Here is a 56,968-nt window from a genome sequence, read left to right as displayed (position 1 = left end):
GCCCACCGCTGGCTGTACGCAAGACCGGCTGGCGGGCGCGAAGTCGGCGCGTTCTCCGACGGAGATCTGGGTCTGTACGTCTGCGGCGACTGGTGCCTGTCGGGCCGAGTCGAAGGCGCCTGGCTGAGTGGCCAGGAAGCCGCGCGGCGTTTGCTGGAGCACCTCAAATGAATAGAATCAATCCGCGCAAACTGCTGCTGTCGAAATGGACGGCAGCGTCCCCTCAAAACCGTGAAAAGCACTTTCTGGTCACCGAGCTGTTTTGTGACGAGGAAGGCACGGTGCTGGAGATCGAACTGCAAGCTGTGATGACCAAGCGCAGTCAGAAGCTGGCCTGGCAGACCCTGCAGAATGGCCAGAGCTGGCACATGGGCTGGAAGTAAATCGCCCTAAAATCGCCGCACAACCCTGTAAATGCGGCTGATTTCCCGCACCTTGTCGCTTCATTCGCCGATCTCGTACAAATTATTTGACTTGCACTGCGACAAACCTATGATGGGCAAATGTTGTACAGAGAAACGGATCTGTATAAGAAGTTCATCGAGGGTTTGTCATGTCTGCTGTACTCGATCATTCATCAGAGCAAGCTTCCAAACCCAAGCTGGGCGTCAGCGCCTGCCTGATGGGTGTGGAGGTCAGGTTCAATGGCGGGCATAAGGAATCGCACCTTCTGACCCGGGCCCTCACCGAATATTTCGATTTTGTGCCCGCCTGCCCTGAGGTCGCCATCGGCATGGGCATTCCTCGCGAAGCCATCCGTTTGGTGGGTGACCCCGATCACCCACAGGCGATCGGCAGCGTTCATCATGAGATGAATGTCACCCAGCAACTGGCCGATTACGGCGAGCACATGGCTACCGAAATGAGCGACATCTGCGGCTACATCTTCATGCAGAAATCCCCGTCGTGTGGCCTGGAGCGCGTCAAGGTTTACCGCGATAACGGCGTGCCGTTCGAGACCGGCGGACGCGGCATTTATGCCCAGGCGTTCTGCACGCGTCAGCCTGATCTGCCGGTCGAAGAAGACGGCCGTTTGAATGACCCCGTTCTGCGGGAGAATTTCATTACCCGCGTGTTCGCCTATGCCGCCTGGCAGACGCTGCTGAAAAGCGGCATCACTCGCCGTGCGCTCACCGAGTTTCACGCCCGCTATAAATATCAGCTGATGGCAAACGACCCGGTTCAGTACAAGGCGCTGGGGAATCTGTTGGGCACCATGGGCCGAAATGACCCGGCCGAAATTGCCCCGCGCTATTTCAGTCAGTTGATGAGCGCGCTGAAGAAGCCGGCGACCCGGCGCACCCACACCAACGTGTTGCAGCATCTGTGCGGCTATCTGCGCCAGACACTCAGTACATCCGACAAGAAAGAAATCCAGGGCGTCATCAATCAGTACCACCAAGGCATTGTGCCGCTGGTGGTGCCGCTGACGCTGCTCAAACACCATTTCCGCCGACACCCCGATCCGTACATTGCGCTGCAGGTTTATCTGCAGCCGCATCCGGAAAACCTCAGTCTGCGCAACGCGATTTGACCATGACCCCTATTGAGCAAGAACCGCCGGAAGGCGACCCGCAAGACCCCGCGAGCGCCTTTGAAAATGGCTGGCTGCCGATTCGCGAAATCGCCCGCCTGACCGGCGTGAACGCTGTAACGCTGCGCGCCTGGGAGCGCCGTTACGGCCTCATCGTTCCGCACCGCACGCCCAAGGGCCATAGGCTTTACAGCAACGAGCATGTGGACCGCGTGCTGACCATCCTCACGTGGCTCAACCGCGGCGTGTCGGTCAGTCAGGTCAAGCAGTTGATCGACGACCAGCAGGCGCCAGCGCCGAGTGTCGAGAACGACTGGGACATTCTTCGCCAGACCCTTCAGGAAGCGATTGGCGCCCTGGCCGAGCGACGCCTCGATGATTCGCTCAACCGCGCGATGTCGCTGTATCCGCCGCGCACGCTCTGTGAACAACTGCTGCTGCCGCTGCTGGCGTCCCTTGAGCAGCGCTGGCAGGGCCAGTTCGGCGCGCAGCTGGAGCGGGTGTTTTTCTACTCGTGGCTGCGCAGCAAGTTCGGCGCGCGGCTGTACCACAACAATCGTCAGGTCAGCGGCGCGCCCTTGCTGCTGGTCAACCAGTCCGATCTGCCGCTCGAACCGCACTTGTGGCTGACCGCATGGCTACTCAGCAGCGCCGAGTGCCCGGTGGAAGTGTTCGATTGGCCGTTGCCGGCCGGCGAGCTGGCCCTGGCCTGCGAATACCTCAAGCCGCGCGCGGTGCTGTTGTATTCCAGCAAGTCGCTGAACGTCGGCCAGTTGCCCCGCCTGCTGCACAACATCGAGTGCCCGAAGCTGATCGTCGGGCCCGCGGTGCGCATTCATTCGACGGAGTTATCCGCAGCCGAGGGCGAAGTCGCCGGTCTTTCTCTGGCTGAAGACCCTTTGACCGCCCAAGCCGCTTTGCAACGACTGGGGCTCATCTAAGGAATGACCATGCAATTGATATGGCTGCGCAGCGACCTGCGTGTGCACGACAACACCGCGCTGAGCGCTGCCATGGAGCAGGGCCCTACCCTCGCCGTGTACATGATCAGCCCCGGCCAGTGGCAGAGCCATGACGATGCCCCATGCAAAGTCGATTTCTGGCTGCGCAACCTCCGCGAATTGAGCAAGGCGCTTGAAGCGCTGAACGTCCCTTTGCTGATTGTCCATGCAGACACGTGGGCGCAGGCGCCGAAGGCGATCCTTGAATTGTGTCAGCAGCACGGGATCGAGAGCGTGCACGTCAACGACGAGTACGGCATCAATGAGACCAGACGTGATCGTGAGGTGGAGGCAGCACTCGACGGCGCCGGCATTCTCTTTCGTCGTCACCTCGACCAGCTGTTTTTTCAGCCGGGCAGCGTGCTGACTAAAAGCGGTGGCTATTTCAAGGTTTTCACCCAGTTTCGCAAGGTCTGTTATGCCCGCTTGCATTACTCGATGCCGGCGCTGGTTGCACGGCCCAAGCCGCAGCAGAAGCTGTCTATCAAAAGCGATGCCGTTCCGGATGCGGTCAAGGGTTTCGCCGCGCCGACTGACACCCTGCGCTCGCTCTGGCCCGCCGGCGAAGATGAAGCGCGTGATCGCCTGCACAACTTCACCGACGAGCAAGTGCATTACTACGATCAAGAACGCGACTTCCCCGCCAAGCCTGGCACCAGCCAGCTGTCTGCGTACCTCGCGGCCGGCGTGATTTCCCCGCGCCAGTGCCTGCATTCGGCACTGCGCAGCAATAATGGCGAGTTTGAAACCGGTAATCCGGGTTCAGTGACCTGGATCACCGAGCTGCTCTGGCGTGAGTTCTACAAGCATGTGCTGGTGGGCTTCCCCCGTGTCTCCCGTCATCGCGCCTTCCGCCCGGAAACAGAAGCAGTGAAATGGCGCCATTCGCCGAAGGATCTCGAAGCCTGGCAACAGGGACGGACCGGGCTGCCGATTGTCGATGCAGCCATGCGCCAGATGCTTGAAACCGGCTGGATGCACAACCGCCTGCGGATGATTACGGCAATGTTCCTGACCAAGAATCTGCTGATCGACTGGCGCGAGGGTGAACGCTACTTCATGCAGCACCTGATCGACGGCGATCTGGCCTCGAACAACGGTGGCTGGCAGTGGAGTTCATCAACCGGCACTGACGCGTCGCCCTACTTCCGGATTTTCAATCCGCAAAGTCAGTCGGAGCGCTTTGACCCTGAAGGTCGATTCATCAAGCAGTGGGTGCCTGAACTGGCTGAGTTGAACAAGCGCGACATTCATAACCCTGCCGCGCTGGGCGGGCTGTTCGGCGTGGAAAGTTACCCCGCGCCCATCGTCGATTTGAAAGCCAGCCGCGAGCGCGCCCTGCAAGCGTTCAAGTCGCTGCCGCAACGACAGGCCGAGACGCAGGAGAATGGGTGAGCATTCGTCACCCCGGTTAGCTGTCCGCTGCGCGGTGATTTAAACTGCCGCCCATGACGACTGTTATCCCCTCGCTTCAACTCCCTGCCGAACCCGCTATCACGTGTTCCACCTGCGCGGCCTGCTGCTGTCAGCTGGAAGTCATGTTGATCACCGACACCGGTGTGCCCGAGCGTTACATCGACACCGATGACTGGGGCGGCGAAGTCATGCTGCGCCTGGACGATGGCTGGTGCGCGGCACTGGATCGCGACACGATGATGTGCACGATCTACGACCGTCGGCCCTTGATTTGCAGGGAGTTCGAAATGGGTGCGCCGGAGTGTATTGCCGAGCGCGAAGGGATTGCGACGGCTTATTTGTAATGGTCGAGGTGAGCAGGAAGCCCGGGATTTGATGTTTGTCTGCACCAGCTGCGCTGGCTGACACATTCCCGGCTAAAGCCGGTCCTAACAGGTGCTGTGTCAGCAGGACCGGCTTCAGCCAGTCAAACCAAGTGCACGTACTGCGTCTGTAGGACCGGCTTCAGCCGGGAACAATCGGGTAATACGTTGCCATTGCGGTCAGGCCCGCTCTGCAATAAAGCGGTGTAGCGTTTAAAACGGCATCGTGTAATGAATCGCGTAGCTTTCGATGCCGTCGTTGTTAGTGGTCATGCCGCCGTTGGAATAGTGAGTGGCGCGCAGGCCAACTTCATGTCCGCCCGCGAAGCGCAGACCAAAACCCAGACGGTCTTCAAACTGGAACGCGCTGCCCAGCTTGTTACCTTCCACTTCAGTGCGCTGGAATACAGCGGCGCCGATACCGGCTTCGATGTAAGGCTTGACGCTCTCACCCGAAAACTCATAAACGAATACCGGGGAAAACGACAGGCTGTTGTTGCTTGAGCTCTTGTCGCCTTCCCAATACGTGTAAGCGCCGCTCCAGTAACCGGTCAGGCGACCGACACCGGTTTGCCACCAGCTTTGATCCCAATCAAATTGCGCGCCCAGACGATACGTCATCGTGGATTCGCCAGTGTGTCCTACGGAAAGCTCGACCCCATCAGCTTGAGCAATTGCGCTTTGACCCAGCAACGCAGCCGCAATCGCAGCCAAACAAAACAGTCGCTTCATCTGAAACATCCTATTTTCGAAAGCAGTTAGAAATTTTTTATATCGACAGAAGTGCTGTAGAAGCCGGCGGCTGAACGTTAGTTCACCCACAGACGAAGCGATTCACGTTTTTTTCACGAAACGAAGCTTCGCACATTGTCGGATTTGATACAAAGCACGCGTAGGACGTTTCTGAAATCTTCTGGATCGCCGGTCGTCCAGAACTGAGCAGTCCGAGGATGACCGCTCGCCAACAACTCGTGCTCGCTCAATAACCGCTGCAACTGCCGGGCTACAGCGGCGCCGGTGTCGATCAGCGTGATGGACGCCGGGATCATTTCCCGCAGCAACGGCTTGAGAAACGGGTAATGGGTGCAGCCCAGAATGATGGTGTCGCATCCCGCAGCGAGTAACGGCGCGACGTAACCCTGCAGCAAATGGCGAATCGTCGGGCTGACCAGATCACCCGTTTCAATCAACTCCACCAGCCCCGGACAAGGCTGCGTGATGACTTGAACATCCGCCGCGAAGCGATCAAGTAACGCGGCGAACTTGGCGCTTTGCAAAGTGCCCGTGGTCGCCAACACACCGACGACACCGGTTCGCGTCGCCGCGGCGGCAGGTTTGACCGCTGGCTCCATGCCCACCAGCGGCCAGTCAGGATAGCGGACGCGCAAGTCAGCGATGCCGGCCACCGTCGCCGTATTGCAGGCGATCACCAGCGCTTTGGCGCGCTGATGGTGGAAGAACTCGGCAATCGTCGCGCAACGCTCACGAATGAATTCGGGGGTTTTCTCGCCGTAGGGAATGTGGCCGCAGTCGGCGACGTAGAGCAATGATTCCTGTGGCAGCAGTTGCTGTATTTCCGCCAGCACCGACAACCCGCCGACGCCGGAATCAAACACCGCCACCGGCGCGTCGCTGTCTCTATTCATGCTCGGTGGCAGCTCGCAGACCGTTACCGCACACGCTGCAGCCAGGATCGCGCTTGACCTTCAATTCGCGGAATCGCGTGCTCAAGGCATCGATCAGCAGCAGTCGGCCCACCATCGGTTCGCCAAAGCCGGCCAACAGCTTGAGGGCCTCAAGGGCCTGCAAACTGCCGACCAACCCCACCAACGGGCCGAGCACGCCAGCCTCGCTGCAGGTCAGTTCGGTCTCGCTACCGTGCCCGTACAGGCAGTGGTAGCAAGGACTTTCCGGACGACGCGGATCGAACACCGACAGTTGCGCTTCCAGGCGGATCGCGGCGCCGCTGACCAGTGGCTTGCACGCGGCGACGCAGGCAGCATTGACCGCCTCGCGCGTCGAGAAATTGTCCGAACAGTCCAGCACCACATCGACCCCGGCAACGGCTGCCGCCAGTGAGTCGACATCAAGGGCCGCGCGATGCGCCACCAATGTTATCTGTGGATTGATGGCGGTCAGCCGGATGATGGCTGAATCGACTTTGCTCAGCCCCACGCTCGGGGTGTCGTGAAGGATCTGGCGTTGCAGGTTGGTCAGATCGACGCTGTCGAAATCTGCCAGATGCAGCTCGCCGACGCCCGCCGCCGCCAGGTACAACGCCACCGGCGAACCCAGTCCGCCGAGGCCGACAATCAACACGCGGCTCTGCTTGAGGCGTAGCTGACCGTCGATGTCGACTTGTTGCAGAAGGATCTGCCGGCTATAGCGCAGCAGTTCCTCGTCCGTCAGCACGGCACTCGCCCGAAGGTGATGCGTTCGTGGTCGCCCAGATCGCGGCGGGTCTTGATCTCTTCGAATCCGTGCTCAAGCAACAGCTCGCGCACCGCCGCGCCTTGATCGTAGCCATGCTCCAGCAACAGCCAGCCGCCGGCTTCAAGGTGCGCGGGCGCTTGGGACACAATCAAACGCAGATCATCCAGGCCATCGGCGCCGGAGACCAGCGCACTGCTTGGCTCGAAGCGCACGTCACCTTCGACCAGGTGCGGGTCGTTGGAAGCGATGTAGGGAGGATTGCTCAGGATCAGGTCGAAACGCTGCCCTTCAACGGCACTGAACCAGTGGCTGTGAAAGACCTTCGCGTTATCCAGATGCAGGCGCTGGCGATTGCGCTCGGCAAGCTCGACCGCGTCTTCAACGCGATCCACCGCCGTGACGCGCCACTGCGGACGATCCTTGGCCAGCGACAGCGCGATGGCGCCGGTGCCAGTGCCGAGATCAAGCAGCGTGTGAGGAATCGCCCCGGGCAAAAGCTCCAGCGCGGTCTCCACCAGCATCTCGGTTTCAGGCCGTGGGATCAGCGTATGGGGCGCGACTTCCAGGTCGATGTTCCAGAACCCTTGCAGGCCCAGGATATAAGCGACGGGTTCGCCGGTTCGACGACGCTTGAGATAGCCGTCGAATGCGTGCGCCGCTTCGGTGCTGACAATACGCTCGGGCCAGGTGTGCAGAAAACTGCGCGGCTTGCCCAGGGCAGCGGCCAGCAACAATTCTGCATCCAGACGTGCTGTCGGAGAATCCGGCAACTCGGCGCTTCTTAACAAGCTGGCGATGATGGTCATTTAATCACCCAGTGCCGCAAGTTGATCTGCCTGATACTCGGCAAGTAACGGTTCTATCACTGCATCGACTCCGCCGGCCAGAACTTCATCAAGGGAATAGAGCGTCAGGTTCACGCGGTGATCCGTGACTCGCCCCTGTGGGAAATTGTACGTACGAATGCGTTCCGAGCGATCCCCGGAACCTACCAGCAATTTACGCTCGCTGGCGATGGCGTTGGCCGCCGCAGCGGTCTGCTGATCGTTGAGCTTGGCCGACAGCCAGGACATCGCCCGCGCACGGTTCTTGTGCTGCGATCGTTCTTCCTGACACTCCACCACAATGCCGGAAGGCAAGTGAGTAATGCGGATGGCCGAATCGGTCTTGTTGACGTGCTGACCACCAGCGCCGGAGGAGCGATAGGTGTCAACGCGCAAGTCGGACGGGTTGATCTCGATGGTCTGCTGTTCGTCAGGCTCCGGCAACACCGCGACCGTACACGCAGACGTGTGAATGCGCCCCTGGGATTCGGTTTCCGGGACGCGCTGCACGCGATGCACACCCGACTCGAATTTCAGCTTGCCGTAGACGTGTTCGCCCTCGACCCGCGCGATGACTTCCTTGTAGCCGCCATGTTCACCGATGTTCTCGGACAGGATCTCGACACGCCAGCCACGTCGCTCGGCATAGCGGGAATACATGCGGAACAGGTCCCCCGCGAAAATCGCTGCTTCGTCGCCACCGGTACCGGCGCGAATTTCCAGAAACACGTTGCGGCCATCGTTCGGGTCTTTGGGCAGCAGCATTTTCTGCAGGTCAGCCTCAAGCACCAGCAACTGATCCTTGGCATCGCGGACTTCTTCGACTGCCATTTCGCGCATGTCAGGGTCGCTGTCCTTGAGCAGCGCCTGCGCGCCTTCGAGGTCGGCCTGCACTTTTTGCAGTTGCCGGTAAACCTGAATCACTGGCTCGACTTCGGCGTACTCACGGGAATACGCGCGAAATTTGGTCTGATCAGAGATGACTTCGCCATCGCCGAGCAGCGCGGTCAATTCCTCGAAACGGTCGCTGAGCACGTCCAGCTTATTAAGCAGTGAAGCTTTCATTGCGTGGATTTATCCGTGGAGCCCTCGTTGAGGGCAAAGAGTTCCTGGGCCATGGCCAGCGCATCGACGCGGCCTTCAGCGGAGAGCTTTTTGAGTTGCACGCTGGGAGCGTGCATCAATTTATTCGTCAGGCCACGTGCCAGCGCCATAAGGACGTCTTCGGCGTTGCTGCCATTGGCGAGCATGCGCTGGGCTTTCTGCAATTCTTCGTCACGCAGGCGCTCGCTCTGCTGACGATACGCCTTGAGGACGTCGACCGCCGCCAGTTCGCGCAGCCGCGACATGAAATCGTCGACGCCCACGCTGACCAGTTCTTCGGCCGCCTGCGCCGCGCCCTGGCGACTCTTGAGGTTTTCAGCAACGACTTCGTGCAGATCATCGACGGTATAGAGGTAGACATCGTCCAGCTCTCCAACCTCGGGCTCGATGTCGCGCGGCACGGCGATGTCGACCATGAAGATGGGCTTGTGCTTGCGCAGTTTCAGCGCGCTTTCAACGGCGCCCTTGCCCAGAATCGGCAACTGGCTGGCCGTGGAGCTGATCACGATGTCGCTGTTGACCAGTTCGGCCGGGATGTCGGCCAACAGCACTGCGTGGGCACCGAACTGCTCGGCGAGAATATTCGCGCGTTCGAGGGTGCGGTTGGCAACGACGATACGTTTGACGCCAAGCTCATGCAGGTGGCGAGCAACCAGGGTGATGGTCTCCCCCGCCCCGATCAGCAGCGCCTGACTGCGCTGCAGGTCGCTGAAAATCTGCTTGGCCAGGCTCACGGCGGCAAAAGCCACGGACACCGGGTTCTCGCCGATGGCCGTGTCGGTGCGTACCTGTTTGGCAGCGCTGAAAGTGGCCTGAAACAGACGCCCAAGCAACGGGCCGACAGTGCCGGCCTCCCGGGCAACGGCATAGGCCGACTTCATCTGCCCGAGGATCTGCGGCTCGCCGAGCACCAGCGAATCCAGCCCCGACGCCACGCGCATCATGTGACGCACCGCCGCGTCGTCTTCATGCACATAAGCACTGGCGCGCAGCTCATCGACATTCAGGTGGTGATAATCCGCCAGCCAGCGCAACACGACGTCGGCGGTCAGCTGATCCTGTTCGATGTAAAGTTCGCTGCGATTGCAGGTGGAGAGAATGGCCGCTTCCCGGCTTTGGGTCAGGCGGCAGAGCTGCTGCAGCGCCTCAACCAGCTGCTCAGGCGTAAATGCCACGCGCTCGCGGACATCAACTGATGCAGTCTTATGGTTGATACCCAGAGCAAGAAAGGCCATTAAGGTCGCAGATGGTGACGTGAAGCCGGCAATTGTCCTACTTCGGTAGATTCAGGACAACCACCGCAATACATTCAGAACGTCCGCAGCGCACGATTGTCCCTATACAGGTTGCGTATCAGCGCGTCCGGCCTGCGACAAAATGTCTGCGCGCAGGCTGTAGATTGAGCGTATCCAGATTTCGCGCGGGCTGTGGGTTTGCTCCCGGCCTTGTGTCATGATGCTTCCAAACCGCAGGTAAGCCGCCCCTCTTCTATATGAATAAATCCTCCGCGTTGTTCCTTGCCCTTGTCGCTCTGAGTGGCTGCCAGTCTACGGCCTCCGTTTCTACGGAGCCTTCTGCTCCCGCGAAAGAAGCGCCGCCCGCGCCCGAGGCCAAACCTCAGGTGTACGGCTCGTTTACTCAGGAAACCGTCGTCAGCCTGCTGACCGCCGAGCTTGCCGGCCAGCGCAACCGCTTCGACATCGCGCTGGATAACTACGTGACCCAGGCGATCCAGACCCAGGATCCGGGGATTTCCGAGCGTGCCTTCCGCATCGCCGAGTACCTGGGCGCCGATCAGGCCGCCCTCGACACGTCGATGATCTGGGCGAAAAACGACCCGACCAATCTCGAGGCACAGCGCGCGGCCGCCATCCAGCTGGCGCGGGCCGGGCGCTACGACGATTCCATGCGCTATATGGAGAAGGTCCTTCAGGGCCAGGGCGACACGCATTTTGACTTCCTCGCGCTGTCGGCGTCGGAAACCGATTCCAATACGCGCAAGGGGCTGATCACCAGCTTTGATCGGCTGCTGATGAAGTACCCGAAGAACGGCCAGCTGATCTTCGGCAAGGCACTGCTCCTTCAGCAGGAAGGCGACAGTGCCGCCTCCCTGAAACTGCTCGAAGACAACCCGCCGGGTGAAGGCGAAGTGGCGCCGATCCTGCTGCGCGCTCGCTTGCTGCAAAGCATGAACCGCGGCAAGGAAGCGATCCCGCTGCTGGAAAAAAGCATCAAGAAGTACCCGGACGACAAGCGTCTGCGCCTGACCTATGCGCGCATGCTGGTGGAACAGAACCGCATGGAAGACGCCAAGGTGCAGTTCTCCAGCCTGGTTCAGCAGTACCCGGATGACGACGAGTTGCGTTACTCGCTCGCCCTCGTGTGCCTGGAAAACAAGGCATGGGACGAAGCGCAGGGTTATCTCGAAGACCTCGTTTCTCGCGGCAGCCATGTCGATTCGGCCCACGTAAACCTTGGTCGTATCTACGAAGAGCGCAACGACCCACAAACCGCGCTGGCCGAATACGCCCAGGTGGGCCCCGGCAATGACTTCCTGCCTGCGCAGCTGCGTCAGGCCGATATCCTCATGAGCAACGGCAACACCGCCGAGGCGTCGAAGCGGCTGGCCCAGGCACGTGCCGATCAACCCGATTACGCCATTCAGCTGTACCTGGTCGAAGCCGAAACCCTGGCCAACAACAACCAGAGCGATCGCGCCTGGCAGGTGTTGAGCCAGGCGCTCAAACAGTACCCGGACGATCTGAATCTGCTCTACACCCGCTCGATGCTGGCCGAGAAACGCAACGATCTGAAACAGATGGAGAGTGACCTGCGGGCCATTCTCAAGCGCGAGCCGGACAACGCCATGGCGCTGAACGCCCTGGGCTACACGCTCTCGGACCGCACGACGCGCTACGCCGAAGCCAAGGAACTGATCGAACGCGCGCACCAGCTCAACCCGGAAGACCCGGCGGTGCTCGACAGCCTCGGCTGGGTCAATTACCGCCTTGGCAATCTGGATGAGGCCGAACGTTTCCTGCGCCAGGCGCTGGAGCGCTTCCCGGACCACGAAGTCGCCGCGCACCTGGGCGAAGTCCTGTGGGCCAAAGGCGAGCAGCGTGAAGCCCGCAAAGTGTGGGCCAAGGCCCTTGAACAACAACCTGACAGCCCGGTCCTGCGCAGCACCATCAAACGCCTGACCGGCGCCGAGACCCTTTGAATTTATGCAATTGCGCCACGTACTCGTATTCAGTCTGATCGCCCTGCTCGCCGGCTGTGCCGGCATGTCCTCCCGCGAAGCCGTGCAAGGCAAGGGCGACGCCAATCAATGGCGTGTGAACAAAGAACAACTCAGCAGCATTGATGGCTGGCAGATCAACGGCAAGGTCGGCATCCGCGCGCCAAAGGATTCCGGCAGCGGCACGCTGTTCTGGCTGCAACGCCAGGATTACTACGACATTCGCCTGTCCGGCCCGCTGGGTCGCGGTGCTGCCCGCCTCACCGGTCGCCCTGGCGCCGTGTCGCTGGAAGTCGCCAATCAGGGCCGCTACGACGCGCAGGACCCGGAAACCCTGCTCAAGGATCAACTCGGCTGGAAACTGCCGGTGTCGCATCTTGTGTGGTGGGTTCGCGGGCTCCCCGCGCCGGACAGCAAAAGCAGCCTGACGCTGGACGGCGACAGTCGCCTGTCCAGCCTTGAGCAGGATGGCTGGCAGATCGAATACCTGAGTTACACGCAGCAAAACGGTTTCTGGTTGCCCGAACGCATGAAGCTGCACGGTCAGGATCTGGATGTCACGCTGGTCATCAAGGACTGGCAACCTCGCAAACTGGGGCAATGAGCATGTCGCAAGCACGACTGACACTGCCCGCCCCTGCCAAATTGAATCTGATGCTGCACATCACCGGACGGCGTGCCGACGGTTATCACGAACTGCAGACGCTGTTTCAGTTTCTTGATTACGGTGACGAACTCAGTTTCGCGCTTCGTGACGACGGGGAAGTGCGCCTGCAGACGGAAATCGCTGACGTCCCCCACGACAGCAATCTGATCGTCAAAGCGGCTCGCGCGCTCAAGGAACAATCCGGTTGCCCGCTCGGCGTTGATATCTGGCTGAAAAAAGTCCTGCCCATGGGCGGCGGCATTGGCGGCGGAAGCTCCGACGCGGCAACCACGCTGCTCGGTTTGAATCATCTCTGGGAGCTTGGCTGGGATGAAGATCGTCTGGCGGCGCTGGGCCTCAAACTCGGGGCTGACGTGCCGGTTTTCGTGCGCGGGCATGCCGCTTTTGCCGAAGGCATCGGCGAGATCCTGACCCCTGTAACCCCCGAAGAACCTTGGTATCTGGTGCTAGTGCCGCAAGTATCTGTAAGTACAGCAGAAATTTTTTCAGATCCACTGTTGACACGTGACACTCCGCCCATTAAAGTGCGCCCCGTTCCCAAGGGAAACAGTCGAAACGACTGCTTACCGGTTGTAACGAGGCGATATCCAGAAGTTGGTAACGCTTTGAATTTGTTAGGTAAATTTACCGAAGCAAAATTAACCGGAACTGGAAGTTGTGTGTTTGGGGCCTTCCCAAACAAAGCTGAAGCTGATAGAGTCTCGGCCCTTCTTACAGAGACCCTTACAGGGTTTGTAGCAAAAGGCGCAAACATCTCGATGTTGCACCGGAAGTTACAAGCGCTGCTCTAACAGGAACCGAGTGCTAGGCACTCGTGCAACAGATACAGGGGCGTCGCCAAGCGGTAAGGCAGCAGGTTTTGATCCTGCCATGCGTTGGTTCGAATCCAGCCGCCCCTGCCATTTTCCTATAGTCATCCAGGCATACCCTAAGCCTCCAGGTACTGCGCGTGTCCAAGATGATGGTCTTTACGGGGAACGCCAACCCCGATCTGGCTCGGCGTGTCGTACGTCAGCTGCATATCCCTCTCGGTGACATCTCTGTTGGAAAGTTTTCCGACGGTGAAATTACCGCTGAGATCAATGAAAACGTTCGCGGTAAAGACGTCTTCATTATTCAGCCGACCTGCGCTCCGACCAACGATAACCTGATGGAACTCGTCGTGATGGCTGACGCCTTCCGTCGCTCCTCGGCCACTCGTATCACTGCTGTAATCCCCTACTTTGGTTATGCCCGTCAGGATCGCCGCCCGCGTTCTGCACGTGTTGCCATCAGCGCTAAAGTGGTTGCGGACATGCTCACTGTCGTCGGTATCGACCGTGTGCTGACTGTCGACCTGCACGCTGACCAGATTCAAGGCTTCTTCGATATTCCGGTAGATAACATCTACGGCTCCCCGGTTCTGGTGGATGACATCGAAGACCAACGCTTCGAAAACCTGATGATTGTCTCCCCGGATATCGGTGGCGTCGTGCGTGCACGTGCTGTTGCCAAGTCCCTGGGCGTTGATCTGGGCATCATCGACAAGCGCCGCGAGAAGGCCAACCACTCCGAAGTGATGCATATCATCGGTGATGTCGAAGGCCGTACCTGTATTCTCGTCGACGACATGGTCGATACCGCCGGCACCTTGTGCCATGCGGCCAAGGCGCTGAAAGAACACGGCGCTGCCAAGGTCTTCGCGTATTGCACACACCCTGTTCTGTCGGGCCGTGCGATCGAGAACATCGAAAATTCCGTGCTGGACGAACTGGTGGTGACGAACACCATCCCGTTGTCCGCTGCAGCACAGGCCTGTGACCGTATCCGTCAACTGGATATCGCACCGGTCGTCGCTGAGGCGATGCGTCGCATCAGCAATGAAGAATCGATCAGCGCGATGTTCCGATAAGGGCCCTGCCCTGCCGAACCATCCGTTGACGAAAAGCGCCCCGCCCCGACACTCAATGCCGGGGCGGGGCTTTTTTGCCCATACCGTGTCTGGCGCTGGTCGCAAACGCCGCTCGGTCATGGCTATATTGGAGATACAAAATGACTGATTTTATTCTGAACGCCCAAGCGCGTACTGACCTGGGGAAAGGTGCGAGCCGCCGCCTGCGTCGTCTCGCCGCCTCTGTCCCAGCCGTTGTTTACGGCGGTGGCAAGGAAGCGACTTCGATCACCATCGAAGCCAAGGAACTCGCCAAACTGTTCGAAAACGAAGCTGCTTACAGCCACGTAATCGAGCTGAACGTTGCTGGCGCCAAGCAGAACGTCATCGTTAAAGCGATGCAGCGTCACCCTGCCAAGCAGTTCATCATGCACGCTGACTTCATCCGCGTCGTAGCTGGCCAGAAACTGACCGCTATCGTTCCAGTGCACTTCATCAACGAAGAAGCACCGATCAAGAAAGGCGGCGAGATCTCGCACACTACCACTGAGCTGGAAGTGACCTGCCTGCCGAAAGATCTGCCTGAGTTCATCGAAGTTGACCTGGGCGCGCTGGAAATCGGCGACAAAGTCCACCTGTCCGATATCAAGGCACCTAAAGGTGTTGAATTCGTCGCTCTGGCCCACGACAAGGACCTGGACATCGCTAACGTCCACGCTCCTCGCATTGTCCAGGACGAAGACGAAGAAGGCACCGCAGAAGGCGAAGCAGAGTAATTATTACTCGCTAGCCGGTTGAACCCGTGATGATGCTCGCCATCATCACACTCGACCCAAGGAAGAGCCCCTGACGTGACCGCCATCCAACTGATCGTCGGCCTGGGAAATCCAGGCCCCGAATACGAACAGACCCGGCATAACGCAGGGGCTCTTTTCGTTGAGCGCATTGCCAGCGCCCAGCGTGTCAATCTGACCGCTGACCGCAAATATTTCGGCCTGACGGCTAAATTCAGTCATCAGGGCCAAGACGTTCGTCTGCTGATTCCCACCACCTACATGAACCGCAGCGGCCAGTCCGTCGCAGCTCTGGCGGGTTTCTTCCGGATTCCTCCGCAAGCCATTCTGGTGGCTCACGACGAACTCGACCTGCCTCCGGGCGTCGCCAAACTCAAATTGGGTGGCGGGCACGGCGGGCATAACGGGCTGCGCGACATCATTGCGCAGCTCGGCAACCAGAACGGCTTCCACCGCCTGCGGCTTGGCATTGGCCACCCGGGCGACGCCAGTCTGGTGTCCAACTTCGTCCTGGGTCGAGCGCCACGCGCCGAGCAGGAAAAACTGGACGCCAGCATCGACTTTGCCCTCGGCGTGCTGCCGGATGTACTCGCTGGCGACTTCGCCAAGGCGATGCGCGTCCTGCACAGCCAGAAGGCCTGACATCACTCGAGGGGAAACACCATGGGATTCAACTGCGGCATCGTCGGCCTGCCCAACGTCGGCAAGTCCACCCTGTTCAACGCCCTGACCAAATCCGGTATCGCGGCGGAGAACTTTCCCTTCTGCACCATCGAACCGAACACCGGCATCGTGCCAATGCCGGACCCGCGCCTGCAGGCCCTGGCCGACATCGTCAACCCCAAGCGTATCCTGCCGACCACGATGGAATTCGTCGACATCGCCGGGCTGGTTGCCGGTGCCTCCAAAGGTGAAGGCCTGGGCAACAAGTTCCTCGCCAACATCCGCGAGACCGACGCCATTGCTCACGTGGTTCGCTGCTTCGAAGACGAGAACGTGATTCACGTTTCCAACAGCGTCGACCCGAAGCGCGACATCGAGATCATCGACCTGGAGTTGATTTTCGCTGACCTCGACAGCTGCGAGAAGCAACTGCAGAAAGTCACGCGCAACGCCAAGGGCGGCGACAAGGACGCAGTGGTCCAGAAAGGCCTGCTGGAGCAACTCATCACTCACTTCACGCTGGGCAAACCCGCGCGCAGCCTGATGAAGAGCATGAACGCCGATGAGAAAGCCGTCATCAAGGGCTTCCATCTGCTGACCACCAAGCCGGTCATGTACATCGCCAACGTCGCTGAAGACGGGTTCGAGAACAACCCGCACCTGGACGTGGTTCGCGCCATCGCCGAAGAAGAAGGCGCCATGCTGGTGCCGGTCTGCAACAAGATCGAAGCGGAAATCGCCGAACTCGACGACGGCGAAGAAAAGGACATGTTCCTGGAGGCCCTGGGCCTTGAAGAGCCTGGCCTGAACCGCGTGATCCGTGCCGGCTACGAGATGCTGCACCTGCAGACCTACTTCACTGCCGGTGTCGAAGAAGTTCGTGCATGGACCGTCCGTGTCGGCGCCACCGCGCCACAGGCGGCCGGCGTGATCCACACCGATTTCGAAAAAGGCTTCATCCGCGCCGAATGCGTCGCCTACAACGACTTCATCCAGTACAAGGGTGAAGCCGGTGCCAAGGAAGCGGGCAAATGGCGCCTGGAAGGCAAGGACTACATCGTCAAGGACGGCGACGTTCTGCACTTCCGTTTCAACGTCTAAATTGTAGCTGGCATTTCAGGAGATTTCTGTAGATTACATCAGCCCCCTGAAAACCCGTGAAAGCCCCGAATTTCGGGGCTTTTTCGTTTCTATAGCTTGCATGAGACTACTGACCCATATACAAAAAAATCGACTACATAGGTGTATACGTTTTTTGGACAGGCATTTTTAGGTGTATACGATGCAGATATCCTAAAAATACAGATCATCTCATGCTCACCGATGCTCACTGCCGAGCCGCAAAGCCCAAAGACAAGCTGTATCGCATCAACGACGCTAGGGGACTCTACCTTGAGGTGAAGCCTAACGGAGTACGAGCATGGTGATACCGCTTCAAGTTGAGCGGCAAGGCTTCGTGGTTCGCCCTAGGCGACTATCCAGAAATCTCGTTAGCTAATGCTCGGGATAAGTGTGAAGCGCCCGATTGAGATGTCCAAAATCATTAGGCCAGTTCAAGTCCTCGCCCCTTCGGTGCTGCGGGCCGCACCAACCCCTTGACCCGGCCAGTGTCGCAACGGGATGGTGCTTGCCAGTGAAAAACACATACACCAGCATTGCGAGATTGCTTAATAAACGGAATTTTAACTCCCGTCGCAGAATTACAAGGAACTTACGTATGGATGAGGTTCAGCTACCAAGCCTAGAAATGGGGACGAACCTGAGGCTGCTTAATATAGTTCGACGTATTGTTGATAAGAAAATCAGCATGGATCTTCAGAGCCGCTCGCTTGTGGGCCAAGAGTTTATTGATGATTGGATGCAATCTGGGAATACATGCGCGTATCACGGGTTCAGTTTCCTTTACCGCATAGCACCATTCCTAAAAACAGAATCCGTAAACTCTTCTTACACTATTGCATCCGTCGATCCATCTTTCGTATTAGGGGCCAGCATAGCGTGGAAACCTGATGATGTTAAATCTGAAAAACTAGACAAACTATTAGAATTTTTTAGCGGTAATCCTGACAGCATGGGGCTTGAAACCGCCGAGTACATATGGGTGAAACCATTAGGTATTATCTGGGCACACGAAGGGAAAAACAGGGTCGCGTTAATGCATCGCCACCGCAGAATGATCTCAGCAAAAGTCAGGGAGGAAACTTATCCTGCCCCAGAGCGGATGAAGTTAATTAACGCCCCCAAGAGTAACAGAAGCACCTTTGCTTTATTGGATGATCGATATATACAACTATTACCCAGCCCTCAGACCTCCAGCACACTACTCTCAGCCTATGGAGTTAAGACATACTACTGGAACCAATTAGATTTTTTACCGTCCCACGATTTAATCGAGCAAGAAATAGAGTCGCGAAAACTTTATAAAGCCAACTATAATCATGACGAAAAACAGAGGACTATTGACATAGCAAACATCTCGAACCACAACACTATGGCAACTGAACCAACGCACAAAAGTGATTGGGACAATCTTAAAAACTTAATCAAATTATTTTCAGGCGGGCTTGCTGCCCTTCTGTTCAGCTGGATAGCAAAAATATTAGGAGTTTCGTACGCAAACTATGGCGTAACGCTATCCATCGGTTTCACACTTGGAGTGTTGGTGTATGAATGCAAACGCACATCTGCTAAAAACCGCGGAAAGCGCACCTCCAAAGACGACAGTGAAGCATCAAAAACTAGCGCAAACAAAAGACTTGGTTGATGAAGCCATAACGTGGCCAGAAACCATGAGGTGGGTCAAACCCACCTCATAGTTTCCCGGGGCAACCATTGGAGTCGCGAAGGAATGCGCTGATCAATCAAAAGGGCGGCTCCTGATCCATTGGCGCCGGAGGTATCGCAATGCTTAGGGATGCAAATGGAAGCACATGGTCATTCGGCAGAGACTCCTGCGCCTCATGGGTGACCTGCCCTGAGCTGTCAGCCAGTTGAAGGGACGCTACCCCTGTTTGAGGTGCGTTGACTGGTTCCACGCCCGCGTCGGCCTCAGCGACGTCAGGGTCAAGATCGACGTACTGCTCGCCCATCATCATCTGGTAGTGGGGTATGTGCTTGGTTTGCTTGAATATCTTGAAAAACACTTTCAAGTAGCTGTCGACCATCGGCTCGTCGATAACCACGTATAGGTCATCATGGGCAAAATGAGAACCGTCATTGACCCAGGAGATTAGGGATTTGCAATGGACAGCTTCCTCGCCCTCAAAATGCTCCCACAAGTCCTGTAGATCAATGCCTCCTAGGATTTTGAAATAGTTTTCCAAGATGCGTCGCAAGGTGTTTTGGATGGTCAGATTCTGCGGGTCAGGTTTTCTCAGCTCTGCCCACAACAACTCGTAAGAGGTTTTGATCGGGTTGGTAGTGTAGTGCTCCACCTTCGAGTTCTGAGCAGGCTTTCGGATGATCCAAAAGGACTCGTCCGCCAAGGCATTGCCCTTGGCTTTTCGTTTGTGATGAAACGTGATCTCTTTATGAAAATACACGTTGTGGGTGAGGATGAAGATCTGTTTGAGATACCCTTTACCCTCCCTAATCTCGGTGAACAGCTTCTTGATCAAGCTGGCGACTATGAACAAGATGTCGCTATCTAAGCTGGAGACTGGGTCATCTATCACCACAACACGGTCGGCCGTCATACCTGATGTGGTGGGGCTCCCCTTCAACAGATGATAGAAGTATAAGAAGGTAACAAACGTCTTCTCACCCTCGCTCAAGGTCGCTTTAGCGTCAGTGCCATCGGCCCTGAGAAGTCGGTAGGAGTCGCCAGTGGACGTAAGCGCGAGTGAAAACCCTTTGAAGCCAAAGCTCTTTAAAAGACGATTAATGGCGTTTACCGTAGGCTGAATGCTGGTTGTCTTGCTTTCCAGCTCCTTAAGTTCTTTATCTTTCTCAAGGATGGACAGTTTAACTTTATCCACCTGAGCAGTGAGGCCAGCGATGGCTTTGACCAAAGCGGCTTTGTTTTTTTCATAATCAGCAATAGTGTCTTTTAGCTCGGCATCTAGGATATATCTCCAAACCTGACCCGTGAGTTTTGTTTGTTCAAACTTGAAGTTTGCAACTATACCATTTTGCTCGGAAATTTTAGCGTTGGCGTCGCCAATAATTTTGGCAATATCTAACAAAACCTGGCGAATTGGTTCGAGCCGAGCTTCGGAACTGGGCTCTAATTTTTTGTTGTCAATACGTTGGAGATTTATGATGATAAGTGAGTGTAGTAGCCCTAAACTTGCCTCTAGTATTTGTTTGTCTACGAATTCTGATTGTACATCAGCTAGTCGACCTATCTGCTGACTTAGCAAATCCGCACCTTGCTGATAGGAGTTGCGCAATTTTTCGATTGCTGCCGTATCAGTTTCGAATGACTCATCGAAATATTCGTTTAAGCTTTTCTCAAAGCTCTCAGAAGTTTTTTGCTGGCAGAAAGGGCAATTATCCCCATTTTCCTTAAAATACGCTACACCTTGCCTTACCCAGTCACTATTATTCAGCCTGGCAATCATTGCAGCTATATTGACATCGCTTTTACCCAAGACCTTCTTTTCAAGAATTGGATCTGCCTCAACCAGAACAAGTGATTCAGCGTTCAGCGAGGGGATCTTGTCGAGCAGAGCGGGTGCGTCCCCGTAAAGTAATTTCGCTTTTTCAGTAAGGGTTGTAATGTCGAATAGATCGGATGTATTAGAGCCTTTTTCCGATATGACTCTAACTTTGAAATAGTCGGCATTATTTCTTAGACCGCTAAATGCAACTGCGAATACATCATCGTGCTTGCGCTTTTGGGCCCAGCACTTATCTTTGAAGGCCGCTTCAAGAGCAGTAAGCTCGGCTACTTTTCCGCCCTTTGTATCAGGGCCGCCCAAGTTGTCTTGATACTTGTCTCTACCCTCACCGAGGGTGCCTATCTCTTTTTTAAGCGCGGCTATCTGGTCGAGCTGGGCCTGCTGGGTCTCGCCCAGAGTGAACACCCCTTTCAGGTTTGAAACAGATGTGTAGTTTTTCTCGATGAAGTCGTTGTTGTATACCTGAGTTTCTAGAGGTAAACCTTTGAGCCAATTCACTTGAGAGGTGTCTGATACTGATGGATCGCAGATTAGCCTTCCGATACTGGTCTTCCCGGCTCCATTGGCGCCGTAGAAGAAATTGATCTCTTTTAGCTTGTCTACCGTCACAGGACTGCCATAGCTGGCAATATTGGCTAGGCGTATCGACTCGATCATTTCTCTCGTCCTTTCTGAGAAGAGCCACGTTTAGGTGGTGGCCGGTTCTGGAATCCATCAGCCTGCTGAGATCACGATTCGAGCTGGCCCAATGACATCAATCTACGCTGCTTGGTGGTGAGCGTCTATAGATGCTCTCAGGAGGTTCAACGGAAACCGTTGGGACCTCGAGCCCTCAGCAGATGTCATTAGGGTTTTCTCTAATTGGCCCTCGCCTTGGAGCCGGCGCAGCCCTTACTGACTTCAATGGTCTACCCATTGCGACCCTAGACGGGTCTACAAATCGAAGTAAGATTCAGTGGATGCCAACGGGGCCATGGTGCCGGCACGTCACCCACTCAGCAAACCAGCAGCTACATAGTGATCTCGTACATCGCATCAAGTTTTCTCACCGTATGACATACCGAGCGGACATGGCCGTGATTACTGAGAGCAGCGTGAGACCGCCTTTTTCGAGTATTGCTTGGCTCCGGAAAAACTAAGACAACGATGAGAGCAACGTCAACCAATTAGGATGGTTCAGACGCCAGTGATGCAAACAAAGTGTGCCTGGTTGAGGCATTTCCGAATGCTGCGCGGGGGGGTTACCTGCAATAAGGAGTTTTATACGTTTCAATCGTTTTAGCTTCGTAAGCGTGATTTTTTCTTAGTCAAAACAATGCAATACACAATCGGTCGGTTCCAGATATACGGAGAACAGACCCTATTGTACGGAATACGGTTCCTAATAGACGAGCTGGGTTCCTTATGTACGTGACCAAGAAGTAACTATCCTTATTTTTGAGAACCCCTGAAAATCCCCATCTGCGAGAAAGCGCTAAACCGTCGTGTAAACCCTTCTCTCCATGACAAGACTGGGGCCTGTTTTTCCTCGCTCCTCATGAAGCTCATACTCGGGAAGACAGTTGTTTTTTATCAAAACCCGGAGAAAATAATTAAATTTTTTCTGCTTTCAAGAGCTGCCGCTTCGCTCATATATCTTTTTAAATGTCCACCGAGCTAGATCTCGACCGGCTACACGCCGTGCTAGCCGATAGACAAACCTCCCCACACCACACTCTATGGAAAAATAGTCTGGATGCACAGTTAAAACATCTATATCATTTTCGCAAATCTGACAGAACAGCCATTCTGGAACCTCTATTTGAACCTCTCCTACTTTTCCAGACCTTGTATACGAAATAACTGAGTAGGAGCTTATAAGCCCCTCAGCTAGCACCTCACGAACAGGACGACCATCTATATTCCTATTTAGCCTTACTAGTTTGAGCGTAGTGCCTTTAAGCCTATCCAATGCGGATTCGATGGTACTTGCCTAATTGCCGCCATCGCCTTTCCTACAGAACTTTAAAATATCACCAACACCGGATCTAAAAATCTTGCCGGGCTTCTTTGCTTTACCCTGCTTGTACAGGTTTATAGACTCGGCTAGAAGTGAAGTCAGCATAAGAATAATATCGTAATCCCATACTGAGGCCATCCCATCTGGCCCTGCCTTTACCTCAACATAGCCATCATTTAGTTCGTGACGCATTATCTCACCTGCGCGCTTATCTTTCTTACCAATCCTAAATATTGCTACATCCATAGCCAAGCGGATATCTTTCACCCGAATAGCCGGTATATTCATGTCAAATTTAGGCCTGTTTCGAAACCATGCTTTGCGACCGAAAACTTTCTGTCTCAGCCTCATCGACAACCTTTTCTAATAGGAGTATTCCCCCGGCGCTTTTCAGTTCTTTCCTGCGCAGGTATTTCTTCTGCATGGTGTCGATCCGACCAAGCAGATTTACGCCGCCCTTCATTAGATCGACGTTTCCGTCATTCACCCCTGTGCATCCGTTTCAGATGTTTTAATTGACACCCTCTTCGCAGCTCGCTGTTGCAGCCAAGCATTTAACTCACGCTCTAACCAACCTATTACACGGCCATTGATATGAACTGCATTTGGGAATAATGGATCATTTCGCGTGATACGCCACAAAGTTACAGGATTTATGTCGCCCAATTTTTCGCAGACCGCCTTACGCCTCAGTTTTTGCATTCGTTTTCTCCAACATCATTTAATTTCGATACTGGGAGTTTCTAGATAGTGCAGAGAGCGGTCACGGATTTGCACTCACATATTTTTGCACGGAGAATTTCGTGACACACCGGATTACGCTCTGTACGAAAAGTAATGAAGCAAGCGTCGCCTTGCGCCAGGCCAATCAGACCAGGGCATGACACTGAAAATCCTGAAAAGCGGATGGCGGTTCTTTGACGAGTACCTGCTTGATCCCCTGTGACGCCACAACCAGGCGGCTCATTCAGAATGCAAGGTGTAATCGAGGGTAGGGATGTTCCGACGGCAAGACGTCGAATTGAGAGTTGGTAATTCATTCGGAGAAAATGAAGATGAAGATGAAGATGAAGATGAAGATGAAAATCTGGAGATATTTCAGCAGAAAATACCCAAAACCTACCAAGACGAACTCAAAACATAGCAAAATGCTGTCACGAGCAGCCTCAATTTTTAATGTGTCGTCTAAAGAAGGTAAGTGGTCATGTCTTGTTATTACTGTGAGAAACCCGCGACGGGGATGGAGCATGTTCCGCCGCAAAGTTTTTTCATAAAGGGACAGAGGGATGGGTTGATCTCTGTACCATCCTGCGACGTTCACAACCAGCAGAAATCGAAGGATGACGAGTACGTACGGGCGGTATTACTCTCATCTGCAAAGTTGGATGGCAAGGAGCAACTAGCCCCGCTATTTGAGGTCCATCTTCGAGCCTTAAATCGCGCAGGTGAGCAAATTCCGGGACGCTTGAAGAGCGAGGAAGATTTTCAGAAATTTCTTGAGATTGCAGAAAAATTCAAAGATGACCATGCCGCTGGTATGAAGAGTTTTTCCGAACTGGCTCAGGCTGGAATAGGTACTGGGTTGCTAGGCTTACTTTCAGTTGACTACCGAGACGAGGTAATTTTCGACAACGATGGCAATGAGCAGCAAACCATCTCGTATGCCTTCGACACCAAAAGGTTTAATAACTTCTTTAAGTCAATGGCAAAGGGATTATTTTTCCATGAGTCAGACTGGGCATGGCTTGGCAAGGTTGTTTTGTTGCCACATAGCTTCCTTCGCGAGGAGGCAAGCGAAGACGAGAAGTTTATAAGCAAACATTACAGCAGTCAGCTCGTCCGTGATGATGCGAAAGGTGAACACAAAGATGTGTTCTATTATGATGTAGGAACCGAATTGGATTCCTCAGGAAAGGAAATTTTACGGTACGTGGTAAATTTCTGTCTGTACGACACCTTTGAATTTACCGCACTTTTGGAAAGCAAATACTTTGTTGCTTCGCCCGAACCTAGGTAGGCAGCAGTCAGCAATAATTGGGTATCGAGGAGGGCGTCGGACATTCAGGAGATACATTACCAGAAGCACGCTCCACTAAAGTATATACGGTGGTGACTACAAATTCGATTCGTTCACGCAAGCCCCAAATAAAAATAGTGCTCTTCAGCTACAATTAGGATTTAACGTCGAACGCGCTCGTGGACCTCCACGAACCTCGTTGAACGTCAAAGCCCGCGCATCACTCGGTGATCCGCGGGCTTTGTGCTTTCAGCGGCTTGCATCTGCCTGTAGCGCTGATCTCTCGTGTCGCGGCTCAGACGATCGGCTGCGCTGCGCGAAACAGCAGAACCACCCCTTCACGCTTGAGCGTTACCTCGCGAAAATGAGTCCGCAAATGCGCCTCGAAACCGGCGTGGGTGTCCTGGCTGTTTCCGAAGATGCCTTTCTTGTTGTAGACCGCCATCAGCTTGCGCCCGAATCCGTTGTGCCCCGCCTCGTCCCCCAGAATCGTTGCGCCAAACAATACGCCGTCCGGATTCAGGTTGTGCTTGAGGTGAGCAAAGATCGCCGCCTTTGCTTCCAGCGGGCCTGGCAGGCAATGCAGCAGGTAAAACAGCGAGATCGAGTCGAAGCGCTCGCTCCCGGGGATCGGCGTCATCACATCATGCTGAAGGGTGCGCGTGTCTGGCCGGCCGATCCGGCGCTTGGCAGCGGCCAGGCTGCTCGGATTGAGGTCCATCAGAGTGATTTGGGTGTTCGTCGGCAGCTTGGCTTTCGCCAGGTAATAACCCGTGCCGACGCCAATATCCAGATGGTGGGCACGCACGTTGGCGCGGAAGAACGGCAACAACACGTCATTAGTCGGGCAACGCCAGGCATACCGATTGGAAATGCCCAGCACCCAGGCGTCGTACAACGCTAATGTCAGGGGCGAATAAACCGCCGCACCTGCGGCACTGCTGTCGGTCATGGAAAAATCCCCTACGGCGATGGGTATCAGAAGACGATGAGAAAGCGACGAGTCTTATACGTCGCCAGGCTTTCTTCTTTCAACCCACGCCGCACTGAAGCGCATGAATAAGTGCGCCGATCGCGAAATGACGGCTCCATGCTTTGCCTGCTCGGCTTACCCCAACTGGAATCTTGCCGTGTTGTCGCTCAAGGCCCGACTGCCTTTGGTCAAGGTGTCCGCGGCCTGATTGACGGCTCGCGCACCTTCCAGCAACCGGCCAGCGGCCTGATCCACCTGCTGAATGTTGCCGCTCACCTCATCCGCCGTCGCGGCCTGCTCTTCGACCGCCGTGGCGATCTGCGCCAGCGTGTCAGTGACGATCTGAACCGCGCTGGCGATCTCTTCCAGCCGCTCGCCCAGTCCGGTCACCGATTGCGCATCACTCATCGCCTGGCCACACGCTGCCTCCATCAGGCTGACGGCCTGACTGACGGTCGAACGCAGGCTGTCCACGGTCCCGGCAATCTGCGCCGTGGACGCCTGGGTCCGCTGCGACAAACTGCGCACTTCGTCCGCGACCACGGCGAAGCCACGGCCCTGCTCTCCCGCACGCGCCGCTTCGATGGCGGCATTGAGCGCCAGCAAGTTGGTCTGTTCGGCGATGCCGCGAATGGTGTCCACCACGGACTGAATCTGCTGCCCCTGCTCACTGACCTTGCCCAATGCGTTGGCGGTGTCGGTCAGCTTCTGGTTCAACTGCTGAATGCTCGCCGTGGTGCGCTGACTGTCGCGGCTGCTGTCTTCGGCGATTCTTCGGGTAGCCTGCGCGCTGCCGGATGCGGCTTCGCAACTGCGGGCAACGCCCATGGACGTCGCGGCCAGCTCGGTGGCCGCAGCTGCGATCTGACTGATTTGCTGTTGTTGATCTTCGACTTCGTTGAGCGTGCTGCCGGACTGCGCATTGAGGGTCAGCACCGCAGAGCCCAGTTGCTGGGTTTCGTGGTTGACGCCCAACAGACTGGTGCGCAGTTGCACCACCGCGACGTTGAGCGCAGCACTGATGGCAGCGAGTTCGTCACGCCCTTCGACGGCGACTTCGACGCATAGATTGCCGTCACGCAGGGACTCGGCCAAGGTCGTAATGCCCTTGGCGCTGCGCTGGATCGACGCTTGGAGGCACATGAAGAGATACAGCGCTGCCAGGGCAAGAATGCTGAAAATTGCCGCCACCGGCACGAACTGCTGAGTGGCCTGTTCATGGTAATAATCGAGCCGGCTGGTCAGTGACGAGAGTGACTGCTTGCGTAAGGCCGCCAGGCCTTCGCTCACGCTGTCGACGCTGCGCTCGAAGTCAGCCGGGGCGAGCTTGATGCTGCCGCCGAATACACCGTCATCGAGCACTTTCAGTTCGGTATCGAGACGTTGAAGGCTGTCTTCATACTGACGCGTCCAGACCTCCATGCCGGGATAAGCCTTGGCTTTCAGGGAACCCACGGCTTTGACCAATTGATCACGGGCGTCGCCGAGGCGACTTCGAAGGTCGCGCATCTGAAGCCGGCTCTGGAGGGAGAACTGCCCGGACGCGATCGACGACTGGCCGATACTCGCCATGCGCCCTACCCGCTCGACAAGGTCCGGCGCCTGCTGGGTGGCGATCTGCATCAGCAAGTAGGTTTCAAGCCACGGATCGAGGATCAAGCCGCTGTCCATCGCGATCTGTTCACGCAGACTCTGCAGCGCCGTGAGCGAGGAGGTAAAACGGTCGTAGCCGTCCGGCCACCAGCCGACCGTGCGCAGGGATGCCGAATCCATTCCTTTGACCGAGGCCTGCAGCGCCTGATACCGCGTCATGATGTCGGCGCTGGCGTCCTGTGCCTTGAGCTCATCGCCAAGGGATGCAAGAGATCGGGTCAGCTCAGGGTTCGCAGCATCCAGCGCGCTCATGGCTGCCTTCGCGGCCGGCGTCGGATCACGAAGAATGTCGGCGGCCTTCCAGCGCGCGGCGCGGTTGCGCTGGGCCGTCAGCTGCACATCCAGCGCATCGAGCGCCAGGAGCTGGCGCACACCGGCTTGTTCCTGAGAAATCACCTCCAGCTTGCTGCGGTAATCCTGGCCAATCATCCACAGGCTGCCCGCGAGCGGCAAAATGAACAGAAAGAAGAGCACCTGGAACTTGCGCGCAAACCCGAGACGTCCGAGCAGGCGGATGCCTGGCGACAAAAGACTCTGCATAGCCGACTACTCCTCACCGACAAACGCTAAACGACGAATGATCATCGCTGCCCTGCCTTACATTCTTACCGGCGAAATGCCATGTCTGTGTTTTGAAAACGATAACCGCCCATCTTTGGAACAAGTGGCGCATGAGGGCTTATCGAGATCTGCTGCCGCTTCCATCTATAACGGCAGCGTTGCGGCAGGCATAAGCAAGAACTGGACCGATAGCACGAAGCCATCAAACCGGGCACGAGACCGAGGACGGTGCACGCGGCGTGCGCGAAAGTGGGGCAAAAGCACTCAGCGTAGGGAGAGAAACTGTCACCGACGTGCAGGGATGAGGAAGGGTTGAAGAGCGGGGAGGCTAACCGATTGATCGCGTGGATAAATTTTTTGAAAGAGACGCTTGACACATATCTGATCTGAGCGAATAATGCGCGCCACTTGGCTACATAGCTCAGTTGGTTAGAGCATAGCATTCATAATGCTGGGGTCCGGGGTTCAAGTCCCTGTGTAGCCACCAAGTACCGATCCATAGATGTCTACAGCAGTCTATAGATCACCTCAAGAAGCCCGCCTCGTGCGGGCTTTCTTGTTTCTGGCTTTCCACCTCTGTCTACCGCTACTGCTTGCGCAAGACCAAGAACGCCACCCAGTGCCAGGACGGGACAGGGCTCTCAGTCATCCAGCAGAGAACCGCGGCGCTAGGGAATATTGCGATAGAGCATCAGCCGAGCCGTTTCATGCAGTCCCCGAGTCAGCCCACTCAAGCGACGAAACTCCTCAGGGTGTTGCGCGGCCACATCGTCACGCGGCGTGGATGACGCCAGATCATGTAGGGTCGGCGAACTGCCGTCGTGCTGCATCTGCAGCAGGAAGTCCTTGGTAACACCGCCGATGATCGGGAACATGCCCTCGCGCAGTACCAGCGGCACCACACGCTCGCCTTCTGGTGCCGGCTGCTGGATATCCCGACCCATTGCACCATTGCTGAACGGTATGCCCGCCATGCCGGCCACCGTAGGCAGCAGGTCCACAAGACCGACGGCCTCTTCGATGACCCGAGGTTGCAGACCGGGCGCATGGATCAGTAGCGGCACGTTGTTGCTTTCCAGGCCCAGCTGTTCGAAAGCCGGGGCCATGTGCGGGATCTGGCTGATACGCGTGTTGTGGTCTCCGAAGAACACAAAAATGCTGTTGTCGTAATAGCCACCCGCCTTGGCAATTTCCATCAGGCGCCCGATGTTGTAATCGAGCAGGCGCACGGCGTTGTATTGCTCGACGCTACGCGAGCCCGCGGCCTGGACTTGCTCCAGCTTCACCTCCTTTACCTGGAAGCCGTCGTTTTGTTTGGGAATGGTGAACGGCCGATGGTTGCCCGAGGTTTGCAGATAGGCGAAAAATGGCTGGTCCCTGGGCACACCGCGCAGCAGTTGATCACCTTCCTTGAACAGGTCCAGGTCGGAGATGCCCCACACATCCACTCGGGGCGAGCGCCAGTGGCTTTCATCATAGAGCTGCACACCGTCAATGCTCTGGCGGATCAGCGCGTTGATATTCGCCCAGCCGGCGTTGCCCCCGATCATGTAGAACTTCTGGTACCCCTCGAACGCATTGATCAAGGTCTTCTGCCGCGTGATCAGCGGGTTACGCGTAGCGGTATCCTGGCGGGTTACGTCCGGCACGCCAGTGATGCTGGCCCATACGGTTTTGGCCGTCCCTGTGACGGGCACATAGAAGTGTTTGAAGAACCAGCTTTGTGCGGCCAGTTTGTCCAGGTTTGGCGTGGGATTGAGCGGGTTGCCGTAGGCCCCGACGGCGCTGGTGCCGAGGGATTCGAGCATCACGAAGATCACGTTTGGCGGACGCTCGCCAACCAGACGATAAGGCTGCACGCCTTGTTCACGGACGAAATCCAGTGCCTGGGCGTCGGGTTGCTCAACCCTCAGGTAAGCGGCGACTTGCGGGTAGTGCTCGCGCACGCTGGCCTCATCGAATTGCGATTGGCCGATCTTGAGCGTGTCATACAGATACAGCACCGGGTTCAGGCCCACGGCGGCCACTTGGCTGTTACCGGAAAAGAACGCATCACTCCAGCGCAGGGGCACCGGGTTTTCCAGATTGAGATGGGCGACGCGGCCGAGCAAAGCCAACAGCACCGCGACAACTACCAGTACCGAGGCCGATGCCAGTGCCCACTTGCTGATGGGCGCTGGGGAGCGCTGCAGGGTGACTCGCTCCAAACAGATCAACGCCCATACCCAAAACGCCACGACCGCCAGCCAGCCTGCGGTTATCCACAGGACAGGGTAGGTTTCCCACACCATCTGTTGTGAAATCTGCGCATCTTGCAGGTAGCGCATCACCGTCGCATTGATACGCACACCGAGGTAGGCGTAGTGGCCGAAGTCGATGACGTAGACCAGGCCAATTAACGCCAGCGCGGTGACCAGATAACCGCGCGCCAGCCAGCGCAGGGCCGGTACCGTGGTGAGGTTCCAGCGTGGCAACCACGCCAGTACGGCCAGCGGCAGCAATAGCAACACGGCCAGGCGCAGGTCGAAACGCAGGCCGACGCCCAGAGTTTCCAGCAGCGTCGGAGTGTTGAAGGGCAAGCCGGAAAAACCCAGCACAAACACCAGCCGCAACGCCGCCAGCAACGCAAATACCAATCCGATCGCGCCCGCGCCGTAGCGCAGGCGGCGTGATTGCAACGCACCCATCATTGACCTCTGTGCCATTTCATAAGGAGGGGCCAGGCGCTACTGATCAACAGCCCCGCACCGGCGATCAGGCAATAACCGGTCAATAGCGGGTCGACCAGATAATCCCAATAGTTTTCCGAGGGTTTGAGCCGCAAGGCGAACGCCAAGGTGCTTATCGCCAACATCCACACCGCCAGCGCATTGCGCAGCCACAGCATTAGCAGCGCGGTTGCGGCCATCAGCGCAATCATCGGCCGAGGATTGAAGCCCCAGCGGTAGGGATCGACGTACGTGAGGCCCAGCGTGGCCGGGTATAGCACCAGGCTGAGCAGGCCAAATAGCAGCAATATCTGCACTTGGTGCTGACGGCTGATGGGCGAAACCAGCCCCAACCGGCACAACCCCGCCCACGCCATTAGCACCAAGGTGCTGATGGCCAGGTCATCGGTAAAACTGCGCACATACGCCGCCAACGGCAACTCATTGACCGGAATAAAGCTAACCGCCACCAGCGCCGGCAGCAGCCAAGGTCGTATGGGCGCGGTAAACCGCAGCGCGCACAGGGCCACAAACCCCAGCAGCACGAAACTCAAATGGGCCTGCCACAGAGAAAACATCAGAGACGCTCCGCCAGCCAGGCTTCGTTGAAGCTGACATGTTTGATAAAGGTGTTATTCCAGGAGTACACCAAGTGATACATACCGTCCGGGCTACGGCTGAAGTACGGGTATTCGTATTCGAAGTCGCAGCCCGCAGGTTTGCACACCCGGTAATCCAGGCTGCTGAGAAAGCGCTCTGCCAATGGCAGGCGTTTTGCGCCGCTGGAGGCACGGAAACCCTGACCGATGATCTCCTTGTAGGCCTCGGGAGCGAACGGTTGCCCGAGCGGGTCCGGCGACTCGTCCAGTTGCACCACGGTGCGCCAGTTATTGAGCTGGGCGTCGGTGCCGTACAGGCTGAGTTTGAAGCGCCCGTCCTGCAAGTCGTTAAGGGCCACCAGCAAACCATCGTCCACCGTTCCCACCGCCGCCAGTGACGAATTGGGGTTGGCCGGCTCCAGGGGGTACGGTTCGCTCCAGGTTTGCCCGGCGTCTTCGGTGCGGCTGGCCAGCACGCGGTGATGGGTGTCGCCGGCATAACGCAGCATGGCCACGGCGCGCTTGCCATCCAGCGGCACGATAGTCGGTTGCAGTGAGTTCTTGCCCCGGCTGATGCGGAATTTGTCGATCACTGCGCCGTCGGCGCTCAAGTACAGATATTCGGCAAACTTGCCCATAAATTCGTGGTACACGGGCAGACCAATTGATCCATCGGCATGGAACACCGGCGCGGCGCGCACCAGGGTGCTGATATTGAAAAAAGGCGACGTCACCAATTGTCTCGGTGCCGACCAACTGACGCCAAGGTCATCCGAAACCATCAGGTTGATCGCACTGGCGGCCCAGCCGCCCACCGACACGGACACATAAAACATCCACAGGCGTTGATCCGGCCCCATGGCAATCACCGGGTTGCCCAGTTTGCGAATGTAGCGCCGGGTGCCTTCGCGGGTGCTTTCGCGCGTGGCCAGCACCTGCTCGCCGCCCCACTCACCGCTGCGCGCATCAAAGCGTGCCGTGCGCACCTGCACATCAGCCGCGCCTTCACGGGAGCCGGCGAACCACACCGCCATCAAATCGCCGTTGGGCAGAGCGGTGACGGACGAAGAATGCACAAAGTCGGTGAGTTGTGTGGACACGAACCGGCTGCTGTACTGCGCCGGCGTCGCCATTTTGGAGTTATTCGGGGTGGCTTGGGCAAACGGCGCCAGCACATGGGACGGGTGGCTTTGCCATGCAGCGAAAAACACTGCAAGCAGGCTGCAAATCAATAGGGCGGAGCGCATAGGGGACCTGTCAGATTGAGGATTACTGCACGCGCTTGGCCGGCAGGCGCTTCCTGCGACCGGTGAGCATGGATAACGGCAAGTTGTCCCGCACCTGGAAACTTTCAAACACCGCCGCCAGCACATGCACGCAGACCAGGCCCAGCAGCACATTGGCAGCGGTTTCGTGAATTTGCAGCGGCCAGTCGGCGCCCCACAGCGCGTCGACTTCCTGCATGAGGAAGCCGCTGATGCCGATGCACAGCAGCGCCAGCAACATCAACAGCATCACCAGCGCGCCAATCGGAGAATGGCCCAGGCGATGCTGCGGCCGGCCATTCAGCAGAGAGCGCAGGTGAGTTTTGAGCCGTTGTGATGTGGGCCAAAAATCCACCCAACGCGCACTGCGCGGCCCCACGAAACCCCATACTGCACGCACCAGCAGCCAGGCCATGGCGTAGTAGCCCAGCCAGACATGCCAGTCCTCGCCCGCTTCGTTAAAGAAGTAATTGGCGATGAAGACCCCGGCGATAGACAGATGAAACAGCCTTACCAGCGGGTCCCACAGGCGCAGGGATTTCCCTGGCATCAGCCTTTGATCTCAGTCTTCACGGCTTTGCCGGTGACCGGGTCGTGGTAGATCTCGACTTTGCGCTTATCTTTGTCAAAGCCGTAGATCTCGTAGCAGTTGCCGTCGGTAACCTTGAACTTGCTGATCTCGTAGCCTTCGGTTTTGAGCTTATCCTGGAAGGCTTTTTCGTCTTGCCATTGCGAACGCTCGGCAGTGGTGCATTGCGGGCCGGCGACGGCCAGGGGGCTAGCAATGATCAGGGACAGCAGCAGAATTTTGCGCATGGAAAATCTCTCGGCAGGTGCGGGAAACTGCACAGTGCAAAACCAACCTTAAAGCAACCTTAGTTGGCAACGAGCCGTAACATCTTTGCTGAAATAGCGCCGCCCAGAACCCGGCATGATGCCGCCGATTCCCTACAGAGATTTTTGCTATGCGCTTACTCCTCGTCGAAGATGATCGAGCTCTCGGCCAGGGGATTCGCGTGGCGTTGGGCACCGAGGGCTACGTCCTGGACTGGCTGCAGGACGGGGTCGCGGCCCTGCACGCCTTGCGCACGGAGAGCTTCGACCTGTTACTGCTCGACCTCGGCCTGCCGCGCCTGGACGGCCTCGACCTGTTGCAGCAACTGCGGGCCGAACAGCACGACTTGCCGGTGCTTATCCTCACCGCCCGCGACGGCACCGCCGAGCGAATCGCCGGGCTAGATGCGGGCGGCGACGACTACCTGGTCAAACCCTTCGATGTCGAAGAGCTCAAGGCTCGCGTGCGTGCCCTGTTGCGCCGTAGCCAGGGCCGCGCGCAACCCATGCTCGAACACGCTGGCATTAGCCTCGATCCGGCCAATCAGCAAGTACGTTTCCTCGGTGAGGACATCATCGTTACCCCCATGGAATACCAGCTGCTGCATCAACTGATAGTGCGCCCCGGCAAAGTGGTGACCCGCGAACGCCTGTCACGCGCCCTGTACGGCTGGCAGGACCGCGTCGAAAGCAACACATTGGAAGTGTTGATTCACAACCTGCGCAAAAAGTTATCCACCGAGCTGATCCGCACGGTGCGCGGCGTAGGCTATGTACTGGCGCTCAAACCATGAACTCCGTACGCACACGTATTCTCGTCCCGGTGCTGATGCTGATTCTGCTTGGTGACGCTTTGATCAGTTGGTTGGTACTGGGTGACAGCCACCACGAAATCGAGGAAGTCTACGACGCTCAACTCGCGCAAAGCGCACGCCTGCTACAAGGCGTGCTGCGCCAGCGCGACCCTGGCGAGGCGGATTGGGACCGTTTGTACCAGGCGTTTGACCAAGCCATGAGCCGCGTGGGTACAAAGGGCGTGGCCCATCCTTACGAAACCCGATTGACGTTCCAGGTGTGGCGCAATGACGGTCACTTGCTGGTACGGTCCGCCGAAGCGCCCGTGTTGGTCGCGCCGCCGGCTTCCCTCGGCTTCCACGACATCATGGACAACGGCAACGACTGGTGCGCCTTCCTCCTTGCCGACCCGCAACAGGGCCTGCTCATCTGGGTGGGCGAACGCGACGACATTCGCCAGGATCTTATCCAGCGCATCATGCGCCACACCCTCTGGCCCACCCTGATCGGCGTGCCGCTGCTCACCGTGTTGATCTGGCTGGTCATCGGCTGGGGCCTCAAACCCCTGCGCGCCATGGCCCGCAAGATTCGCGGGCGAACTGCCGAGACCTTGCAACCACTTAACCTCAAGCCCCTGCCCACCGACCTTGAGCCGATGCAAACCGCTCTCAACCGCCTGTTGGTCCAAGTGGATGATGTATTGGAGCGCGAACGCCGCTTCGTTGCCGACGCCGCCCACGAACTGCGCACGCCCTTGGCCATCCTGCGTATCCACGCGCAAAACGCCCAAAGTGCGGCAACGGCCGAGCAACGGCGCGAAGCGTTGGACTTTCTGGTCAACGGCGTCGACCGCGCCACCCGCATCGGCAGCCAGCTGCTGACCATGGCCCGCATCGAACCGCAACTGAACAACCTCAAGCGCAGCCCCGTGCAACTCACTGAACTGGTCCGTGAAGAGTTGGCCGAGTTGACGCCCCTGGCCATGGAAAAAGGCGTGGAACTGGTGCTGGAAGGGGACGAAGAGTGTTGGGTAGAAACCGAGCCGGCAGCGTTAGCTATTGCACTGCAGAATCTGGTGACCAATGCCCTCAACTTTTCTTCATCGGGGGGCGAGGTCACTGTAGTGGTGCGAAAGGACGAGGCAGGCATGGCCTGCTTAAGGGTTGAGGACGCAGGGCCGGGAATCGAGGAAGGGGAACTTGCAAGACTGTTTGAGCGATTTTATAGCAGAGGCAATGCCAATGGCGCGGGCTTGGGATTAGCCATAGTACAGATGGTAACTCGCAAAATTGGCGGCACCTTACATATCTATAATCTGGCAAGGGGTGGCGTTCGTGCAGAACTCCTTCTAAACCAGACCAATAACATTTCGTAGCTCGCTCACAAGCCGAACTGCATGGGTCATCGAATTCCGTTAAGTTTTCCTTGGCTACAGCCACCGCCAACCCGCCGTTGAATGGCTGAGGCCAAATCCAGTTGTGCCGTCAGGAACTCAACCAAGCCCGCCTCGTGCGGGCTTGGTTGTTTCTGGCGTCCATGGCTAAAGTGGGATCCCAAAACGCCGATAGCCCTGTACTGCATCTCGCAGTGCACGGAGGCAATATGAAAAAGATAGCTATCGCTGGACTGGTCGCTCTGCTTTCAATCGTTTCTTTATCCGCATCGGCGTGCCCGAAAGGGACGCATCCTTCCGGCGGAACGGGGTCGCACCATAAAGGCGGCACCTGCGTTTAAAACTAGCCCGGCAAGCGCCGGGCTTTTTGATGCTGCGCTCTGCGATCATCCACCGCCAATCGCCCTGCGGTCCGTGCGCAACCGGCAATCCGTGACAACTGCGCCTTCGTCCAATAGATTACGCCCCTCGAAACGCCCCGAGCTTTTCGCGCCTCAACCCCAGTCAACGAAGTAGTGGATGTTCAATGTCTGATTCCCATACCGATCCGGCCGCAAACGCCGTGTCGTCGAAGCAAGCCTACGAAGAAGCCATCAACCTTTCACAGCATGTGCCTCAGGCCAAAACCATCAGCGAGATGGTGCTCGACGCTTTCCAGAGCGCCAAGGAAAGCGACCAGATCCGCGACTTGCGCCTGGCCATACGCGCCGCCCATGACCGATTCGATGACGACCAGGCCTACGCGCTGATGGGTCAGCTTAAACAGCTCAAGGATGCAGAAGCCGCCGACATGGCCGCGCTGGAAGACCTGAGCGCGAAGTTTCCGATCAGTCGGATTCTGTCCAGCTACAAGGACGACCCTAGCTTCCAGGAACTCGTCTACAGCCTGGCATTGAAGGTGCTGAACCAGACGCATCAAGCGGTCAGTAACCCGAGCGGCGGCAAGAGCAAAGCGGCACGGCCGAAGAAGGAAGCCGAGGTTTTCGTCATCAGCAAGGACGGCGCCAGCGTCACCCTGCCCCTGCGCACGCCACGCTCGAAAGCCAACGCTGACCGCGAAGCCTTTGAATTCCTGGGCTTCACGTTCATCGGTGAAGGCGATGAGGCGGAGCTGCAAAGCGAGGTGTTCGTGGACAATCAGGGCAACCAGCAGCCTGCGACGCGCAAGAACATTGTCAGCGCGATCCAGCAGCAAACTGCGTTTGAAGGGTTCAGCGCCGTTCAGCAATAGGCTGCAGCAATAAGCGCGGCCATAAGCTCAACAGCAAGCTCAACACCCGGACCGGTGGCGATCGTAGCGCCATGATGTAACCTCAGGGGCTGGCCACTGCGGTGCCACCTGACGGTCGCCGCCCTCAAGAGGTGTTGAGCTATGCAGATTCTTGGTGAAACGATCATCGGACAACGCGCTGTGCGGGGCCAGGCAGGAGAGGTGTTCGCCCTCGCCGCCGCCACGGGCGAACCCCTTACACCGTCGTTTGGCGCCAGCACGCTGGATGACGTCAACGCGGCGTGCGAACTGGCCGAAGCGTCATTCGACCGTTATCGGCAACTGAGTGACGACCAACGCGCCAGCTTCCTTGAAGCCATCGCCCAAGGTCTTCTGGATCTGGGCGATGTGCTGACCGAGCGTGTCCATGTCGAAAGCGGCCTGCCCAAGCCACGCCTTGAAGGCGAGCGGATGCGCACGGTCAATCAGCTCAAACTGTTTGCCAGCCTGCTGCGTGACGGACGCTGGCACGGTGCCGTGGTCGATACCGCACTCCCGGAGCGCCAGCCCTTGCCCCGCGCAGACCTTCGTCTGCGGCGCATCGGACTCGGCCCGGTGGCGGTGTTCGGTGCGAGCAACTTCCCCCTCGCCTTCTCGGTCGCCGGCGGCGATACCGCTTCTGCGTTGGCGGCCGGTTGCCCGGTCATCGTCAAAGCACACCCGGCTCACCTGGGCACCAGCGAACTGGTGGGGCGCGTGATTCAGAAAGCCGCGCGCGATACCGGCATGCCAGAAGGCGTGTTCTCATTGCTGATCGATAAAGACATTGCTGTCGGCCAGGCGCTGGTCAGTCACCCGTTGATTCAAGCCGTGGGCTTCACTGGCTCCCGTCGTGGCGGTCTGGCGCTGGTGTCGGCCGCTCAGGCGCGTCCGGTGCCGATCCCGGTGTATGCCGAGATGAGCAGCATCAACCCGGTGTTCCTGCTGCCCGCCGCTTTGCTGGCCCGCGCCGAAACTATCGCCAAGGGTTTTGTCGAATCGCTGGTCATGGGCGCGGGGCAGTTCTGCACCAACCCCGGCATTCTGCTGGCACTGGAAAGCGACGCGCTGGAAACCTTCGTGTCGGCATCGGCCAAGGCGCTGTCCGAGAAACTACCGACCACCATGCTGACGCCGAACATCCACGGCGCTTACTGCAACGGTCTGAATAATCTGCACAGCGCGCAAGGCGTGACGCTGGTAGCGGAAGGTCAGGAGGCCGAAGGTTCATTCCAGGCGCGCCCGGCCTTCTTCCGCACCGACTCGGCCACGTTCCTCGCCAATCCCGCGCTGGAGGACGAAAACTTCGGACCAAGCGCACTGCTGATTGTTTGCACCGACGTCGCCGATCTGCAGAGAGTCGCTGCCAGCTTCGATGGGCAACTGACCGTGACGCTGCAGTTCGACGACGGCGACGAGGCGACCGCTCAGTCGCTGCTGCCAATCCTGGAGCGCAAGGCGGGACGGATTCTGTTCAATGACTTCCCGACCGGCGTCGAAGTGAGTTATTCGATGGTTCACGGCGGGCCGTTCCCGGCAACCTCCGACAGCCGCAGTACCTCGGTGGGCGCCACAGCCATTGATCGCTTCCTGCGTCCCGTCTGTTACCAGAACGTGCCGGACTCGCTGCTGCCCCCTGCGTTGAAAGCCAGCAATCCGTTGAAGACCTGGCGCCTGGTCAACGGCGAGTTGTCAAAGGACTGAGCTGCATCCACGTCCGGCCACTGAACCTGCTTCACCGCGCCCTTCCAATCAGGGGCGCGGTCGTAGCAAGCGGGGCATAGTCAGTCAGCCGATCGCTGCAGCACCTTGCCATCCGCCCCATCGCCAATCACCAGAAAATGCCCGCCCGCCACATGGTGAAGGGTGCGCAGCGCGTCATGGCCCTCGAAATGCCAGTGCCCTTCGGAAAACACGCGCTCATCCGCCCACGCTGCGACCACTTCGCCGATGAACAGATCGTGCGCGCTCTGGTTGTGCGGCTCGGGAATCAAACGGCACTCCAGCCAGCCCGCACAGCCTTCCAGTAACGGCGCCTCAACGTGGGAGCCCGCGAAAGTCTCCAGCCCATACGCTTTGAATTTATCCAGGCCCTGCTCTTGGGAGATGTCCAGCCCTGAGGTCGAGCCGACCGTTTCGACGATATCGATCTGGCTGAGGGTCGGCACGTTGATCACGAACGTCCCGGAGCTTTCGAGCAACTGCCGCGTCCACACCGACTTATCCAGCACGACGGTGACTTTCGGCGGTTGGAAGTCCAGCGGCATCGCCCACGCTGCCGCCATGATGTTGCGCTGCCCGTCGTGAGCGGCGCTGATCAAGACGGTCGGGCCGTGGTTGAGCAGGCGATAGCATTTGGCGAGGGGTACGGGACGCCGGTGAGAAGCCGTCATGGAAATCATCCTGGCAAAGAGAAAAGTGATCGAAAACTACAGGGTTTATCGCGCCGGGGAAACGCCACCCTCCCCTGCGAGAGGGAAACTGTCGCCTCCCTGAACTTCGCCCAAATCGCGCTTTGCAGATCAAGCCAAAGGTGATGTAATACTATAACAAATTATTTCAGGCTGCCCTTTCTGTGAAACGCGATTCCCGGCTTTCTCCCTCACTTGCAACGTCGGCGCTGGCTCAATCGGCCGGCAAGCGCGTGTTGATTTCTCTCGCCATGCTGGTCCTGCTGTGGATCGGCGTCGCCTGGGCGGTGGCGATTCCATGAGTGCCGCCATCGACCTCCACGACCTGACACTGACCTACGAACGCCGGCCAGCGGTGCATCACGCGAACGGCCGTTTCGCCGCAGGCAGCCTGACGGCGATCGTCGGCCCCAACGGCGCCGGTAAATCCACGCTGATCAAAGCCATCGCCGGTACGCTCAAACCCGCTGTCGGGCGCGTCGAGCGCAACCAGTTGGCGACGCGGCACATCGGCTATCTGCCGCAAGCTGCCGAGATCGACCGCAGCTTTCCGCTCAGCGTGGCCGACACGGTGATGATGGGGGCATGGCGCAGCATCGGCGCGTTCCGGGGCGCTACACGAAAGCACGCTGAACAGGCCCAGGACGCGCTGGGAGCTGTGGGTCTGGCTGGATTCGAGCAACGCAGCATCAGCTCGTTGTCGTCCGGTCAGTTTCAGCGCGTGCTGTTTGCCCGACTGTTATTGCAGGACGCTTCGGTGATTTTGCTCGACGAGCCGTTTACGGCCATCGACGCACGCACCACGCGGGACTTGCTGCAGTTGATCCGCACCTGGCATGGCCAGGGCCGCACCGTCATTGCGGTGCTGCATGACATCGAGCAAGTGCGTCAGCATTTTCCGAGCACGCTGTTGCTGGCCCGGGAAATCATTGCGTGGGGCGACACCGCCGACATTCTCAACGACGACAACCTGCGCCGCGCCAAGAACATGGCCGAGCACTGGAACCCTGACGCGCAACCGTGCGACGCCGATGCGGAGCAGACGCTGTGACGCTCTATAGCCTGTTGATCCAGCCCTTCGTCGATTTCGGTTTCATGCGCCGCGCCCTGGTGGCGTGCCTGGCGCTGGGCATCGGCTCCGGCCCGGTCGGCGTGCTGCTGATGCTGCGGCGCATGAGTCTGGTGGGCGACGCCATGAGCCACGCGGTATTACCGGGTGCCGCCGTGGGTTTTCTGTTCGCCGGATTGTCGCTCCCGGCGATGGGCTTCGGCGGCCTGATCGCAGGTCTCGCGGTCGCATTGCTGTCGGGGTTGGTGAGCCGTTACACATCACTGCGTGAAGACGCCAGCTTCGCCAGCTTTTACCTGACGTCTCTGGCGGCCGGCGTGCTGATCGTGTCCCTGCACGGCTCCAACGTGGATCTGCTTCACGTGCTGTTCGGCACCATCCTGGCGATCGACGATCAGGCGATTTTCATGGTGGGCGGCATCGCGTCGTTCACCTTGATTCTGCTCGCGCTGATCTACCGTCCGTTGATCCTCGAATGCTTCGACCCGGGTTTCCTGCGCGCGGTGGGCGGTCGCGGGTCTCTGTATCACGTGCTGTTTCTGCTGCTGGTGGTGCTCAATCTGGTGGCGGGGTTTCAAGCGCTGGGCACGCTGATGGCCGTCGGCATGATGATGCTGCCCGCCACGGTCGCGCGGTTCTGGGCGCGCTCGCTCACCGGCATGATCGTGATTTCGACCGTGGTGGCCACGCTCTCGGGCTTCATCGGCCTGATCGTCTCCTACCACGCCAGCGTCGCCTCCGGCCCGGCCATCGTGCTCACCGCCAGCGCCTTTTACGGGTTCTCACTGTTCTTTGGACGCAGCGGTTTTGTACGCCGGCTGTTCCCGAGGGTTCATCTGTCCGGCTGATCGTCCTCTTACCGCAAGGAAACCACCATGAAACGTTTCACGCTTCTGACCGCCGCGCTGGCGTTGTCGGGCCTGGCCAACTTCGCCCAGGCAAAAACCCTGGAAACCGTCGCCTCGTTCACCGTCATCGCCGACATGGTGCACAACGTCGGCGGCGATCACGTACACGTGACCTCGCTCATCGGGCCCAACGGCGACCCTCACGTCTACGAGCCCACCCCCAATGACGCCCAGGCACTGAAAAAAGCCGACGTAGTATTTGTCAGCGGCTTGCATCTGGAGGGCTGGCTGGATCGGCTGATTACCGCCTCCGGCTACAAAGGCCGGCCCGTCGTGCTGTCTGACGGGATCATGACCCGCAGCATGGAAGAAGACGGCAAGAAGATCACTGACCCGCACGCCTGGAACAGTGCGGTGAACGGCGTCGTTTACGTCAGAAATATCATCAAGGCCCTGCAGAAAGCTGACCCGGACAATGCCGCCGATTACAAAGCCAACGGTGAGAAATACATCGCCCAACTGCAGGACATGGACGCTTATGCCCGTGCGCAGATCGGTACCATCCCGGTCGCACAGCGCAAGGTGCTGACGTCCCACGACGCCTTCGGCTATTTCGGTGATGCCTATGGCGTGACCTTTCTCTCGCCGCTGGGCTTTTCCACAGAAACCGAAGCCTCTGCGGCTGACGTCGGCAAGCTGATCAATCAGATCAAGCAGGAGCACGTTAGCGCCTACTTCTTCGAGAACTCTGGCGACCCGCGCCTGGTGCAACAGATCGCCAAAGCCAGCGGCGCGCACCCGGGCGGCGAGCTGTACGTGGAAGCGCTGTCACCCGCAGACGGCCCGGCGGCGACCTATGTGACGATGTTTCGCTACAACGTGGACAAGCTGGCAGCGGCCATGAAAGGCCAGTGACGTAACGTCGCGACGGCTCACTGATCTCTGCTGCGCGCCGTGCGTGGCAGGGATCAGCGACCCGGCTCAGCGAACCGGCAGCGCTGGCGCGGGTCAATCTGTATGCTGGCGCACCGTCCGCCGACATCGACAGGATGATCCATGACCACCCTCTCCTTCGCGCCATTTCAGTCCCTCGCCGACCTGCTGATTCCCCACACCGTGGCGGAGAGGCTCGACGGCTCCCATGACGTTTCGCACCTGCACCGGGTCTGGAGCAACGTCTGCGCCATTCGTGACACGGAGGGCGGTGATCATCAAATCCTGCTCGCCGCCACCCTGCTCCACGACTGCGTTTCAGTGGAAAAGAACTCGCCCTTTCGCTCAAGCGCCTCGCGTCTGGCCGCGGCAAAAGCGACCGAGCTGCTCGCAGAAATGGGCTGGGACGAAGAGCGCACCCAGGCCGTCGCCCATGCCATCGAATCCCACAGCTACTCGGCCAACATCGCAACCACCACGCTGGAAGCAAAAATCCTGCAGGACGCCGACCGTCTCGACGCCCTCGGCATGGTCGGCGTGGCGCGGCTGTTCTACGTGTCCGGGCGCATGGGCAGCCAACTCTACGACCCCGCCGACCCGCAGGCGCAACAGCGTGATCTGGACGACAAACGCTTCGCCGTCGATCACTTCAAAACCAAGATCTTCACCCTGGCGCAGGGATTTCAAACGGCCAAGGGGCAGCATATGGCGCAGGTCAGGCATGCACGGGCGGAGCGGTTTCTGCGGGAGTTTATGGAGGAGATTGGTGCGTAAAATGTCCAGGTTCACGCTGATCCCTTTCAGCAAATAGGGTAATCGCAACAATTCCGAAACATTTACAGCAATGTCACAAAGACATCATGGAACCCCTCTATAACCATCTCTCCGGTGTGTTCGTCGATGGGATGATTGGCAGTGAAAAGGTTATTGCGTCGTGTAGTCCGTCCTTCTTCCAGGCCCGCTTTCCTGCGTCGCTTCAGGATTACTCAGCGGTTGGTGCTGTGCTTCGGCGTGACCGCACTGTTGCTGGTAGCGCTCGGTGTTTTTTGTCTGTTGCAGATGCAGAGCATCCGCGATCAGGGCGAAGCGGTTGAGAGTGGGTCGCTGCCCAGCATTGCCATGGCCGACGCGATCGCCATCGACCTGATCAAGTTGCGCGGCGAGAGCGCCAGGCTGATCGCCAATGCCGACGACCCCGGTGCTGTGGTGACCAGCAAGATCAACGTCGAGCAACTGAAGAACGAAGTCGAAAAAGGCTTCGTCGACTATCTCGCCCACGCCACCGACAGCACCGAGCGGGATTCCATCAAGGCCCTTCAAGATGCCTATGGCGCTTTTATGCCGGCGCTGCAAGACGAAATCACCCTGATCGAACAACGCAAGCTCGACGACGCGCGCATGCTGCTCAACACCACGCTGAGCCTGCAGGGTGATTTGATGGACATGCAGGTGCAGTTGCTGCGCGAGCTGAACAAGCAAAGTGCGGCGGGTACCGTCGACGCTGCCGGCGCGCGGTTCCAGCAGACCCGAATCATCGCCGTCAGCGCCATCGTGGCGGCGCTGGTGCTCACGTTGTTGCTCGCGTGGCGACTGAGCCTGAGCATCATTCGCCCCCTGCGTCAGTCGCTGCACATTGCCAGCACCATTGCTCAAGGAGATCTAAGCCCGCAGCCGATTCCGGAGGGTAAGGACGAAACGGCTCAACTGCTGAAGACCCTGGGCGTGATGCGCGCCAATCTGCACGGCACGATCGATCAGATCTACGCCGCCGCCGGCCAGTTGAGCCAGTCTGTCCAGGAAATGGGCGCGATTGCCGAAGCCAGCGCCAAGAACCTGCAACTGCAGAACGATGAGATCGAGCAGGCCGCGGTGGCGGTGAACCAGATGAGTCAGGCGGCCGTGGAAGTCGCCGATAACGCCAGCAGCACGTCGAGCGAATCGAAGGCGTCCAACGAAGCGGCCGCCGAGGGACGTCTGCGCCTGACCGGCACCATTGACTCGATCAAGGAGTTGACCGACAACGTTCTTGATTCCTCTCACCAGGCCGACGGTCTCGCCGAGCGCACGCTGAGCATCAGCAAGATTCTCGAAGTCATTCGCGCGATTGCCAACCAGACCAACCTGCTTGCACTGAATGCCGCCATCGAAGCCGCACGGGCGGGCGAAGCGGGCCGCGGATTCGCCGTGGTCGCCGATGAAGTACGCTCCCTCGCCCAACGCACCAGCGCGTCGACCACCGAGATCGAAACGCTGATTAACGATGTACAGAAAAGCACTCAGGAGACCGCGCAAACGCTACGCGTCACCGCTGCCCAGGCCAATCTGACCCTGGAGCAGGCCGCTGCCACCGGTCACGCACTGACCGTCATCATCAGCGCAACCTCGACCATCAGCGACCGGAACATGCTGATCGCCAGCGCCGCCGAACAACAGGCTCAAGTGGCTAATGAAGTTGATCGTAACCTGAGCAGCATTCGCGATCTGTCGTCGCAATCGGCGTCCGGCGCTGAGCAAACCACAGTAGCGAGCAACGCGCTGTCGATGCTGGCAACTGACCTGAACACGATGGTTCAGCGATTCGTGTTGTAAGCCATTCCCAGTCATGTCCAAGTGTTTCATTATCGAAACACCACCCACGCAGAGGGGTGACTACGCCAACAAGGACATGAGCATGAAAAAAACAGCTGCATTGAGCATCGCCCTCACCGCATTGACGCTGAGCCTCACCGCTCAGGCTGACGTCAACGTCAAACTGGGGAGCAAGGAGCGCGTCACACACCTGTTTGCCTACCCGAACAACTGCAATGTCATCTGTTTCCGAAACTGGACGCTGGAACAGACCGTCGAGCACTACCTCACGCAAAGCGTGCAGCGTGACGGCTACGCGGCTGCCAAGGTTGCGGTGCACAACGACAACGACGTTATCTACGCCGACATTACCGGCGTGCCGGACGGCTACGACAAACCCCTTTCAGCGCTGCTCGACGCTGGCGACCTGGCCTATGCCGGCGCGAACAAACTCAACGCCGATAACAAATTTGCCTACAACTGGTATCTGTTTCTGCCATTGGGCATGGCGCTGGAAAACCGCAAGAGCGTCGAGTTGCTGCATTTCCCGCCGGACTATTCACTGACGCAGGCTCAGGACTATCTTTTCTCGGCCACTACCGACCGCTGGTCCGAGCTGCTCACGGATAACGGCATCCCCAAGGAGCAGACGCCTGCTTATCAGACCATCATCGACATCGCGCCCATTGCTGCGCCGTCCAACGCCGGCAAGGACCTCGAAAACGTCTACAGCTACTTCACCGATTACCAGACCAACATGGTCAAGCAGCTGACGCAAAGTGCGGCGGGCACATCGCTGCCGATGGTCGCGTTCGGTGCGCCGGTACGCGCCTGGCTCAAGCAGCAATACAACGTGACGGTTCCGGTGTTGGGCCTGGCGAGCATCAGCCCGACCACCGGCCAAAGCGTCGCCGTGCTGGGCTCCAATCACCCGAGCTATATCTGGAATGCGGCGGACAAAAGCAATTACGGCGGGGACGAAGCGAAGGCGGATGAAGCCGGTTTGAAAGTCATGGGCCAGGACCTGAGCGCGGCGTGCTGGCAAGCCGGCATGGGCCAGAAACCGACCACCGATCCGGCGGCGCTGTTGAACCAGTGCACGACCAACTGGCAGGTGACCAACAAAGTTGAAACCTGCAAACTGTTCTTCACCACAGTCCGCAAGTTGACGCCGGATCAGGCGGCAGCGAAATGCCGCACGGGCGAGGTGTCGCGGCAGATCAAACTGCTGCAAAAGCCGCTGCCGGAGATGAAGCAGACCAAGCTGTAAAGCCTCGGCCTGTGTAGGAGCGCGCTTGCCCGCGAACGCGTTTTGCCAGACACCACTGTGATATCTGGAAGAATGCATTCGCGGGCAAGCGCGCTCCTACAATTTGATGGACGCTTGCCCTACCCGATCACTCCCCCTGCGGACGCAACCGATACTGCGGCGGCAACTGCTCCGGGCCGCTGATGGTCGCGTTCAGACTCTTCCAGCGCCCATCCTTGATGCCATAGATGCAACCATGGACAGACAACTTCTGCCCACGGTGCCAGGCGTTCTGCACGATGCTGGTGTGGCCGACGTTGGCGACCTGCTGAATCACGTTCAGCTCGCACAACCTGTCGACTTGTTCTTCTTCCGTCGGCAGCTGGGCCAGCAGCTCACGGTTTTCGTAGTACAGGTCGCGAATGGTGCGCAGCCAGCCATCGATCAAACCAAACTGGCGATCCTGCATCGACGCGCGCACGCCGCCGCAACCATAGTGGCCGGTAACGAGGATGTGTTTTACCTTGAGCACGTCGACGGCGTACTGAATCACCGACAGGCAATTAAGGTCAGTGTGCAGCACGACGTTGGCCACGTTGCGGTGCACGAACAGATCCCCCGGCAGCATGCCGACGATCTCATTGGCGGGGACACGGGCGTCCGAACAACCGATCCATAGGAATTCCGGCGTCTGCTGGCGCGCCAGCTTGGCAAAGAACTCGGGGTCTTCTTCCTTGATAGCGGCAGCCCAACGTTCGTTGTTGTCGATCAAGTCTTGTAGTTCGTTCATGCGTTGATGCCTCGGAAATGGTGCTCAGCTATGACTGGGGCTCGGCGCTTCAGGTCACGCGGGCGATCGTCCGATCGGCGATGACCGATCAGGAAGCGGATGGAATCTTCGCCATGTCGTCCGGTCCACCCATTAAGACCGACACTATTGAGGATTTGCCATGAACGATTCACGCCGTCCATTCGATGCCACTCAACCCGAGCCCATCGATGACAACGAAGACCGCATGGGATCGATGGAAGAGCTCAACTTCAACGACAACAATGAGCCGAGCGGGCGCATTGGCGACGTCATTCCTGAGGATGAACTTGAAACGTTGATCCCTGATGAACGCGTACGTGAAGCAGGGCTGACCGGTGCATCCACCGCAGATCACAACCCGACGGACGACGACATGAGCCCTGAAACATTGATCCGTGAAGATGGCGCACGCTCGCCCCGTGAAGCCGGCGAAGATGGCCCGGCTGACCAGGCTCTGAGCGTCGTCGATGAAGATGACATCGGTGCTGGCGCTGGTCTGGATGAAGAAGAAATGGCCATTCTTGATCCGCTGGACGGCAAGCCTGGCGTCTGATCAGCGGCTTGAGTGTTGTGGGAGCGAACCAGGTTCGCCCCACAGTGGCCCCTGGATCATTCGAACAGCGTGCAGGCCATGACGATCGCATCCTCACGCCCGCCCACTGCCGGGTAATAATCCCGACGTCGGCCTATTTCGTTGAAACCATAGCGCTCATATAAACGGTAGGCCGACCGATTGCTGTCTCGCAGTTCGAGAAAACACTCCCGGCCATTGATCTCGTAGGCACGCTTCATCAACTGTTCCAGCAGCACCAGCCCCAAGCCACGGCCCTGACTCTCCGGTTTAACGGTGATGTTGAGCAAGTGCGCTTCATCGATGATCACGTTGATCACCCCGTGCCCCACTTGCTGACTGCCTTCGAACATAAGCCAGACTTCGTATGACTTCAGCGCATCGAGGTAAATGCCTCGCGTCCAGGGATGACTGAATGCGGCGTACTCAATCTTCAGGACGGCATCCAGGTCAGCTTCGGTCATGCGGCGAAACGTTACTGCGTCATTCATCTACGGTCTTCCAACGGCCCATCAACTGACGCATGGAGCGCCACACTTCGGCCTTTCGCTGCGGCTCGTCCATCAACAGTTCCAGACCCGGCAGCGCCCAGGCTAACCCCAGGCCATCAACCTGAAGTTCAAGATTGTAGGATTCGGCGTCCGTTTCAGCCGCAAAACGCAGCGCCGGGAGTCCGATCAGCCACAGGCAGGTGCAGGGTTGTTCTTCGACGCGTGCGTACAGAAAACCCTGGACGAAATCCCGTGCCGCTTCGGGCCCTTGATCCATTTTCCCGCGCACCAGCAGCGGCCAGCGCACGGGCTCGCCGATGATCTGCGGGCTGTCCGGCAGGCCAGCGGCACGCAGCATGTCTTTGAGCAACAGATAGGAAGGGTCGCGGCTCTGAAACGGCTCGCCGGTCACCAGTTCCACCAGCAGCAGGCAACTCCCGGCGCGCAGCAGTTGCAGGGCAAACCGCGGCGGCGGCGCGACAGGCGCTTTCACCACGGCCGGTGCAGCCTCGTCTTGCTGCACAGGCTTTGGCTTGGGCGCGCTGGATGGACGAGGTATATCGATCTTCGGCCGCTCGACTATACGCGCAGCGGGCGTCGGCGCGACGGCGGGCGAATCGCGCTCCGGCGCGTGAGGGGTATCCGCCTGAATAACCGGCGCGGGCGCATCTACAATCTGCGGCATCGGCGCAAGCAACTCGGGACGCGACGGCGCGGCAAAAGGCAATTCAGTGCGCGGCAGCCAGCTGACCACCTGCATGGCGGTCAGATAAGCGCGACGACGAGGCTCGTTGAGCAAAGGTCAGCTACCTGTGGATAAAGTCAGGCGAAAGATTCTACAGGCCTTCACCGTTTCCCGCCGCTGTTGATCGACTGAGGGTGAAAAACGAGCCCGGCGATGCAGTACAATCGCCGCTTTTATTTGCCAGTCAGCGACCATCCGATGATCGAACCTAAGCGCGTCCTGCGCGCCCTTGCCGAACACTGGGCGCTTCTCGAGCCACTCTGCGAGCACTTCGACCAGGGCACTTTGAGCCTGAGCGAACTGCGATTGCAACTGGCGGCCCAGCAACTGGAGAGCACGCCCCAGGACATCACCACTCTGCTGGACGTCTGGATTCGGCTCGACATACTGGTCCCGGTGGCGAAAAGCCCGAACCGTTTCGAGCTGAACGCGCAGATCCACGATTTCCTGTCGTACCTGCGTCGCGAGCATCGTCTGGGGCTGTGCCTTGAAATCGAAGCGTACCTTCGCCACCTCGAACGGCTGGCCGGCTACATACAGGAAGCCTTTGACGCCCGCGACGCCAATGACCTCGCTCGGCAGCTGCGCTTGCTGGACATGCGCGTGCGGGATGTACTGAAAAAGCTCGCCAACGACGAGCAGGCGCTGGTGGCCGTGGCCGAACGCGCCAAGACCAGTGACCGGCAGATTCCCCTGCGTCAGCGATACGCGGAAGTGCTGGCGACCTGGGATGAATACGTCGAGCCGATGATCCAGCTGGTGAACGCCGATGGCGCCTTCGAACAGGGCGTGCGCAAGGTAGAGAACGTGCTGCTGCGCATGCTGACGGACCAGCAGCGTCTCGGCCACCTCGTTGACGACGACATGCTCCTGCGCACCCACGCGCGCATCCTTGAAATGCAGACCAGCGCGCAGCTGACCTTGCGTCATGCGCGCGAGTTGCTGCTGCCGCTGCGTGAAGAAGCGCGTCGCCACAACGCCGTGACTCGTGGCGCTGCCCTGGCGCTGTCGGCGATTCGTCGACGGGGCCTCGATGCCGTGCCGCAAGCGGCGATGCCGATGTTCACCCGTCCGCAGAGCACATTCCTAGGCAGTGCCAATCAGGTTGAAGCGTATGTCTATGCGCTGGCGCGCTTCGAGCCGAAACCGGCGCGCTTTCCCAAGGCCAATGTCACCCGCAAGGGCGAGCCGCCGCGCGCACCGCGTACGGTCAGGGAAATGGTCGAGCGCTGCGAAGACGCCCTGCCGATGCCAGATCTGATGGTCTGGCTGCTGGAGCAAGAGCCCACCGGCGCGACCGACGAATTGCTGTACTGGTTTTCGCGCCTGTCGCGGGACAAACGCTTCAAGCGCGAGCGCCTTGAGCGCCGCGAATACCTGACCCAGGAGCACCGCGTCAGCCTGCGCTCCTTCGCCCTGCTCTCGAGCAAAGACGCCACCCCAGAGAATTCCGAGGGCACCGCCCATGCATCTTGATCTATCCGAAATGACCCAGCTGGCGCCGATCTTCCGCGAGCTGTTCAAGGGCTACCACGTCAGCCGCCGCGACCCCGAGCTGTACGCACAGCTTTCCAATCTTCAGGATCAGTACCGCGGTCTGTTCAAAGCGTTGGGGTTCGAACTGGTCTGCGACACCCGTGGTTTCTACTACTTCGTGCCTGATCTGGCGGCCGCGCAGGTCAACAAGACCGCGCAACGTCTGGCCCTGTTCACATTCATCCTCGTCGAGCACCTGGCCGACCAGGGCCGCGACCCGGTCGCCGTGCTCGACGGCGGCAGCCTGGGCCGTGACGAGCTGCCCTCGCTGTTGGAAAAGTACCGCGATCTGTTCCTGCAGGCTGAAGTCCAGACCCAGGAAGAGCTCGAAGAAAAAATCATGCGCCGCATGACCCAGCTGGGATTCGCCGCCGAAGAAGTCGGCATCTACCGCTTCCTGCCGCCGATGCATCGCTTCCTCGACGTCTGCCTCTCGGTACAGCAAGACCGTGATCTGGCGGCCAGCCTGCACAGCGCCCTGCCGTTGCCGGCCCCGGTACTGATTGACGAAGACAGCGATGAGCGACTGCTGGAAACGGACGACCCGCTGGACCTCACCGAATTCGATGAATCAGCAGAAACCGAAGAGCAAGCGCTAGCCCGGGCGATCGCTGAAGAACAGGAGCATGACGCATGAGCCAGGAACGCTACGGAATACGCCGCTTCGCGCTGCTGAACACCGCCGGTTACAGCCTTGGGTTGTTTCCCTTGGAGCATCCGCTGTCGGTCTACGGCGCGAACAACCTGGGCAAGAGTGCGTCGATCAACGCTTTGCAGTTCCCGATTCTGGCGCGCATGTCGGACATGAGCTTCGGCAAATACAGCCTTGATCAATCGCGCCGCTTCTATTTCGCTTCCGACACCAGCTACATCCTCGTCGAAGTATCCCTGCCCCACGGTCCTCATGTGATCGGCGTGGTCGGTCGAGGCCCGGGCGGCGGTTTCGGTCACCAGTTTTTCGCGTACGCCGGCAAGCTGGACCTGGCTCATTACCAGAAGAACGACACCTGCCTGCGCCAGAAGGAGCTGTTTGCCAATCTGGAAAGCCAGGGCCTGAAAGCTTATGAGCTGAAGCCCGATGAACTGCGTCGTTTGCTGGTCGGTGGCCATACGTCGATCCCCCTGGACCTGACGCTGATTCCCTTGCGCTCGACCAGTGAACAGAGCCTGAAGACCTTCCGCGCACTCTTCATCAACTTGCTGCACATGCGCGAGATCACCGCGGCCAAATTGAAGCAGCTGTTTCTCGACGCCTTTGAGCACAGCCTGCGCTCCGGCAGCGTCGATTACATAGCGGCGTGCGAAGAAGCGTTCCGCGACGTACGAAGGATGGAGCAGGACTACAACGCTCTGGTCCTCGCCGGCCCATTGGTCGAAGCGTTGGCCAATGGCGTCAGACAGCGCGACATCCTGCGCGGCAAGCTGCATCGGCTCTCGCCATTGCTCGACTCGTTGCTGGGCACATGGCAGGACTACTCCAATGCGCGCAAAGAAGAGCTGGTCATTCAGAGCGAGCACTACCGTAACGAGCAAGATTCGCTGCAGAACGATCAGCGTGGCGGCACTCAAGAGCTGATGCGACTGGAGCGTGAGATCAGCAACATCCAGCGCTGGATTGGCGAACTGGCAGTACTGAAGAACCGGTTTGCGCTGGTCAACGACGTTAAAGTTCTTGAACAACAGTTACTGGCTGCAAAAGACGCCCACGATGAACTGGCCGGTGCTCTCGCACAGTCGCGCCAATTCAGCGCCGAGGATCTGGATGAGCGCCTGCGTGATCTGGAAAAACGTCTGAAGTCAGTGAAGCAACAGCTCGATCATGCGGACAACAATAGCTATGCCCGCCTGCGCGAAGAATTCTCGCAGCCTGATGTAGAGCGTCTGATGCGCTTGTTTAACAGCGCGCTGTTCAGCTTGCCGTTGGGCGACCAAGGTATCGCGCTGGATGATGGCGATGCGTGGGTCAAATCCCTCGAAGCGATTCTCGATGGGTTCAAGGGCGAACGTTTCGAAGTCCCCGGCCTGACTGTCAATCTGTCGAACATCGAGCCCCCTGCGCTGCAAGCGCTGGCCGATCGCGCCGCGCTGCGCGATCAGAAAGAGCGCCTGGAGAAGGAGCTCAAGCAACTGAAGACTCAACAAGCCGTAGCAGCGGACCGTGCGGCGAGTAAAACCCAGACTGAAGCACTGTACCAGCAGGTGCTGGATGCGCAGAAAGCGCTCGAAGACTTCCGTCGCGCTCAGACATTGAGCGCCGAAGAGGGCGAGAAGCTTGAGCAGTTGGCCCAGATGGAAGCGGCCCAGGATGAGCTAAAACGCTCCAGTGATGCATTCACCGAGCGCGTTCAACAGCTGTCAGCCAAGCTGCAGCTGGTCGGTCGTCAGATCGGCGATCTTGAATCCAAGCAACGCACGCTGGATGACGCACTGCGTCGTCGCCAATTGCTCCCGACCGATCTACCCTTTGGTACGCCGTTCATGGAGCCGGTTGATGACTCGCTGGAAAACTTGCTGCCGCTGCTCAATGATTATCAGGACAGCTCGCAGGGCCTCTTGCGCTGCGATGGTCAGATCGAAGCGCTGTACGCGCAGGTTCGCTTGAAAGGCGTGGCGAAGTTCGACAGCGAAGACGACATGGAGCGGCGTCTGCAATTGCTGATCAACGCTTACGCTCATCGCACGGATGAAGCGCTTACCTTGGGCAAGGCACGCCGTGCTGCTGTGACCGACATCGCTCGAACGCTGCGTAACATCCGCAGCGACTACGACAGCCTTGAGCATCAACTGGCGTTATTTAACCGTGAGATCAACCGCCGGCAGGTTTCCAACCTGGAGAGCTTCCGCATTGTGCTCGCGCCGAACAAGGAAGCGCTCAAGCACATCGACCAGATCATCCACAGCGCCGGTCAGTACGAAGAAGGCGAGACACTGTCGGTGTTTGATCTGAGCCAGAGCGCCGAGCAAGACAACAAGAACGAGGATGCCAAGGAGTATCTGGCCCGCCTGGTTGCGGCTAACCACAACCAGCTCGGCTTGAAGGACTTGTTCGAACTCGCGTTCGAGATCACCAAGGTCAACAGCCAGCCGGTTATCCACACCGACATCGATGGGGCGGCGTCCAACGGGACGACCATGACCATCAAGGCCCTGACCAACATGTATCTCTTGCTGCACCTGATGGATCGCGAGCAGGCCGGACGGATTCGTCTGCCCTACTACCTCGACGAAGCCGCTGACATCGATGAAAGGAATCAGGCCGCGCTGCTGGAAACAAGCTTGCAGCTGGGCTTTGTACCGATTCTGGCGAGCGTCAAGCCACAAGTGTCGGCACATGTGGCTATTGACCTGGAAGGCGGCAGTGGGCCTGCCGGGATCTATATCGACGAGGCGGACTGGAAGTACATTCAACGTCGTGACGAGGCTACTCCGGTGAACGTAGCCCAAGCAGTTGAAACCCTTAGCGAGTAATTAAACCACTTGAAAGCAAAAAGCCCTGCAGCGATGCAGGGCTTTTTTGTGTGCGCTGATTCGCGGCGATTGGTGGTTGGCGAGGCCGAGAACTTTTTTGCGCGCAAAAACAAAACCCCATCTGCTTTCGCAAATGGGGTTTCGGAATTTAATCTTGACGATGACCTACTCTCACATGGGGAAACCCCACACTACCATCGGCGATGCATCGTTTCACTGCTGAGTTCGGGATGGGATCAGGTGGTTCCAACGCTCTATGGTCGTCAAGAAATTCGGGTGCTGACTCGTTCTCTCGAACGCTTCAGCAAATCGGGTATGTGATCAAGGTACAGCCTGTGTGTTCGCAAACTTTCGTCTTCATGCGTCTTCACACACCGCAACCTGCCATCTTTCTGCAGATTGCTTGGGTGTTATATGGTCAAGCCTCACGGGCAATTAGTATTGGTTAGCTCAACGCCTCACAGCGCTTACACACCCAACCTATCAACGTCGTAGTCTTCGACGGCCCTTCAGGGAACTCAAGGTTCCAGTGAGATCTCATCTTGAGGCAAGTTTCCCGCTTAGATGCTTTCAGCGGTTATCTTTTCCGAACATAGCTACCCGGCAATGCCACTGGCGTGACAACCGGAACACCAGAGGTTCGTCCACTCCGGTCCTCTCGTACTAGGAGCAGCCCCTCTCAAATCTCAAACGTCCACGGCAGATAGGGACCGAACTGTCTCACGACGTTCTAAACCCAGCTCGCGTACCACTTTAAATGGCGAACAGCCATACCCTTGGGACCGGCTTCAGCCCCAGGATGTGATGAGCCGACATCGAGGTGCCAAACACCGCCGTCGATATGAACTCTTGGGCGGTATCAGCCTGTTATCCCCGGAGTACCTTTTATCCGTTGAGCGATGGCCCTTCCATACAGAACCACCGGATCACTAAGACCTACTTTCGTACCTGCTCGACGTGTCTGTCTCGCAGTCAAGCGCGCTTTTGCCTTTATACTCTACGACCGATTTCCGACCGGTCTGAGCGCACCTTCGTACTCCTCCGTTACTCTTTAGGAGGAGACCGCCCCAGTCAAACTACCCACCATACACTGTCCTCGATCCGGATAACGGACCTGAGTTAGAACCTCAAAGTTGCCAGGGTGGTATTTCAAGGTTGGCTCCACGCAGACTGGCGTCCACGCTTCAAAGCCTCCCACCTATCCTACACAAGCAAATTCAAAGTCCAGTGCAAAGCTATAGTAAAGGTTCACGGGGTCTTTCCGTCTAGCCGCGGATACACTGCATCTTCACAGCGATTTCAATTTCACTGAGTCTCGGGTGGAGACAGCGCCGCCATCGTTACGCCATTCGTGCAGGTCGGAACTTACCCGACAAGGAATTTCGCTACCTTAGGACCGTTATAGTTACGGCCGCCGTTTACCGGGGCTTCGATCAAGAGCTTCGCGTTAGCTAACCCCATCAATTAACCTTCCGGCACCGGGCAGGCGTCACACCCTATACGTCCACTTTCGTGTTTGCAGAGTGCTGTGTTTTTAATAAACAGTCGCAGCGGCCTGGTATCTTCGACCGGCATGAGCTTACGGAGCAAGTCCTTCACCCTCACCGGCGCACCTTCTCCCGAAGTTACGGTGCCATTTTGCCTAGTTCCTTCACCCGAGTTCTCTCAAGCGCCTTGGTATTCTCTACCCAACCACCTGTGTCGGTTTGGGGTACGGTTCCTGGTTACCTGAAGCTTAGAAGCTTTTCTTGGAAGCATGGCATCAACCACTTCGTGTTCTAAAGAACACTCGTCATCAGCTCTCGGCCTTAAGATCCCGGATTTACCTAAGATCTCAGCCTACCACCTTAAACCTGGACAACCAACGCCAGGCTGGCCTAGCCTTCTCCGTCCCTCCATCGCAATAACCAGAAGTACAGGAATATTAACCTGTTTTCCATCGACTACGCTTTTCAGCCTCGCCTTAGGGACCGACTAACCCTGCGTCGATTAACGTTGCGCAGGAAACCTTGGTCTTTCGGCGTGGGTGTTTTTCACACCCATTGTCGTTACTCATGTCAGCATTCGCACTTCTGATACCTCCAGCAAGCTTCTCAACTCACCTTCACAGGCTTACAGAACGCTCCTCTACCGCATCACTTGCGTGATACCCGTAGCTTCGGTGCATGGTTTGAGCCCCGTTACATCTTCCGCGCAGGCCGACTCGACTAGTGAGCTATTACGCTTTCTTTAAAGGGTGGCTGCTTCTAAGCCAACCTCCTAGCTGTCTAAGCCTTCCCACATCGTTTCCCACTTAACCATGACTTTGGGACCTTAGCTGACGGTCTGGGTTGTTTCCCTTTTCACGACGGACGTTAGCACCCGCCGTGTGTCTCCCATGCTCGGCACTTGTAGGTATTCGGAGTTTGCATCGGTTTGGTAAGTCGGGATGACCCCCTAGCCGAAACAGTGCTCTACCCCCTACAGTGATACATGAGGCGCTACCTAAATAGCTTTCGAGGAGAACCAGCTATCTCCGAGCTTGATTAGCCTTTCACTCCGATCCACAGGTCATCCGCTAACTTTTCAACGGTAGTCGGTTCGGTCCTCCAGTTAGTGTTACCCAACCTTCAACCTGCCCATGGATAGATCGCCCGGTTTCGGGTCTATTCCCAGCGACTAGACGCCCTATTAAGACTCGCTTTCGCTACGCCTCCCCTATTCGGTTAAGCTCGCCACTGAAAATAAGTCGCTGACCCATTATACAAAAGGTACGCAGTCACCCAACAAAGTGGGCTCCCACTGCTTGTACGCATACGGTTTCAGGATCTATTTCACTCCGCTCTCCGCGGTTCTTTTCGCCTTTCCCTCACGGTACTGGTTCACTATCGGTCAGTCAGTAGTATTTAGCCTTGGAGGATGGTCCCCCCATGTTCAGACAAGGTTTCTCGTGCCCCGTCCTACTCGATTTCATTGACAAGAGATTTTCGCGTACAGGGCTATCACCCACTATGGCCGCACTTTCCAGAGCGTTCCGCTAATCTCAAATCAACTTAAGGGCTGGTCCCCGTTCGCTCGCCACTACTAAGGGAATCTCGGTTGATTTCTTTTCCTCAGGGTACTTAGATGTTTCAGTTCCCCTGGTTCGCTCCATACACCTATGTATTCAGTGTAAGGTAACGGTCTTATGACCGCTGGGTTCCCCCATTCAGATATCTCCGGATCACAGTCTGTTTGCCGACTCCCCGAAGCTTTTCGCAGGCTACCACGTCTTTCATCGCCTCTGACTGCCAAGGCATCCACCGTATGCGCTTCTTCACTTGACCATATAACCCCAAGCAATCTGGTTATACTGTGAAGACGACATTCGCCGAAAGTTTGCATTTCACAAACTTTACCTTAGCCTGGACACACACCAGTGAAAGAGGTGCCCAGTCTATATTTCAATCACATACCCAAATTTTTAAAGAACGATCTAATCAAAGACTAGAAATCAACATTCACCGTGCCAGCACGGAATGCTCATTTCTAAACTCTAACAACGAAACAGCGGTAAGTGGTGGAGCCAAACGGGATCGAACCGTTGACCTCCTGCGTGCAAGGCAGGCGCTCTCCCAGCTGAGCTATGGCCCCGTAGGTGTTCTACAGGCGTTTCCCACACAAAAATTGGTGGGTCTGGGCAGATTCGAACTGCCGACCTCACCCTTATCAGGGG

General features: G+C 57.8%; 49 protein-coding genes, 4 tRNA genes, 2 rRNA genes and 5 pseudogenes (2 of these 60 running past the window's edge). 34 read left to right on the top strand and 26 right to left on the bottom strand.

Annotated elements, in window-relative coordinates:
- The 6 genes from OKW98_RS05710 to OKW98_RS05685 form a co-directional block, all read left to right on the top strand.
- A protein-coding gene (locus OKW98_RS05710) for an NAD(P)/FAD-dependent oxidoreductase (protein WP_265388309.1) crosses the window boundary here: on the top strand, positions 1–171 show its end. The gene continues 816 nt to the left of window position 1, outside the view; 171 of the gene's 987 nt are visible here — the last part of the coding sequence; its start codon lies beyond the left edge, outside the window; the stop codon is at positions 169–171.
- Entirely contained in the window at positions 168–383 is a 216-nt protein-coding gene (locus tag OKW98_RS05705) for a TIGR02450 family Trp-rich protein (protein WP_265388308.1), read from the top strand. The genes OKW98_RS05710 and OKW98_RS05705 overlap by 4 nt, the downstream gene beginning before the upstream one ends.
- A 170-nt stretch (positions 384–553) precedes the next feature.
- Positions 554–1,534, top strand: a complete 981-nt coding sequence (locus OKW98_RS05700; protein WP_265388307.1) for a 2-thiouracil desulfurase family protein — start codon at positions 554–556, stop codon at positions 1,532–1,534.
- Between the two features lie 2 nt (positions 1,535–1,536).
- Positions 1,537–2,475 (top strand): MerR family transcriptional regulator, encoded by a 939-nt coding sequence (locus OKW98_RS05695; protein WP_265388306.1) that lies wholly within the window; start codon positions 1,537–1,539, stop codon positions 2,473–2,475.
- 9 nt (positions 2,476–2,484) lie between these two features.
- A complete protein-coding gene (phrB, locus tag OKW98_RS05690) occupies positions 2,485–3,930 on the top strand; it encodes a deoxyribodipyrimidine photo-lyase (RefSeq protein WP_265388305.1) in 1,446 nt (481 codons plus the stop codon).
- 53 nt (positions 3,931–3,983) lie between these two features.
- Positions 3,984–4,295: a YkgJ family cysteine cluster protein gene (locus tag OKW98_RS05685; protein WP_074883972.1), complete on the top strand. Its 312-nt coding sequence runs from the start codon at positions 3,984–3,986 to the stop codon at positions 4,293–4,295.
- 231 nt (positions 4,296–4,526) lie between these two features.
- Here OKW98_RS05685 and OKW98_RS05680 read toward each other — a convergent pair whose 3' ends face one another.
- The 6 genes from OKW98_RS05680 to hemA all read right to left on the bottom strand — a co-directional run bounded on the left by OKW98_RS05680 (position 4,527) and on the right by hemA (position 9,909).
- Positions 4,527–5,045 (bottom strand): acyloxyacyl hydrolase, encoded by a 519-nt coding sequence (locus tag OKW98_RS05680; RefSeq protein ID WP_074883968.1) that lies wholly within the window; start codon positions 5,043–5,045, stop codon positions 4,527–4,529.
- Positions 5,046–5,158: 113 nt separating this feature from the next.
- Positions 5,159–5,959 carry a glutamate racemase gene (gene murI / locus OKW98_RS05675; protein WP_265388304.1) on the bottom strand — a complete coding sequence of 267 codons (801 nt, stop codon included), beginning with the start codon at positions 5,957–5,959 and terminating at the stop codon, positions 5,159–5,161.
- The gene (locus OKW98_RS05670) at positions 5,952–6,725 is read right to left on the bottom strand and encodes a molybdopterin-synthase adenylyltransferase MoeB (protein WP_265388303.1); all 774 of its coding nucleotides are present in this window, start codon (positions 6,723–6,725) and stop codon (positions 5,952–5,954) included. The genes murI and OKW98_RS05670 overlap by 8 nt, the downstream gene beginning before the upstream one ends.
- Positions 6,719–7,552, bottom strand: coding sequence for a peptide chain release factor N(5)-glutamine methyltransferase (gene prmC, locus OKW98_RS05665; protein ID WP_265388302.1), 834 nt, complete (start codon positions 7,550–7,552; stop codon positions 6,719–6,721). The genes OKW98_RS05670 and prmC overlap by 7 nt, the downstream gene beginning before the upstream one ends.
- Positions 7,553–8,635, bottom strand: coding sequence for a peptide chain release factor 1 (gene prfA / locus OKW98_RS05660; protein ID WP_065991781.1), 1,083 nt, complete (start codon positions 8,633–8,635; stop codon positions 7,553–7,555).
- The gene (hemA, locus tag OKW98_RS05655) at positions 8,632–9,909 is read right to left on the bottom strand and encodes a glutamyl-tRNA reductase (RefSeq protein WP_265388301.1); all 1,278 of its coding nucleotides are present in this window, start codon (positions 9,907–9,909) and stop codon (positions 8,632–8,634) included. Before hemA ends, prfA begins: the two co-directional genes overlap by 4 nt.
- 257 nt (positions 9,910–10,166) lie before the next feature.
- Here hemA and OKW98_RS05650 point away from each other — a divergent pair, with 257 nt between their 5' ends.
- The 10 genes and pseudogenes from OKW98_RS05650 (at position 10,167) to OKW98_RS05605 (ending at position 18,670) form a co-directional block, all read left to right on the top strand.
- Positions 10,167–11,894, top strand: a complete 1,728-nt coding sequence (locus tag OKW98_RS05650) for a tetratricopeptide repeat protein (RefSeq protein ID WP_265388300.1) — start codon at positions 10,167–10,169, stop codon at positions 11,892–11,894.
- A gap of 4 nt (positions 11,895–11,898) precedes the next feature.
- Positions 11,899–12,516 carry a lipoprotein insertase outer membrane protein LolB gene (gene lolB, locus OKW98_RS05645; protein WP_265388299.1) on the top strand — a complete coding sequence of 206 codons (618 nt, stop codon included), beginning with the start codon at positions 11,899–11,901 and terminating at the stop codon, positions 12,514–12,516.
- A gap of 2 nt (positions 12,517–12,518) precedes the next feature.
- On the top strand, positions 12,519–13,370 hold the full coding sequence (gene ispE, locus OKW98_RS05640; RefSeq protein WP_265388298.1) for a 4-(cytidine 5'-diphospho)-2-C-methyl-D-erythritol kinase: 852 nt from the start codon (positions 12,519–12,521) through the stop codon (positions 13,368–13,370).
- Between the two features lie 36 nt (positions 13,371–13,406).
- Positions 13,407–13,481: transfer RNA gene (locus OKW98_RS05635), tRNA-Gln, on the top strand.
- Between the two features lie 47 nt (positions 13,482–13,528).
- Entirely contained in the window at positions 13,529–14,470 is a 942-nt protein-coding gene (locus tag OKW98_RS05630; RefSeq protein WP_037018241.1) for a ribose-phosphate pyrophosphokinase, read from the top strand.
- Positions 14,471–14,610: 140 nt separating this feature from the next.
- Positions 14,611–15,225 carry a 50S ribosomal protein L25/general stress protein Ctc gene (locus OKW98_RS05625; protein ID WP_265388297.1) on the top strand — a complete coding sequence of 205 codons (615 nt, stop codon included), beginning with the start codon at positions 14,611–14,613 and terminating at the stop codon, positions 15,223–15,225.
- Positions 15,226–15,300: 75 nt separating this feature from the next.
- Positions 15,301–15,885, top strand: a complete 585-nt coding sequence (gene pth / locus OKW98_RS05620) for an aminoacyl-tRNA hydrolase (protein ID WP_108120616.1) — start codon at positions 15,301–15,303, stop codon at positions 15,883–15,885.
- Positions 15,886–15,906: 21 nt separating this feature from the next.
- On the top strand, positions 15,907–17,007 hold the full coding sequence (ychF, locus tag OKW98_RS05615) for a redox-regulated ATPase YchF (protein ID WP_265388296.1): 1,101 nt from the start codon (positions 15,907–15,909) through the stop codon (positions 17,005–17,007).
- 212 nt (positions 17,008–17,219) lie between these two features.
- Positions 17,220–17,423 (top strand): annotated as a pseudogene (locus OKW98_RS05610) (Arm DNA-binding domain-containing protein); the annotation flags it as partial.
- A gap of 200 nt (positions 17,424–17,623) precedes the next feature.
- On the top strand, positions 17,624–18,670 hold the full coding sequence (locus OKW98_RS05605; protein WP_265388295.1) for a hypothetical protein: 1,047 nt from the start codon (positions 17,624–17,626) through the stop codon (positions 18,668–18,670).
- 97 nt (positions 18,671–18,767) lie between these two features.
- Here the strand turns inward: OKW98_RS05605 and OKW98_RS05600 are convergent, their stop codons facing one another.
- From OKW98_RS05600 to OKW98_RS05585, 4 genes and pseudogenes are all read right to left on the bottom strand, one after another.
- Complete coding sequence (locus tag OKW98_RS05600) at positions 18,768–21,185, bottom strand: AAA family ATPase (protein WP_265388294.1); 2,418 nt, start codon at positions 21,183–21,185, stop codon at positions 18,768–18,770.
- Between the two features lie 952 nt (positions 21,186–22,137).
- Positions 22,138–22,773: pseudogene (locus tag OKW98_RS05595) on the bottom strand (replication initiator protein A).
- 49 nt (positions 22,774–22,822) lie between these two features.
- Entirely contained in the window at positions 22,823–23,014 is a 192-nt protein-coding gene (locus OKW98_RS05590) for a hypothetical protein (RefSeq protein ID WP_265388293.1), read from the bottom strand.
- Entirely contained in the window at positions 23,011–23,229 is a 219-nt protein-coding gene (locus tag OKW98_RS05585; RefSeq protein ID WP_265388292.1) for a helix-turn-helix transcriptional regulator, read from the bottom strand. The genes OKW98_RS05590 and OKW98_RS05585 overlap by 4 nt, the downstream gene beginning before the upstream one ends.
- A 502-nt stretch (positions 23,230–23,731) precedes the next feature.
- On the opposite strand from OKW98_RS05585, the gene OKW98_RS05580 reads away from it, so the two are divergent.
- Positions 23,732–24,544 carry a hypothetical protein gene (locus tag OKW98_RS05580; protein ID WP_265388291.1) on the top strand — a complete coding sequence of 271 codons (813 nt, stop codon included), beginning with the start codon at positions 23,732–23,734 and terminating at the stop codon, positions 24,542–24,544.
- Between the two features lie 295 nt (positions 24,545–24,839).
- On the opposite strand, the gene OKW98_RS05575 is transcribed toward OKW98_RS05580, so the two are convergent.
- Together OKW98_RS05575 and OKW98_RS27445 are read right to left on the bottom strand one after the other, a co-directional pair.
- Positions 24,840–25,496, bottom strand: a complete 657-nt coding sequence (locus OKW98_RS05575; protein ID WP_265388290.1) for a class I SAM-dependent methyltransferase — start codon at positions 25,494–25,496, stop codon at positions 24,840–24,842.
- A gap of 156 nt (positions 25,497–25,652) precedes the next feature.
- A complete protein-coding gene (locus OKW98_RS27445) occupies positions 25,653–26,345 on the bottom strand; it encodes a methyl-accepting chemotaxis protein (protein ID WP_416148428.1) in 693 nt (230 codons plus the stop codon).
- Positions 26,346–28,141: 1,796 nt separating this feature from the next.
- Here OKW98_RS27445 and OKW98_RS05565 point away from each other — a divergent pair.
- Positions 28,142–28,218 (top strand) — tRNA-Met (locus OKW98_RS05565).
- 181 nt (positions 28,219–28,399) lie between these two features.
- On the opposite strand, the gene OKW98_RS05560 is transcribed toward OKW98_RS05565, so the two are convergent.
- The 5 genes from OKW98_RS05560 to OKW98_RS05540 are packed head-to-tail and all read right to left on the bottom strand — an operon-like array spanning position 28,400 to position 33,119.
- Positions 28,400–30,418, bottom strand: coding sequence for an LTA synthase family protein (locus tag OKW98_RS05560; protein WP_265388288.1), 2,019 nt, complete (start codon positions 30,416–30,418; stop codon positions 28,400–28,402).
- Entirely contained in the window at positions 30,418–31,017 is a 600-nt protein-coding gene (locus tag OKW98_RS05555; RefSeq protein ID WP_265388287.1) for a hypothetical protein, read from the bottom strand. Before OKW98_RS05555 ends, OKW98_RS05560 begins: the two co-directional genes overlap by 1 nt.
- The gene (locus tag OKW98_RS05550; RefSeq protein WP_265388286.1) at positions 31,017–32,285 is read right to left on the bottom strand and encodes a sialidase family protein; all 1,269 of its coding nucleotides are present in this window, start codon (positions 32,283–32,285) and stop codon (positions 31,017–31,019) included. The genes OKW98_RS05555 and OKW98_RS05550 overlap by 1 nt, the downstream gene beginning before the upstream one ends.
- A gap of 22 nt (positions 32,286–32,307) precedes the next feature.
- A complete protein-coding gene (locus OKW98_RS05545) occupies positions 32,308–32,853 on the bottom strand; it encodes a cytochrome b/b6 domain-containing protein (protein ID WP_265388285.1) in 546 nt (181 codons plus the stop codon).
- Positions 32,853–33,119: a PepSY domain-containing protein gene (locus tag OKW98_RS05540; protein WP_092253609.1), complete on the bottom strand. Its 267-nt coding sequence runs from the start codon at positions 33,117–33,119 to the stop codon at positions 32,853–32,855. The genes OKW98_RS05545 and OKW98_RS05540 overlap by 1 nt, the downstream gene beginning before the upstream one ends.
- 149 nt (positions 33,120–33,268) lie before the next feature.
- On the opposite strand from OKW98_RS05540, the gene OKW98_RS05535 reads away from it, so the two are divergent.
- From OKW98_RS05535 to OKW98_RS05520, 4 genes are all read left to right on the top strand, one after another.
- On the top strand, positions 33,269–33,931 hold the full coding sequence (locus tag OKW98_RS05535) for a response regulator (RefSeq protein ID WP_265388284.1): 663 nt from the start codon (positions 33,269–33,271) through the stop codon (positions 33,929–33,931).
- Complete coding sequence (locus OKW98_RS05530) at positions 33,928–35,307, top strand: ATP-binding protein (protein WP_265388283.1); 1,380 nt, start codon at positions 33,928–33,930, stop codon at positions 35,305–35,307. Before OKW98_RS05535 ends, OKW98_RS05530 begins: the two co-directional genes overlap by 4 nt.
- A 544-nt stretch (positions 35,308–35,851) precedes the next feature.
- Complete coding sequence (locus tag OKW98_RS05525) at positions 35,852–36,556, top strand: hypothetical protein (RefSeq protein WP_265388282.1); 705 nt, start codon at positions 35,852–35,854, stop codon at positions 36,554–36,556.
- A 141-nt stretch (positions 36,557–36,697) separates the two neighbouring features.
- Positions 36,698–38,278, top strand: coding sequence for an aldehyde dehydrogenase (NADP(+)) (locus OKW98_RS05520; RefSeq protein WP_265388281.1), 1,581 nt, complete (start codon positions 36,698–36,700; stop codon positions 38,276–38,278).
- Positions 38,279–38,358: 80 nt separating this feature from the next.
- On the opposite strand, the gene OKW98_RS05515 is transcribed toward OKW98_RS05520, so the two are convergent.
- On the bottom strand, positions 38,359–38,967 hold the full coding sequence (locus OKW98_RS05515; protein ID WP_265388280.1) for a flavin reductase family protein: 609 nt from the start codon (positions 38,965–38,967) through the stop codon (positions 38,359–38,361).
- A gap of 182 nt (positions 38,968–39,149) precedes the next feature.
- Here OKW98_RS05515 and OKW98_RS05510 point away from each other — a divergent pair, with 182 nt between their 5' ends.
- The 8 genes and pseudogenes from OKW98_RS05510 to OKW98_RS05480 all read left to right on the top strand — a co-directional run bounded on the left by OKW98_RS05510 (position 39,150) and on the right by OKW98_RS05480 (position 45,673).
- Positions 39,150–39,287, top strand: a complete 138-nt coding sequence (locus tag OKW98_RS05510) for a hypothetical protein (RefSeq protein ID WP_265388279.1) — start codon at positions 39,150–39,152, stop codon at positions 39,285–39,287.
- A complete protein-coding gene (gene aztA, locus OKW98_RS05505) occupies positions 39,284–40,036 on the top strand; it encodes a zinc ABC transporter ATP-binding protein AztA (RefSeq protein WP_265388278.1) in 753 nt (250 codons plus the stop codon). The genes OKW98_RS05510 and aztA overlap by 4 nt, the downstream gene beginning before the upstream one ends.
- Positions 40,033–40,902 carry a metal ABC transporter permease gene (locus tag OKW98_RS05500; RefSeq protein ID WP_265388277.1) on the top strand — a complete coding sequence of 290 codons (870 nt, stop codon included), beginning with the start codon at positions 40,033–40,035 and terminating at the stop codon, positions 40,900–40,902. Before aztA ends, OKW98_RS05500 begins: the two co-directional genes overlap by 4 nt.
- 27 nt (positions 40,903–40,929) lie before the next feature.
- Positions 40,930–41,817: a metal ABC transporter substrate-binding protein gene (locus tag OKW98_RS05495; RefSeq protein ID WP_265388276.1), complete on the top strand. Its 888-nt coding sequence runs from the start codon at positions 40,930–40,932 to the stop codon at positions 41,815–41,817.
- 141 nt (positions 41,818–41,958) lie between these two features.
- Positions 41,959–42,609, top strand: a complete 651-nt coding sequence (locus OKW98_RS05490) for an HD domain-containing protein (RefSeq protein WP_265388275.1) — start codon at positions 41,959–41,961, stop codon at positions 42,607–42,609.
- A gap of 141 nt (positions 42,610–42,750) precedes the next feature.
- Positions 42,751–43,518: pseudogene (locus OKW98_RS27440) on the top strand (MCP four helix bundle domain-containing protein); the annotation flags it as partial.
- Between the two features lie 42 nt (positions 43,519–43,560).
- Complete coding sequence (locus tag OKW98_RS27435) at positions 43,561–44,424, top strand: methyl-accepting chemotaxis protein (RefSeq protein WP_416148426.1); 864 nt, start codon at positions 43,561–43,563, stop codon at positions 44,422–44,424.
- 82 nt (positions 44,425–44,506) lie between these two features.
- A complete protein-coding gene (locus tag OKW98_RS05480; protein WP_265388274.1) occupies positions 44,507–45,673 on the top strand; it encodes a hypothetical protein in 1,167 nt (388 codons plus the stop codon).
- Between the two features lie 127 nt (positions 45,674–45,800).
- Here OKW98_RS05480 and can read toward each other — a convergent pair whose 3' ends face one another.
- The gene (gene can / locus OKW98_RS05475; RefSeq protein WP_265388273.1) at positions 45,801–46,442 is read right to left on the bottom strand and encodes a carbonate dehydratase; all 642 of its coding nucleotides are present in this window, start codon (positions 46,440–46,442) and stop codon (positions 45,801–45,803) included.
- 160 nt (positions 46,443–46,602) lie between these two features.
- Here can and OKW98_RS05470 point away from each other — a divergent pair, with 160 nt between their 5' ends.
- Positions 46,603–47,016: a serine kinase/phosphatase gene (locus OKW98_RS05470; RefSeq protein ID WP_265388272.1), complete on the top strand. Its 414-nt coding sequence runs from the start codon at positions 46,603–46,605 to the stop codon at positions 47,014–47,016.
- 56 nt (positions 47,017–47,072) lie between these two features.
- On the opposite strand, the gene rimI is transcribed toward OKW98_RS05470, so the two are convergent.
- The 3 genes and pseudogenes from rimI to OKW98_RS27430 all read right to left on the bottom strand — a co-directional run.
- Positions 47,073–47,525: a ribosomal protein S18-alanine N-acetyltransferase gene (gene rimI / locus OKW98_RS05465; RefSeq protein ID WP_265388271.1), complete on the bottom strand. Its 453-nt coding sequence runs from the start codon at positions 47,523–47,525 to the stop codon at positions 47,073–47,075.
- Positions 47,518–48,120 (bottom strand): annotated as a pseudogene (locus OKW98_RS05460) (energy transducer TonB); the annotation flags it as partial. The pseudogene OKW98_RS05460 and the gene rimI, both read right to left, overlap by 8 nt.
- An 80-nt stretch (positions 48,121–48,200) precedes the next feature.
- A pseudogene (locus OKW98_RS27430) lies at positions 48,201–48,324 on the bottom strand (energy transducer TonB); the annotation flags it as partial.
- Between the two features lie 144 nt (positions 48,325–48,468).
- Here OKW98_RS27430 and mksB point away from each other — a divergent pair.
- From mksB to mksF, 3 genes are read left to right on the top strand one after another with little or no spacing between them, the layout of a single operon-like run.
- Positions 48,469–49,746: an Mks condensin complex protein MksB gene (gene mksB, locus OKW98_RS05455; protein WP_133772577.1), complete on the top strand. Its 1,278-nt coding sequence runs from the start codon at positions 48,469–48,471 to the stop codon at positions 49,744–49,746.
- Entirely contained in the window at positions 49,736–50,443 is a 708-nt protein-coding gene (gene mksE, locus OKW98_RS05450; protein WP_122536222.1) for an Mks condensin complex protein MksE, read from the top strand. The genes mksB and mksE overlap by 11 nt, the downstream gene beginning before the upstream one ends.
- On the top strand, positions 50,440–53,274 hold the full coding sequence (gene mksF / locus OKW98_RS05445) for an Mks condensin complex protein MksF (protein ID WP_265388269.1): 2,835 nt from the start codon (positions 50,440–50,442) through the stop codon (positions 53,272–53,274). Before mksE ends, mksF begins: the two co-directional genes overlap by 4 nt.
- Positions 53,275–53,426: 152 nt before the next feature.
- Here the strand turns inward: mksF and rrf are convergent.
- The 4 genes from rrf to OKW98_RS05425 all read right to left on the bottom strand — a co-directional run.
- Positions 53,427–53,542: ribosomal RNA gene (gene rrf / locus OKW98_RS05440) — 5S ribosomal RNA — on the bottom strand.
- Positions 53,543–53,688: 146 nt separating this feature from the next.
- Positions 53,689–56,579, bottom strand: a 23S ribosomal RNA gene (locus OKW98_RS05435).
- Between the two features lie 231 nt (positions 56,580–56,810).
- A tRNA-Ala gene (locus OKW98_RS05430) sits at positions 56,811–56,886 on the bottom strand.
- Positions 56,887–56,920: 34 nt separating this feature from the next.
- A tRNA-Ile gene (locus tag OKW98_RS05425) sits at positions 56,921–56,968 on the bottom strand (it continues 29 nt past the right edge of the window).

The organism is Pseudomonas sp. KU26590 (genome assembly GCF_026153515.1).
Taxonomy (GTDB): domain Bacteria; phylum Pseudomonadota; class Gammaproteobacteria; order Pseudomonadales; family Pseudomonadaceae; genus Aquipseudomonas.
This window is presented reverse-complemented; position numbering and strand designations above follow the sequence as displayed.

Excerpts from the sequence above, each read along its gene's own strand:
- OKW98_RS05545 (WP_265388285.1), bottom strand. The coding sequence starts at position 32,853 with ATGCCAGGGAAATCCCTGCGCCTGTGGGACCCGCTGGTAAGGCTGTTT.
- ispE (WP_265388298.1), top strand. The coding sequence starts at position 12,519 with ATGTCGCAAGCACGACTGACACTGCCCGCCCCTGCCAAATTGAATCTG.
- OKW98_RS05495 (WP_265388276.1), top strand. The coding sequence starts at position 40,930 with ATGAAACGTTTCACGCTTCTGACCGCCGCGCTGGCGTTGTCGGGCCTG.
- OKW98_RS05705 (WP_265388308.1), top strand. The coding sequence starts at position 168 with ATGAATAGAATCAATCCGCGCAAACTGCTGCTGTCGAAATGGACGGCA.
- OKW98_RS05680 (WP_074883968.1), bottom strand. The coding sequence starts at position 5,045 with ATGAAGCGACTGTTTTGTTTGGCTGCGATTGCGGCTGCGTTGCTGGGT.
- OKW98_RS05555 (WP_265388287.1), bottom strand. The coding sequence starts at position 31,017 with ATGTTTTCTCTGTGGCAGGCCCATTTGAGTTTCGTGCTGCTGGGGTTT.
- OKW98_RS05480 (WP_265388274.1), top strand. The coding sequence starts at position 44,507 with ATGAAAAAAACAGCTGCATTGAGCATCGCCCTCACCGCATTGACGCTG.
- prmC (WP_265388302.1), bottom strand. The coding sequence starts at position 7,552 with ATGACCATCATCGCCAGCTTGTTAAGAAGCGCCGAGTTGCCGGATTCT.
- rimI (WP_265388271.1), bottom strand. The coding sequence starts at position 47,525 with ATGAATGACGCAGTAACGTTTCGCCGCATGACCGAAGCTGACCTGGAT.
- OKW98_RS05470 (WP_265388272.1), top strand. The coding sequence starts at position 46,603 with ATGAACGATTCACGCCGTCCATTCGATGCCACTCAACCCGAGCCCATC.
- OKW98_RS05540 (WP_092253609.1), bottom strand. The coding sequence starts at position 33,119 with ATGCGCAAAATTCTGCTGCTGTCCCTGATCATTGCTAGCCCCCTGGCC.
- OKW98_RS05535 (WP_265388284.1), top strand. The coding sequence starts at position 33,269 with ATGCGCTTACTCCTCGTCGAAGATGATCGAGCTCTCGGCCAGGGGATT.
- OKW98_RS05695 (WP_265388306.1), top strand. The coding sequence starts at position 1,537 with ATGACCCCTATTGAGCAAGAACCGCCGGAAGGCGACCCGCAAGACCCC.
- OKW98_RS05525 (WP_265388282.1), top strand. The coding sequence starts at position 35,852 with ATGTCTGATTCCCATACCGATCCGGCCGCAAACGCCGTGTCGTCGAAG.
- OKW98_RS05685 (WP_074883972.1), top strand. The coding sequence starts at position 3,984 with ATGACGACTGTTATCCCCTCGCTTCAACTCCCTGCCGAACCCGCTATC.
- OKW98_RS05600 (WP_265388294.1), bottom strand. The coding sequence starts at position 21,185 with ATGATCGAGTCGATACGCCTAGCCAATATTGCCAGCTATGGCAGTCCT.
- OKW98_RS05580 (WP_265388291.1), top strand. The coding sequence starts at position 23,732 with ATGTCTTGTTATTACTGTGAGAAACCCGCGACGGGGATGGAGCATGTT.
- mksE (WP_122536222.1), top strand. The coding sequence starts at position 49,736 with ATGCATCTTGATCTATCCGAAATGACCCAGCTGGCGCCGATCTTCCGC.
- murI (WP_265388304.1), bottom strand. The coding sequence starts at position 5,959 with ATGAATAGAGACAGCGACGCGCCGGTGGCGGTGTTTGATTCCGGCGTC.
- OKW98_RS05560 (WP_265388288.1), bottom strand. The coding sequence starts at position 30,418 with ATGGGTGCGTTGCAATCACGCCGCCTGCGCTACGGCGCGGGCGCGATC.
- OKW98_RS05585 (WP_265388292.1), bottom strand. The coding sequence starts at position 23,229 with ATGCAAAAACTGAGGCGTAAGGCGGTCTGCGAAAAATTGGGCGACATA.
- ychF (WP_265388296.1), top strand. The coding sequence starts at position 15,907 with ATGGGATTCAACTGCGGCATCGTCGGCCTGCCCAACGTCGGCAAGTCC.
- OKW98_RS27445 (WP_416148428.1), bottom strand. The coding sequence starts at position 26,345 with ATGGGCGTTGCCCGCAGTTGCGAAGCCGCATCCGGCAGCGCGCAGGCT.
- OKW98_RS05700 (WP_265388307.1), top strand. The coding sequence starts at position 554 with ATGTCTGCTGTACTCGATCATTCATCAGAGCAAGCTTCCAAACCCAAG.
- OKW98_RS05625 (WP_265388297.1), top strand. The coding sequence starts at position 14,611 with ATGACTGATTTTATTCTGAACGCCCAAGCGCGTACTGACCTGGGGAAA.
- OKW98_RS05605 (WP_265388295.1), top strand. The coding sequence starts at position 17,624 with ATGGATGAGGTTCAGCTACCAAGCCTAGAAATGGGGACGAACCTGAGG.
- hemA (WP_265388301.1), bottom strand. The coding sequence starts at position 9,909 with ATGGCCTTTCTTGCTCTGGGTATCAACCATAAGACTGCATCAGTTGAT.
- OKW98_RS05530 (WP_265388283.1), top strand. The coding sequence starts at position 33,928 with ATGAACTCCGTACGCACACGTATTCTCGTCCCGGTGCTGATGCTGATT.
- mksF (WP_265388269.1), top strand. The coding sequence starts at position 50,440 with ATGAGCCAGGAACGCTACGGAATACGCCGCTTCGCGCTGCTGAACACC.
- prfA (WP_065991781.1), bottom strand. The coding sequence starts at position 8,635 with ATGAAAGCTTCACTGCTTAATAAGCTGGACGTGCTCAGCGACCGTTTC.
- OKW98_RS05490 (WP_265388275.1), top strand. The coding sequence starts at position 41,959 with ATGACCACCCTCTCCTTCGCGCCATTTCAGTCCCTCGCCGACCTGCTG.
- OKW98_RS05550 (WP_265388286.1), bottom strand. The coding sequence starts at position 32,285 with ATGCGCTCCGCCCTATTGATTTGCAGCCTGCTTGCAGTGTTTTTCGCT.
- mksB (WP_133772577.1), top strand. The coding sequence starts at position 48,469 with ATGATCGAACCTAAGCGCGTCCTGCGCGCCCTTGCCGAACACTGGGCG.
- OKW98_RS05515 (WP_265388280.1), bottom strand. The coding sequence starts at position 38,967 with ATGACGGCTTCTCACCGGCGTCCCGTACCCCTCGCCAAATGCTATCGC.
- OKW98_RS27435 (WP_416148426.1), top strand. The coding sequence starts at position 43,561 with ATGCGCGCCAATCTGCACGGCACGATCGATCAGATCTACGCCGCCGCC.
- can (WP_265388273.1), bottom strand. The coding sequence starts at position 46,442 with ATGAACGAACTACAAGACTTGATCGACAACAACGAACGTTGGGCTGCC.
- OKW98_RS05575 (WP_265388290.1), bottom strand. The coding sequence starts at position 25,496 with ATGACCGACAGCAGTGCCGCAGGTGCGGCGGTTTATTCGCCCCTGACA.
- aztA (WP_265388278.1), top strand. The coding sequence starts at position 39,284 with ATGAGTGCCGCCATCGACCTCCACGACCTGACACTGACCTACGAACGC.
- lolB (WP_265388299.1), top strand. The coding sequence starts at position 11,899 with ATGCAATTGCGCCACGTACTCGTATTCAGTCTGATCGCCCTGCTCGCC.
- phrB (WP_265388305.1), top strand. The coding sequence starts at position 2,485 with ATGCAATTGATATGGCTGCGCAGCGACCTGCGTGTGCACGACAACACC.
- OKW98_RS05650 (WP_265388300.1), top strand. The coding sequence starts at position 10,167 with ATGAATAAATCCTCCGCGTTGTTCCTTGCCCTTGTCGCTCTGAGTGGC.
- OKW98_RS05520 (WP_265388281.1), top strand. The coding sequence starts at position 36,698 with ATGCAGATTCTTGGTGAAACGATCATCGGACAACGCGCTGTGCGGGGC.